Source organism: Pedobacter ginsengisoli (genome assembly GCF_002736205.1).
Lineage (GTDB): Bacteria > Bacteroidota > Bacteroidia > Sphingobacteriales > Sphingobacteriaceae > Pedobacter > Pedobacter ginsengisoli_A.
Genome location: NZ_CP024091.1, coordinates 1,499,459 through 1,557,129, shown reverse-complemented (window position 1 = coordinate 1,557,129; position 57,671 = coordinate 1,499,459). Strand labels below are relative to the sequence as shown.

Below are 57,671 nucleotides of genomic sequence, written 5' to 3'. Positions count from 1 at the left end.
TTAAAAGAACCTCATTGGCTACAACTTCAAGATCTTTTAGGTAATGAAACAACTGCTTTACGCCTATCCTAAGTGCAATAAGCATAGAAGCGGAAATAAAGAAGTTTATAATTAACATTGGAATAAACCACTTATTATTAAATTCAAAATAAGCAGATAAAAATAGATAGGTCACTGCTTCAAACACTAAACTAGCCAATAGTACGGCCTTGAATACGCGGAAAATATCATCAACACTAGAGTATCTAATTATTCCGGTATGTATTCGCATACTTACAAAAACCCCGATAGTGATTAAATTGTAAATACCCACATACAGAAGAAAGCTGTTGCTAAATACTTCGTTTAAATCCTCTTTTTGAATTACAAGTAATGATGCAGCAAGAGAGATTGTTACAATAAGTTGATCTATAAGTAGAATCAGCCATCTTGAGTATACTTTTTCGCAAAATAGAATTTTTTTCATGTCATTAAACGTTAAATAGATGAAATGATTAAGCTTTATTAACTTGAAGCCTATAGAGAGGGAAGAAATCAATTTCAGAACTAATATCGATGTCCTGTTGAGATAGCATTGAGGTATAAATTTCCGGATTGGCAACAAAACGCCAACTTTGGTAGTCTAAAGTATGATTTGAGAAGTTGACTTTCCATCTAAATAAGGAATCTTCCTTAAAACCCAGTCCACCCCCTAAGTTGTACTGTTTTACACCCAGTTTCCGGCCAAGTAGACTAACCTCTTCATTTAGCAATTTGGCAGGTGAATCTTTGAGATATTCTTCTCTTGTTCCTAGTAGGTGTGCTTGCATGATGTCATTTGTTATCACTACAATTCCACCGCATACGGGATAATTATTTCGATCATAAACAAACAGCAGCCTGGCATCATATTCGTCTGAATTAAGCAGGATTTTAAAATATTCCTCATCAAAATAATAAGTATCTAAGGCATCTAGACGCATCATGTTTGCAGTATAGAGGTCATAAAAAATTCTAATATCCTTAGACGTATTAACCTCTTTAACATAAAAACCTTTATTTCTCAATTGCCTGATCTTTCTGCTTAATCTTTCCTGATAACCACTTCTCTGCTCTTCAATTGACTTTGTAAGATCTAAAACCACCACCTTGCCGTTATCCACAACACCACCAAAGCCCTCCATTAATGATCTCTGATCCAGAAAAGGATTCAATCTGGTAAATACAGTAATTATCTTTTCATCTTTTAAAAAATCCAGAAAGCTGGTTCTAAAACGACAAACAAAATCTGCTGGTAATTCGTCAAAATCTTTATTTGAAATGGGTCCGCTATACCCGTAAACTGAGCTCATATCAAAATATTCAGAGTCTTGAATATGTCTTTTCACTACCGGCATAGCTATAAAATCCTCGCCCATTTCATAGACAAATAACATGGGTACTCCATTGTTATTGTCCAGCAGATGATAGGTCCACGAATGGTAAAAATCATATTTCAAAGCTCTTTTCACCAAGCTCTTCCATTCTTCTTCCTCATCAAGTTTAATGATATGCCTCATTCCGAATAATTTATACTTAGCCATGTAATCATCGGCAATTACTTCCATTTTCATAAAACTATCATGATGTGAAATGCAGGAGAAACCATTCTTATTGTATATTTTAATTGCCGACGTATTTTCTGTATGAACATCAAGACTTACCTTATTTAATTTTAAGGTAAGGAATGCATAGTCAAGCACATGCTTTGTTGCTTTTTCTCCTATCCCTTTACCCCAGTATTCAGAATCTCCAATAAAAATGTGAAACTCAGCCGATTGATCTAAAATTTTTATCAACTGGACATTCCCTATGTACCGACCGTTTTTAGTTAAACAGATAGCAAATCTCTTTTCATCTGGTTTATTTAATGTGTTCTTTAGCCATGCTATTTCCACATTCAATGTAACTGGCTCCTTAGGATTAAAGAGAGTATACTTCCATACATCAGGATTATTGCGCCATTTATATGACACATTAGCGTCTTCCACCACAAGCGGTCTTAAAAAAATGTTCTCCGTCATAATATTGTCTTTAATACATTAAGTATGCGTTTCATTTCTGAATGTGTATAACGATGGTCTATAGGGATAGCAATAAGGTGTGTTGTCAGGTAATGCTCATACATTCTCTTGGTGGTCCATTCCAGCACATTAGGCCAATAGGTAGGAACATATATTCTTTTTTCAATTAGTTTGTTTCTTATCTCTGTAGATGAAGTGAGCAATGGATATACCATTGGGCCGTTTACAGAAGAGGCATCAAATGAGTAGTCGTTGTAATTTTCAAGATAATCGTGCAGGTACATAAAATTCGAGTTCCTTCTGTACTTACAAGCTTTATAATCTATACCCGATAAAATTCTTTGAGTTAACAAAGACATCCTACGAATTGGGTTATTGGAAAGAAAAGAGTCGTTTACTACAAAATCTTCGTAACCATTTTCTATCCCTAAATCTATACTTTTTATCAGATGAGAGAACCTTTCTACAGATACATCTCTTTCTAATTTTAGCCTCACATCACTAGTCGACTGAAGGTATGCCCCATCAGATACTCCAAAAAACTTCCGGCAAGAGTAAATCGTATCTACATTTTCCAGTGGTTCTGAAAAAAATGCCTGAGAATTGTCTATTATTAGGTTCTCAAACTGTTTGCTTAATCTTATCACAGTGTCCTGCTTTAATCCGAAATAGTTGGTATAAAGCAGACACTCTTGCGGACCTACCTCGAAATCAAGCACTGGATCCATATGTTCGTCAATAGTGTAATACTGAAACTGAACACCCAATTTTTTAAGTGGCTCCAGCATTACATTACACGTGTAGTAAGGCATATGAACCAATTTGTACCGTTTTACTTTTAAAATATATTCAAACGCATTTCTAGCAGTATTTAATTTTATTAAGGATGAATAGAACTCCTCTCCACCAGAAAGTTGCAGCTCCAAATAACCTCCAATGGATTTCATTTTATTTGAATATTGATTTTGCATTTTTTAAAATTAATTAACGTTAGGGTTTAAAATATTCCGAACAAATTGAGCAGAGTATGGTTACTCCTGGTTTCTTTGATACATTCTTTTCTCAACAGGTTGATAATACTCATTTAGATTTGCAGGAATCCTTGCATTGTATCCAATAACTTGCTTAAGGTGATCATTAAGCTCCTGGCCGAAATCATAACCTAACAACCTAGGATAATCCATTTGCTGCTTCATAAAAGGTTTGGTATAGGCAAGGGTCAATGCTCTTCTAGGTTTATCAGTATAATTTTTACCTGCAGCATGCCATAAATTAGCATCAAATAAAATGATACTGCCTTTTCTAGCTAAAGCCCTATCTGCATTGTCAAAAAAGTATTGGTCATCCGGCTTTTTATCATACTGATGTGATCCTGTTAATAAATAGGTAGCACCATTGTCTACCGTAAAGTCATCAAGAATAACCATCATTTGAATCATTAATTTAAACGACCCAGTAAACGTTCTGATGTCTCTATGAATATTCTGAACATAAGGCTGTGCATTTTTCACATTAATCACAGCTCCTAATGAGTTAAGGATATAGTTTCCTTTTAAAAAATGTATAATTTGTTCATGCGCATGTTTTTGCTCTAAAAACTTCAATGTAAACAACTGCTTTTCAACAAGATGATGCAAGGTTCCATCCATATTTTTCGCAATACCGTTGGCTTCCTGAATTTTGTGTCTCACCTCATAAGCTGGCAATAATGAATCATTAATCTCATTAACCAATTCATCACTCAAGGCATTTTCATAAGTGATCCAACCATATTCACTGATTACCTTATCAAATATTTTGGTATTAGCTTCCGAATAATCAAATTTATTGTTCATGTGCGTAAATTTTAGCGGTTATTTTTTAGTTTGGCGGTATGCAGGAAAGAAAGTAGACTGTTCGTTTAGCTCTAACCCTTTTTTATGTATTAGCTCATTATAAGATTCCTGGTCATTAACATAACACCAGATTCTATCGTTAATTCTTAAATCAGAAAAGTGACTTTTGAACTTAAAAAGTGAATCTTCTTTTCCTCCTACTCCACCTCCCAAATGAAATATCTTTTTCCCCAGTTTCCTGCCAATTAAGCTAATTTCATCCGTTAACAATTTACTTGGAGATTCTTTCAGATACTTCTCAGATGTGGCCGACAAATGATTTCTCACTACATTCTCTGAAATCAATATCAATGCACCGCAAATCATTTCATTCCCATCGTAAATAAGTACAAGTTCATTTTTAAATTCATTCTCATTCAACAACCCGGCAAAGTACTTCTCGTCAAAATAATAGCTCTTGTTAGCTCCCAGCCTATCCATATTTTTGTGATACATTTCTGTAAATTCAGCTATCTCATGGGAGCTAACAGCCTTCTTAATAGTGTATCCGGATTCCCGAAGTTTTTTGATCTGTCTTTTTAACCTTTTGTCATAACGTGACCTTTGATCTTCAATACTCAAGGACAAATCCATGTAAATCGTACTCCCATTAGGAAATACCCCCCCAATATTTTCCAATAAACATTGTTGATTTAAAAAGGGATATAACCTGGTAAAGGCACAAACACATTGCTCAACTTTCAGAAAATTACTAAACTCCTGCTTAAAGCATTCAATAGTGCTTGGTGGAATATCCACAAAATCTATGTTAGATATTGGCCCTGCATACCCATAAACAGAAGTCATATCATACTGAGATGATTCTTCGATATTTCTTTTTATCAATGGGAAAGCGATAAACAGGCTTTCTTCTTCATAAATAAACAGGACAGGTTCCCCTTCCATATTTAAAGAGTGATAATACCAAGTATGGTATACTTCATAATTATAGGAACGCTTTACATAAGCATCCCATTCCGCCTTAGTGCGGACAATTAAGCATTGATAAGACATGTATTTTTATCTTTTAAGGTGCGCTGTTTTTATGATTTCCTATAGGTAGATAGGATTAAGCTCCTTCCAGAATGTTAACCATAGTCTGGTTCACTTTATTTACATCAAACTTTTCACTTGCATATTTTCTGCCGTTTAAGCCAAATCTTGCAATATCATCTGTGTGCCTTATATAGTACTCCATCTTAGCTGCCAATTGCTTAATATCTTTTATTGGCACTAAAAAGCCATTTGCCTTTCTTAAGAGCGGATTAATTGTTTCCCTACATCCGACCGAGTTGCAGGTAATCACTGCTCTTCCCATTGCCATACCCTCTAAAAGACACCTTGGTACTCCTTCGCCATAGTAAGACGGTAATACAATTACGGAAGATTGGTTTATATATGGTCTTACATCATCAACTAATCCAAAGTATTGGATAGTTCCATCGGTTTTAATTTTTGAGTACAAATCCGGACTAATCGCATCAATATTATCCTCATACGGTCCAATTAATTTGAAAACTACTTCCGGAAACTTTTGTTTGATCTGTTTTGCTGCATAGTAGTACTCCTTAATTCCTTTCGCGTTAATCAGTCGTGAAATCATTAAAAAACTAATATTATCCAGATCCGGCGGAGAATATTCATAATGAGACAAATCTACTCCTGAACCATTAACCACATGAGCTATATTTTTATCTGTAATAATATTTGCCCTAATTAGCGTATTATAATCATCTTTATTCTGGAAAATAATCTGTAACCTTTTACTTGCCTTAAGGCTTAATTTCAATAGGATCCTTGTTATTTTCTGAACCAGTGTTTTCCTTGAACCAACATTTAAAAAATTATACCCTAATCCGGTTAGCATTGGGGTTATGTGATTTACCCTGCAAAACCTCGCTACAAAAGAACCATAAATAACGGGCTTAAAAGTATATGGAAAGAAAACATCAGGTTTAGTGGCTTTAATCAGTTTACGTAACTCAAAAAGATACTTGATGTCAGAAACTACCGATACATTACTCGGATTCAATTCATTCTCATATACCCTTACACCCATTTCATCCAGCTTATCTTTAATCCCCTCATGTTCAATTTTGGGTGTAAAAATTATCACTTCATGTTTTACAATTAGTGCCTCTATCAATTTACCTCGGAAATCCAGCAATGAACGTGGAGAATCGCATGAGATCAAGATTATCTTTCTTTCCTTTATCATGTTGATTTAAATTTATAGGTAAATATTTAAGGGCCGGTTAAACAACTAAGTTGTTTAACCGGCCCTTAAATAGGATAACATCAAAATGAGATGTTAAATAAACTGAAAATTATTTTATTGTTTATAGAGTCAAAGTTGCTCCGGCATTTGCCATTACAACTGCAGGAACATTTGCTGCAGGAATAAGCTCTGATTTGTATTCATAGGTTGGTACCCATGTAGATGCTGCCGTTGAAATTTTGTTTGCACCACTTCCTTTATAGATATTGGTACTTGCACCACTTACAAAACCTGGTTTTGCATTAAACTCAGTATAAATTGGATATTGTTGATTTTCAAAGTAGTTATTATCTGTTCTAACAGTTGCTCCCATTGTTACACCAATCCCATATCCGCTACCATTTTGCATGTAGTTGTTAAATACATGCATATATCCAAATCTTGTGCAAGGTTGTCTTTCAGAAACATTGTAGAAATAATTCTTATATACAGTAACACGAAGTTTACCTATATCATTAGTATTATTATCTCCAAAACCAATTAGCATTGGAATATGATTATCATGTAACCTATTGTACGATAAAGTAACATAATCAGCTCTGTTACCAACATCTAACAAGCCATCATAATAATCCCATCCGTGGTTTCTATCAGATGATAAATCGCAATGATCAACCCATACGTGATGAGCACCTTCTTTTATAACAATGTTAGAATAGGTCACAACATTTCTGATCGTCATGTTACGGATAATTACATTGCTGGTTCCATACATTAATAAACCAACACCCTCCAAACTTGATCCTTTTTCACCTAGTATGGTTTTATTGGATCCTACGCTTACAAAGCCTGTTCCTGTAATTTTCCCAGATACTTTGATAATTGCAGCTGTATTTGATGAAACAGCTGATTTTAAAGCAGCGTAACTTGTTACAACAATAGTTTGTCCACCTGTACCACCTGTTGTTTTCCCATCCACCATTGCATAGCCAATAATCGCACCACTTTCTACCGGAGCTGTTACTGGTGGCACAATTGGATTAGTTACCGGAGGGGTCACTACTGAACTGGTACTCCCATCTAATGAATAAGTGTACTTGCGGCCATTAGTCCTTGGATCGCTATTATCTGAAGCAGAGATATATAAGCTGTTTAACCAATGACTGTAACGTCCTTTACCAAGGCTTCTGATTTCAGCATGATTTGAATGAGCAGGACCAAGTTCTTTACCATTTTCAAAGACCTTAAGTGTTGAAATTGTGGGCTGACTTCCTGAGTCTCCTGTTCCAGGAACATCGTAAATTTTGTAAGCGAAACCACCATCGCTTGCAATTGTAAAAGTTTCTAATGATTTAACTCCACTTGTGGTGCTTGTAGCAGCCAAATTTGTTTCGGTCTGCGTTAGTGGATTTTCTGGGTTTGCCGCATCCGAGCCTTTTTTACATTTACTAAAAGTTAATACAACTAACAGCAATAGAAGGCTCATGGACAGTCGATTTGATGTTTTGTTTTTTCTTTCCATTTGAATTTTTAAAAGTATACAATGGTAACGTGAAAACACGCGTCAATATACACTTCAAAAATTATGGAAAATCGATGATTTTCTCTAAAGAAAACAGCTTTTTATCTCCTTCATAACTTTAGGAAATCTCAGAGATTTAATTATTAAAACGAAAGAATTATCAATCAGAAATCGGAATATCCTTTTACTTAATCAGATATTACTAATTATTATCTCAGGCATTAATAAGTTAAAATATTTTCAGATTATAAATTTTAAATTAATTTAAAATAGTGATATATTATTTATATTATACTACTCTTTAACTAAAAAAAGCATGTTTAAACACACGTATTAATGTAATTTTTCTGTCACAAAACACTAACGCAACATCAGATTTACAATATACTCCTTCAAAAACTAAAAATTATCAATATTTTTTCGTATAGTTTTAAGAGAGAATTTTTAATGGTACACAGCAGTTTCCAAATGACTCTGTCTGTTTTTTGTTACCATGTAAAATTCTTTATACCAATCAACAAAATTTCTTACTCCTTCTGACACAGAAACTTTCGGACTATAGGCTAACATTTTCTTCATTACCGATATATCTGCCCATGTTTCAGCAACATCACCATTTTGCATTGGCATATAATTTTTACTAGCTATTTCACCTATATTTTTCTCAATTTCAGATATAAATTCTAACAAATCTACTGATTCCCCTCTTCCTATATTAAAAACTCTGTAGGGTACATTTGAACTTGATGGATCTGGAACCGCAGCATCCCATAAAACACTTTTCTTTGCCGGATGATCTATTACCCGAACTATCCCATCCACAATATCATCTATGTAAGTAAAATCCCGCTTCATTTTCCCATTATTAAAGATATCAATTTGCTTATGTTCCAAAATTGCTTTTGTAAAAAGGAATGGAGCCATGTCTGGTCTACCCCAAGGTCCATAAACTGTAAAAAAACGAAGCCCTGTTGTTGGAAGCTTGAATAAGTGACTATAAGTGTGAGCCATTAGTTCATTGCTCTTTTTTGTAGCGGCGTATATTGATACCGGATGATTTGCCTGATGACTTGCCGAAAATGGCATTCTCTTATTTAACCCATACACACTTGAAGAACTTGCATATACCAAATGTTTAATATTGTGTGTCCTACAGCATTCTAAAATGTTAAGAAATCCAGTAATATTTGAATCAATATAAGCTCTTGGGTTAGTTAAACTATATCTTACCCCAGCTTGCGCCGCTAAGTTGCAAACTGCATCAAAATGGCAACCTTTAAATAACTTTTTCATCTTGCCGTGATCCGTAAGATCCAATTTAACAAACTGATAATTTGGATACTTAGTACTCTTCAAAGCCTTCCCGTACTCTAATAATAAACCATTAATTCCTGTTTCTGCAAGCCTCCCATATTTTAAATTTACATCATAATAATCATTGATATTATCAATTCCTATCACTTCATCGCCTCTTTCCAACAAATATTTTGTTAAATGATACCCAATAAAACCGGCTGTACCGGTAACCAATACTTTCATAACGATTGCTTTAAATTTAGATTTATAGATTTAGAGAGTTAAAGGCTTTTATGCCATACCTCCAGACTGAATACACAAAAGAGTATTTTGGCCCTTCTTTCGTCAGAAATCTTAATCTTTCTGGCCATAAGGTCCATTATGAAGTCTTTTTTGATAATTTTGGAATACAAATTATCCGGAGCCATCAAATATGTATTTATAATTTCCTTAAGTTCATTATCCACCCATTTTTTCAGCGGTATTTCAAAACCCCTCTTAGGTTGCTCAATAAGTTCAGAAGGCAAGTACTTCTTCCCTAGTGTTCTTAAAATATCTTTGGTCTGAAGCTTCTTTATTTTAAAATTATCTGGCAAACCTGGCGCAAATTCAAGAACCTCCTTCGCCAAAAATGGGCTTCTTCCTTCCAGTGAATGAGCCATTGTGGCAATATCCATTTTAGTGAGTAACCTACTGAATAGCATCGAATCAAAATCCATCAGCAATAATTTCTTTAATGGAGATATTGAGTAATCATTAATTCTTGCAAGATCATTTGAAATAATTTTCATTTTTGGCCTTTCAATAAAGGCATCTTCAAAGCCAACAAAAAGATCAGACGAGGCTGAACAATAGATTTTAATCAGGTCCGAATAACCTCCAAATTTCAATAGCCTGTATAGATAGTTGTAATTACTTTGCTTTTGGTTTGCAACAGGTAATATATTGGTTAAAATTTTCGAAGTAATCCTTGTAAGCTGATTTGGATTAAAAAAATCTACATGCTTAAAAGGAACATACCTTCTATACCCTCCAAATAATTCATCCGCGCCATCTCCATTTAAAACTACTGTAATATGCTTCTTTGCCGCTCTTGCTACATAATAACTCGGGATTGCTGAATTGTCAGAATTGGGCTCCCCATGATTTGAAATAATCTTTTCTATATCATTTGTTAAATCAGAAAAATCTATTTCCACAACAGTATGATCTGTCCCATATTTCCTGGCAACCTTCTCTGCCAGGGCCGATTCATCAAAAGACCCTGGAACTTTTACAGTAAATGTTTTAAGCTTTGAGCTTTGCTCAGCTGCCATTGCAGTTACAAGTCCACTGTCAATTCCTCCGCTTAAAAAAGATCCAACATCTAAATCCGAGCTATCAATTCTGCTTTTAACAGCAGTTTTAAGTATACCATCAAGCTGGGCTACTGAGTCATCATAATCAGGATATCTTTCTGTTTTATAAAAATCTTCGATCTTAAACCAGCAAACATCATCGCAAAGACCAGTAAGTGTATCAATCCTTAAATAATGTCCATTTTCAAGTTCATTTACCAAAAGATATGGGGTAGCCTTTCTATAATGATGCCCTACATACAAATAGTCTGCAAGTGAAGAATAATCTATTTCAGGCCTGCATTTTTTATACAATACATTTAGTTCTGATGAAAAAACAAATGTTTTTGCTTTATTATAAACGTATAGTGGCTTTTTACCTGCCCTATCCCGTGCCAGATACATTCTAAAATTTAGAGAATCATACAATGCAAATGCAAACATTCCATCAAACTCTTCAAGCATATCCATTCCCATCAACTCAAACATCATAAGTATGGTCAGTGTATCAGAGTTTGAAGAAGCTTTAAGACCATACTTTTCTCTAAGTTCCATATGGTTATAAATCTCCCCGTTAAAAACAATTACCAAGCCCTTGTACTGCATAGGTTGTTGCCCACTTACACTTAGATCCTGGATTGCCAACCTGGTATGGTAAAGATTTACATTATACAACGAATAATGCCCCTGTTCATCAGGCCCCCTATGCAATAACCCATTAAAGATCATACTTTTCTCTATGGGGTATTCATAGTTTATTGTTCCAAATATTCCACACATATTATGTCAATTCTAAATAGCTAACCTGTCAATTAACTGCATCCATTCCCCCATCACCTTCTCCTCACTAAATCCGTCCTTAATGTGTTGCCGTCCTTTAGTCCCAAGAGCCTCCCTATCAGCAACAGACATATCCATTATCTTTAACATATTATTAGCCATATCTTGCTCATTCTGTTTCTCGCACAACAGTCCACACTGAGCTTTCTCAATCAGCTCATGATTTCCATCTATATCTGTAACAACCGTGGGTCTTGCATATGCCATAGCTTCAAGAATCGCATTGGGCATACCCTCCGAAAATGAAGAAAGTACAAAGGCATCCGACTGACCTAAATAAGTATGTGTTTCTTTCCTAAAACCCATAATATTTACATAGTCCTGAATATTTAATTCTTCAATAGTTTTCTTCGGCCACAACTCTCCATTTAAGTCGCCAACAATATCAACTGTAAAATTTCTGTGTTTCAATAAGGCTATTGCTTTAAATAAAGTCAGATAGTCTTTATTCCATCTAAAATGGCCTATACATATCCATTTAAAACTATCATTTACTAGGTCATTACCCGTTTTAGTATGTTCAGGTATAGCAATTCCATTAGGAATCACAATCCCCCTTTTGCTAACCAACTTTTGCTTTTCAAAATTCGTCATCGAGGCAAAAGAGTTATAAACTATCACATCATCTAATCCATCAGTAAGTTTAAATGGCATGTACCACTTTTTTGGCATTACTGATATTCTGATGGTAGAGATTAACTTAAAATTCAGTTTAAGTTTTAGTAAACGCGCAAATATTATTGCAACAAACATAAAAGCAATAATTACATCTGGTCTAAATCTCTTAACAGTTTTATAAAGTGACTGAATATTTGAAATCGGATAACGCAACCAATCCCTTAAGAAAAGTGCTTCCAACCCCAACTTTCTGATATCGCCATTAAATTCATCAATTGGTTTTAAAGAAATGATCAACACCTTATGATGTTTTGATTGCAGAAATGATGCAATTTTCAGCAATTGGGTCTCGGCTCCGCCTTTGCTCATAGACGGAGTCATTAAAATCACCCGCTTATTTACTTTCATAAACTAATTTATTTGAGAGGAAAATTATAAGAGAACTTAATTCGCTAAAGCGTCTTCCAGGTATGCCTTTACCTGTTTATGTTTAATATCAAAAACAACATTCACGTACTTTACATCCCATGAATTAAATAAACTGAAATGTTGTTTATAAAAGGCATAAGCCTTCTTTTTCAATTCCATTTTTGGATTAGGCTGGTAAAACGGACTTACTTCCAAATAAATAGGCTTGGTACTTAAATCATCGTTTTCCCATGTTACATCAAAGGCTCCCGTCGTTATTTTTAGCGATTTAAAGGTTTCTATAATATGCGTTCTCCACTGTTCCGGAAAGTAATCGAAATCTACCTTACTTCCGTAACTTGTAGAGGTTGGCTTCCACTCCTCATTTAAATTTATTCTCCAATAATGAAGTAAGATCTCTCCTTTCACCAGAATAACCCTAAGGTCCTTCCTCATATTGATTAACTCCTGCGCTATAATATGCCTGTTCTCAGCAACAAACTTTTTGTTTGATACAAGATCAGCAAGATCTTCATATGATGATATTTTATATAACCCTTCTGAAGATGAAGAATGCTCTGCTTTAATCAAAAATGGAAAGTGAATATTAGCTTTCAGTAAATCGTCAATCGACTCAAAAATTCTTGTTTTGGGCTCATTCACACCCTCCACATAAAATACCTGATGCATGTAGGTTTTATTTTCCCATAGCATTGTTTCACAATGTTTCGGGAACACCGAATTACCCTGCTGTTCAAGCTGCATAGTAATATGCGATAAGATATGCGTGTAATTATCAAACTTGTATATATTGTATCTGTTACTTATCGAAAAAAATATCTTCTTGTTATGGTACTTCCCAATGGCCAGACTTGACACAATCTTTATTCTTTTATTTTCTTCAATTAAACCAGCAATTGTTGCCATATCCCAAATAAATGCATCAGAACCAAAATATTTGATAGACTTAAAGGGAACCCACACTATGATTTCGCTATTTGAATCGTATAGGCTCCATAGCTTTAGCCATTTAATTGCTACTATAATTCTTAAAATACGTGATACCCTTTTTAGCACCTTTATTACTGGTTTCATAAGCTGAATTGATTAATTCTATTTCTTTAACACCTAAATATTTTATTGGAAGTTTTTTCAATTTTGATATTACTTTTTCATACAATTTCATCTCACCAAACTCATGTCCATAACTCAGGTCATCAATGTAAACTGTAGATATCCCCTTACTTAACAGCTCATTTATATAATTCAGCTTATCCTCAGCTCTTCTTACCAGAATTATACAATCAGGATTTAAGCCATTTGCCGATAGCCATTTTCGCGTTGAAAAATAATCAAGGTAACTTCTGGCAGAAATGAAGATTATTCTTTTCTTGCCCTTGGTTTTATCCAAAAGGAACTTCCGCATCCCAATAAAAATTGATAATGATTCATATCGGTGGCTTTCATTTCTATAAACATACTGTTGTAATGAAGGCCAGGTATCGGCAAGCGTATTGTCTATATCAACAAGATATACTTCACCCTTTTGATCTACACTTTCAATTGACTTTCTGAATCTGTATTTAAAATACCAATTGCAAACGCCAAAAAACACTATTTTAAACAACCGTTTCATTTACAAGTTTTAAAACTTCATTCATCTCAATGCATGCTTTTATGCTTTGAATCACATAATCATTCTCTTCTTTCGACCGGGAAGCTAATCTTATAAACTGCCCTTTCAGGCCAATTTTATCGTCACATGTTCTTACGTAAATCCCGTAAGTAATAAGAAGTTTAGCTACAAATTCAGTCGATTTTAAGCCTTCCTGTAATTCAATCAATACAAAATTGGCCATACTAGGATAAACCTTAATAGTAGGAAGCTGCCTTAACTCCCGTATAAATTCAAGAGTCTCAACAATATATTTAACCCTAACTTTATCATATCTAAGTGCAAAATCTGCTCTTGTGTACAATCTGAAAAAGTACTCGGCAAAACCATTAGAATTCCACAAATACCCGTTCTTTAATAAAAGGTCTACATATTCTTTTCTCATTACACCGTATCCTGCCCTTACCCCAGCAATACCAAAATCCTTCGACATGCTTTTCAGGACAATTACATTAGGATGCTCTTTAACAAGGTGCGATAGTGAGACCAATTGATAAGACTCACTCTCATATGCGAAGTGTATAAAACTTTCATCAATTATAATGTTATCTACAAATGAAAGTTCTTCTATAATCCTGCATACATCAGCGGCCTTTGTATATCCTCCATTCGGATTATTCGGATTAATCAACACTATAGTATCCGGTCTGTTTAACTTAACAAAGGCAATGTATTCCTCTACATTCAGGTTATAATTATTCTCTTTTTCCAGATTATAATATACCACTTCTATACCTTCCTTAACATACTCATAGTATGATGAGAAAGTAGGTATTGTAATAAGAATCTTCCTTTTAGTGAAATTATGGATAACAGCCTGAATGATCTCAATTGCACCATTTCCAATAAAGATATTTCCAGAATCAACTTTCAGAAAATCTGCCAGAATCTCTGCAATTACTCCGTTTTGCGACGGATAACTCTCCAATAAATCTCTGATATTTCCAGTATTTAAAATCTCCCTGTTGAAATATTCAATGAATAGATCTGTTGCATAAGGATTAGATAAAAAGCAAGCGTCTACTTTAATGTCTACCTCCGGAAGTTTCTGTTTAAAAGTAAAGAAACTAGGCGAATGGGATCCTGCCTCATTCTTTAACACTTCAATTTTCTTTACAACTTTAAGCTCGTCACTAGTAAATTTTATCATCTCTATTTAAGTTAAATCTTAGTAATCATTTGATATCCATTCATCATGTTGCTTTTATCAGATAGTATCACACTTGAATAGGTTTTTAAATGCGCATTTGCTGACGCCTGTATGTGATAATTTAATTTAAAGAACAGTCTTCCATTTAACTTAATCATCTTTTTATCAGGATGATACAACGCTTCTTTTAGTACATCACAATAGCTATCCACACTTACATCCCTGCTTAAGAATCCTGTTTTTCCATGTTTAATCATCTGGCTTATGCCGCCAACCGGGGTACAAATTGGAATGCAGCCTACAGATAGGGCTTCTATTAAAGAAATTGGCATTCCTTCAAAAATGCTTGAAAGGCAAAAAGCATCGGCTATGCTCAAATAGTCTACAACATTGTGCCTGCCCCCAATAAACTCTATATATGGATCATTATTAACAACTTCCAATAAATGCTGATATAAACGTTTTTCTTTAACCTCTCCTATAATTATCAGTTTACATTTTTTCTCTTCAGTAAGGTTAAATTGCTTTACCGCACGAATTAATAAATCCTGATTTTTTTCCGAAGCAATCCGACCAACATGTATCAAAACAAATGAGTCTTCTCCTTCTTTATACTTCTCACTTAGTGAGGCAATCTCATTTGTGGCAACCAAATCCTGTCTACCATTCTCAATTAAGATGTCATTATCGAGCTGATAATAATCCCGGTAAGTTTTTCTGCCATCAAAAGAGATCGTAACAGGTTTTACCTTATTGATCCTATACCATAGTCTTCTAAATGTTTTTATTAAGAAATTGGGACATTCTGCTACAGCAACATTATGAATGGTATGAAAGAAAAGCGTGCGTTTATTGATAAGAAGGTATAGTCCCAGATACTCAAATCCATTTAAATGAGAGTGCAACACATTTGGTTCTTCCGCTCTTAGCCATTTTGTTAAAGCCCAAAAAGTATTTAAACTAAAACCCCGGCCTTTATTGAACGAAACGTACCTTACATTTTTATCAATGTCTTTTACAAAGGTCTCCTCTACACTATTTGAACAAATTGAAACCAAAAACACTTCATACCGGTCATCTTTTGCAAGTTCATTACACAAATCGACTACAAATCGTTCGGCACCGCCTTTGCTTAAATCACCTATAAGGTGCATTATCTTTACTTTCATCATCATTTTAATACTAGTTTAATCCTGTGTGTACTTCCACTTCAGCCTCTCTGTTAAGCATAAAATTTAAGTGCAGAATTGCGAAATAGAGGAAAAATGTAGGCCCATTTGCACTAACAAGCCACGAATTGTGGGATAGAGAATTGATAGAAACAGCAATAAATGAACAACAGAGACAAATCATCAACGCATATTCGGTTTTCTTGACATTTCGAAATGCATTAATAATAATCCTTCCAACTTTATAGTACAATCCACCCAATATTCCCAGCCCTAAGAAAGGCCCCACGTAAGTAAGGAACATTAAATAAGCATTATGCGAGGTAAGTCCTGATGAGAACACCTCATTACGGTAAGTAACATCCGACCAATCCTTTCCATAAAATATAAGCCCGTAAGGATATTCCGAATAGATCCTCAGGTTTTCAGCAGCAAGGGTCGATCGGTTATACTCTTCCATGTTGTGCTCATTCTTGGTAAGAATATTATTATAAGTATCTGTATTGTCTTTTAAAATATAAGTGTAAAACACAAAAGCAGCACAGGCGGCAAACACAACTATAAAAATTGCTTTATAGTTATAATAAAGTATTAAAAACAAGAAAACTGAAAATACAAATCCTACCAATACGGAACGTTGCATACCCAGATAAATAAAAAGCAGGCAGGCTAAAAGGCTTAGAATCTTAATTAAAAAAGCCTTTTTAAACGCAAAGGTGTAAATTACCAGAAAAGGAACCAGTGCCGCCAGCTGATAGCCAAAATTAAACTGATATGTCGCAATTCCTGATGGACTCTGCACTACTGGCTCACCCATCAGCATCGATCTCAGGTTATTTATTTCTGTAAAATAGAATGGATTAAAAACCATTACAATTGCCGAGAAGGTCAGAAAAGCGATAAAAACATAAATGGAAATTGCAAAACGTTTCGCATCCAGGCCAACAAAGTAATTAAAGTAAATGGCGCACATTCCAACACATATGGCATTGGCAATAAAAACCATATACTCCGAAAACCCAATTACATTATACAGGAACATAGCACCAACAAGAAGAATAAGCTCCTGTTTATATAAAAACCCAATCCCATCTTTTTCTCTAAACAAAAAAACAAGTGGCAAACAGAAAATAAGGGGGGTAGGTATCCTAAAAAAGTCTGTCATAAATATTCCGTACGACAGGCTGTATAAATACAAGACTACAAATACAACTGCAATAAATTTCATATGATTATAATTTATTCTATGTTTTGTTTAAAAGCTTGGATAAAGCCCTCAGCATCATTAATTGCATTAAAATATTTCTCCTGTCCATTTCTGGCAATGTGCCTGTACTCATCATAATGAGTTGCCATATATTCCAGGCGCTCTTCAAGTTCTTCTAAATTCCAATTTACAGGAACGTAGGTGTCGTTTTCAATAAACAGATTTGGGTATGTTTCAAGATGATCCATTCTAGGTTTGATCAGTACTGATCCGGAAATAAATGTCTCAAAATCACGATAACAAATTTCTCCCCATCCAAATGGGCTAATGCTAAGTTTTGAGTCTCTAAGTTCTTTCCAGTACCTGGCCTTACTCACATTTCCACCACTAGCTATATGCAAATTCAAGTGCCCAAAAAGATTTAAAACATGATTCCTTTGGTAAGAGATCATATTTCTGCTCCCTCCGTCTTTATGGATAGTTCCACGAAAAGCTAAATCATAACTCCTGACTTTGTCATATGTTGATAAATGAGTCGGATAAACCTTGTAGCTTAAATAATTACTTAACCGACTCATTTTATACCCAAAATATCTGTAATCATTAAACCCTATGTTCCATCCAAGTTTAATTTTATGAAGTTGATCCTGAGGACAGGGAACAAATCTTGTTTTCTGATCATCGGGAACCTCATTTAACCAGATCCGCAGGTCATTTGCTGCACTCGAATCCATATAATAATCAAGATTTTTAAGTCGCTGTTTCTTCATAAAAACATCAACAAAAGAGATAATTGGAAAATCACTGGATCCCGATGAATCTGCTGCGTCAAACCAGATCAGTTTACCTGTCGCGTTTTTCATCTCCAATAAATACATAATCAGTTCATCCTCATTTTTTGAAGTTCTGGTATGTATGTTTTGCCACCCATCTGCAAAATACCGCGAGTGCAACAGCAAATAATCTGATCCCTTTAATCTTTTATCTCTATGGTCGTAATAAAACTCAACTTTCAAGTCGTGCTCAAGAAGCTTCTTTTTCCAGCGATAAAAATGATGCGTTTCGCCATAAAATCTCTTGGATGGCCAGTCTAGAACTTTTAATGTTTTCATCTTCTAATGATACTTTTCAAAGTATATGAAATGATCTTCAGGTCAACCCAAATGTTATGATGATCTATGTATTTCAGGTTCTGAGTAATTTTTGAAGGAATAATAGTATTGATATAAAAACTCTCTGGATCCTCCGCTGTTGCCAGCAACTGATTCTCATCTATGTACTGAATAGAAGCCCAATCCGTAATGCCCGGTTTCACACTGAGCACCTTTATTTGAGATGCATCATATAACGCAACATATTTAAGTACTTCCGGTCTGGGCCCCACAAAGCTCATTTCTCCTTTCAAAATATTAATAAGCTGAGGAAGCTCATCAATTTTATACTTCCTTAGCCAGCATCCTACTCTGGTTATTCGGGAATCATGATCTCCAATCGTCAGCAAACCTGCCCTATCAGAATCGGTATACATCGTTCTAAACTTAATTAGTTCAAAGTTTTTCTGATTTAAACCTACCCTGATCTGCTTGTAAAAAATGCTTCCTCTTGAATCTAACTTTAAAAGAATAACAACCACAATAAACAGCGGCGACAAGAACAACATCCCCCCCAATGAGAAGACTACATCAAACACCCTTTTCGCATTCATGCTATACAACTTTATGACAACACTTTAACCAATTTGTTGACTTCAATAATCTGATGAACAGCCCCTATAACTGATTCTATAATAAATTCAACTTCAGGCTCAGACAGTTGAGGATATATTGGTAGCGAGATTTCGCATGAATATTGCTTATAGCTGTTAGGATAATTTTCGATAGAATAACCAATACTTTTAAAATACGTAAGCATTGGCATTGGTATAAAATGAACATTAACAATAACGCCCCAGTTAACCAGGCATTCTATAATCTGATCTCTTTCAACCTCTGTAATTCCTTTAATGCGTAAAGGGAAAAGATGGTATGAACCTTCTCTGGTATCATCTTGTCCGGTTGGCTCAATAAACCAATTATAAGACTTAAATGCAGCACAGTATTTTAGAAATATATTTTTGCGTAGAGGCAGTAAAGTATTGCTGTATTGTCTTACCTGAGCCAAACCAATTGCAGCACAGATATCAGGCATGTTCATTTTAAATCCTTTAAAAAGAATATCGTACCTCCAGTTAGCTCCTTTGGATTTTGCAAATGCATCCTTATTCTGTCCATTTAACGAGAAGAGCTTTAGAAAACTATACTCTTCCTGATTATCAAAAGGTGGAGGTAAATTCAAACAAATACACCCTCCTTCAGCAGTTGTAATGTTTTTTACAGCATGAAAAGAAAAAACGGTAACATCACATTTCTGAGCTGCAGGTAACCCCTCATAAGTAGCGCCTATTGAGTGTGCAGCATCCGACATTAATAGTATTCTTCCCAATTCCGATTGTTTTGCTGTAACTGGCTTAAATAGCTTTTTTATTTCAGGGTCATTTACAATTTCTCTTAATGCATTATAATTACATGGCAGCCCGGCAATATCAACACCTATTATTGCTTTGGTTTTAGAAGTGATTTTACTCCTTACAATATCCGGATCAATAGTAAAATCATCTAAAATATCAACCATAACAGGTGTAGCACCGCAATGCAAAACACACAAAGCGGTAGCGCAGTATGAGTACGCAGGCACTATAACTTCATCCCCGTCACTTATACCAAACCATTTTAACATCATGATAGCCCCAGATGTCCAGGAGTTCACACACACGGTAGCTTTAGATCCTGTTAAATTCAACAACTCATATTCAAGGGCCTTAACTTTTGGTCCCGAGGTGATCCAGTTAGCACGAAGTGAATCAATAACTTCATCAATCACTGCCTGATCAATAAACGGAGGGGAGAAAGGTATATTCATATCTTTAAGATTTTAATATTTGGTAAGCTTAATGAAGGGATGAATAAATCGCTGTGGATTTAAATATGATTTAGTATTAACTTTTCCCATTTTGCGAAAGTGTTTTCAAGGGAATTAGTTTGATTGATTAATTGAGCATTTTCAGACATCTTAATTTTAAGAACAGGGTCGCTCATAGTCCTGTTAATTGCCTCAGAAAGGTATTTTATACTATTTGCCTTAACCAGCAAACCATTTTTTTCATTCTCTATAATATCTGCAGGTCCGAACTCGCAATCGGTAGCCACACATGCACATCCTAAACTCATAGCCTCTACCAGTACATTTGGATAGCCTTCATTTCTCGATGAAAGAACAAACATTTCTGCCTGTGTATAGTAGTCCTGAAGATTTTTTTGATGCCCAATCAATTTCACTCTATCCTTTAGTTTTAAGTCTTCTATCTGACTTTCCAGATTTTCTCGTTCAGCTCCTTCACCCGAAATCAATAAATCTACATCCTGAAATTGTAATGTTTTAAAAGCTTTAATCAACAGATCAAATCCTTTTTGACGATCTAACCTTCCTACACTAAGAATGAACTTCCGGGGATAAACACTATTTACACAAGCAGAACCAAACTTGCTCACGGGATTGTTTATCACCTCAAAATTGCTTACTCCTCTAAAAGACTTATTCTTTCTAAACCCATCAATCATTCCTTTCGAAGGAACAACAATAGCTTTTGATCTGCTATACACCTTTGCTGATAACCACCTTAAAAAATGGTTAAGCTGGTTTACAGTATAGTCCGGAGTAATACGCTCAGAAACCAAATACGGAATATTCAGAATATTACAGGTAAGACCCATCCATAAATTGGCCGAAGTCATAAATGACACAACACAGTCCGGTTTTTCTTTGTTCAGCAGACGTAGTAACTTAAAAAGAGTTACTCCTCCATACCATAACCTAAATAAGAACTGTTCTCTTCGTACATTCCTTACCAGAGAAATAACCTCTATTCCTTGTTCCAGATAATACGCTGGTTTAGCTTCATTTAAACAAACCATCGTAACCCTAAAACCTTTGTTATAAAAGTAGTTACCAAGATTCGAAATTACCCGCTCTGCCCCACCTCCATTAAGAGTATTTATGGCGAAAAATAGTTTATGTTTCCTTACCATAGGGTGGTAATTGTTTGAAATGCATTATTGAATTTCAAGTACCTGATATCAAACAAAAAGTATTGCTTAAGGTAGATTTTGAATAATTGCCGTTTTTGAAGTGAGGAATATTTGAAATTCTTAATTGTCAAATTAAAATCGCTCACCATTCTCGATTTCCTTACCTTAGGATCTATCATACTCCAGATACCACCGGTATGTAATCTATAACAAGCCATAACCTCGGGCAATACATAAATCTTTTTACCGGTATTTGCCAGTGCAGAAAGCTTAAAAAGTGTATCAGCACCATAAGCATCTAAAAACCAGCTTTTTTCAAGCGCATCGGTTGCTTCAGCAATGTTTCTTATCATCAACGAGCAAATTCTGGTTTCTTCTCTTTTACCAAGTAAAACATCATTGTATTGAAACTCCAGGCTAACAGGAGCATCTTTCACGTAAACTAGATTATCATAATCATCAATAACCTTACTATGATGACAACAAATCACATAGTCATCATTATTCTCTAAAAAATCTACTTGCTTTTGAAGTTTCGTCGGATCTGTCCAAAAATCATCTCCGTCGCACATTGCAATATATTTTCCAGTAGCCCTCCCCAAAATATCAATTTGATTTCTTATTGCCCCTTTATTAGGGCTATGGCTAATCAACTGAACCAATCCAGGGTACCGGTTACAATAATCTTCAATAATTTTCTTGGTATTATCGGTTGAACCATCCTCCCCAATTAAAATTTCAAATTTGAAATTGGTTTTTTGCATCAGAAAACCATCTAAAGCTTGAGCAATATACTTTTCGTGATTATAGGTAATGCAGCAAACTGATACCATTAATTCAGATGTAGGTATAGACATATCGTTTTTGGTTAAATAAGCAATTAAACAGCGCCATTTTGTAAGCCGGCAAATACTGGTTGCAGGTTATTTACAGGAATTGTATGATTCAGTTTTCCATTTACAACTGGTCGGTCGTAATTTTGTACCCTTAAAATCACCCTTGTAATCAAATCCAGATCGCTACATGTTAATGTATGATATAGGGGCAGGCAAAGAATCCGTTTTGAAATAGAATCACACACAGGTAAATATGTCGACGTAACAAAAGGCAATTCAGAAAGTGATGGGTAAAAATATCTCCTGCAGTAAATTTTCTCATTCTCCAGGGCCTTTAAGCAACGCAACATCAAATCTTCACTATCAAAAAGTACGGGGAAGTAAGCATAATTATAATCCAGGTTCCCATTAAGTTTGGGATACTTTGCTTCCAGATCACTTAGTGCTTTCCAATAGTAAAATGACAATAACCTTCTCTTATCCAAAATTTCATCAACCTCTTTCAAATTGCACAGACCCATCGCAGCATGAAACTCACAATTTTTTCCATTTATACCCAGTTCCGAAAATTCATCCGGTCCATCATGACCAAAGTTTCTCATCAAAGCCATTTTCTTTAGTAATTCCGGGTCTTGAGTAAAAACTGCTCCCCCCTCAATCGTATGAAATACTTTAGTAGCATGGAAACTTGTTGTACTCACATCACCATAAGCAAACACAGATTTGTTTTTGTATTTAGTACCAAAACAATGGGCCGCATCATAAATTACCTTTAATGAATACCTGTCTGCTATTTCCTGTATTGCATCAATATCACACGGATTGCCATAAACATGAGTAGCAAGAATTGCAGAAGTCTGAGGTGTTATTGCAGCTTCAATCTTTTTAGGATCTATATTAAAAGTCTCCTCATCAATATCCACAAATACCGGTTTACAGCCCTCCCAAACAATGCTATTTGTTGTTGCCACAAAAGAAAAAGGTGTAGTAATAATTTCCCCAGTCAAGCCCAGAGCTTTAATAGCAATTTGCAAAGCAATGGTACCATTCGAAACAAACAGCAAATGCTTAAGCTCCAGATAGCTCTTAAGTTTAAGTTCAAGTTCGTTTACAAGTGGGCCGTTGTTAGTAAGCCACTGGCGTTCCCAAATACTGTGAATGTACTCTTCAAATTCGTGAACTTTTGGTAGAAAAGGTTTGGTTACAGGTATCATCTCTTTAGGATTAATTGTTTAAAATCATGAATTGGTGCAAGCTTTAAAATTGAACTGCTGGCCAGGTAAATCAATGAGAAAAACAGACCATCTATTATAATTCTGGTAATATCTAATAGCTGAAGTGAGCTGAAACACAGCATATCAGCAAGAAAGCATAATATCCCTGCAAATACAGATGTAGCAATGATTGGAACAATGTCACCAATCTGTTCACGAATCGGGTAATTGATAAGTTGTCCGCTATAAATTGAGTTAATATAATAACCCAGAAAATTGAACAAGAGCTGAAAATACAGCAGTCCATAAATTCCAAATGGGAACACGCACAATATGCCAACTACACAAATCGATTTTTTTATAAACTCAAGTTTCAGGATAAGATCACTCCTGCCTTTTACTTTTAAAATATTTAAATTATATGAATGTAATGGGTACATAACACCCGCCAGACATAGGATTTGAAAATAGGGAACTGCCGGCACCCATTTGCTGGTTAGCAGAAACCTGAACAATGGTTCAGCTACTACTGCCAGAAAAATCAAAATCGGGGCATTCCAGAAAATAACCTGTTGCATTAATCTTTTATACACCCCTTTTAGTCTCACATCATCATCAGATATCGAGGCGAACATCGGATAGGTTACTTTATTTATTACTGCCGATATGTTTGCAATTGGTAATTGACTAACCGAATCAGCCCGCGAGTAAAATCCCAGTTGCGTGGCAGAATAAAACTTACCAATAATTAATACATATATATTTTTGTAAAGAATATCAAGTAGCCCTGTCAGGGTCATTTTATAACCAAAATAAAAGTGCTTCTTAAAACATTCTTTATTAAACACTAAACTGGGTACCCAACCAGAATAAATCCAGTGCATTACGGTTGATAAAAAAGACTGAAACAAACCCATCCAAACCAAACTCCACACGCCATAGCCTTGCCATGCTAAAAAAACACCTAACAACCCTCCTATCAATACCGCTGGAATCTGAATTTTCATTTGAATTTTAAAATTCATCTCCTTTGTTAACCGTGCATTCTGCACACCATAAAAAGCATTTATAATAAAATCCAGCGCATAAACCCTAAGAATCAACGTAAGTACGTCCTGATGATAAAATGATGATATCAAAGGCGCAAAGAGGTAAATAATGCCATATAAAACAACGCTCCCACCCAGATTAAAAAAGAAAACCGTTGAATAGTCATCCTGTCCAAGATCCGATGATCTTATTAACGATGACGCCAAGCCACTTTCTAAAAGAGAGTTACCTACTGCAATAAATACAGCTAACATTGCTATGAGGCCAAATTCTGCCGGAAGTAAAATCCTGGCCAGAATAATTGTAATGCAAAAGCCAATTAGCTGCACACTAAACTGCTGCGTAAAATTCCAGATCAACCCTGAAATTGTTTTCTTCCGTAAAGACATCTAAATGATTTATTTCTGAAAGGAACCCGAATAACGGGGTTTACTAAACCTGTAGTTCCTTAAAAAATGAAGTATTGGTTTTTCCAAAAACCGTGTTACCAGCCATGCCACAGTTATCATACAAACAATCCCTATAAGAATAACCAGAAATTCATTAGGTATGTATTTTCCTATTTTTCTCATCAGCACAAAACCAATGTTTTGATGCAGCAGATAGAGCGGGTAAGAAATATAGCCAAGAAATACAAAGGGCTTCCACGCAAATACCTTAAGCTTATCGTAAACAAATAGATAAAACAGACAAAATATTGTAAAGAATACACCAAGGCAAATCAAAGTCGGATTCTCTATTACTCCAGCCAAAAAGCAAAAACCTATTAAAATGTGTTCACGCCAATCGCCTTCATTAAATTTAATTCTGTAAAAAAGAATTCCGGCCAAAAAAAACATCCCATATTGTAAATTCAGCAAATAGGCTCCAAAAGGCAGTTTAAACAAACTATTGCTAATCATTAATGTTAACCATATCACCGCTATTGTCCTTACTTTGCCTAACATTTTGAGCTGAAACAGCCCACCCATAAAAGCATAGAAAAACAATTCAGGTATCAACGACCAATATGCCCCATCTACATTCTTTATCCCAAAAACGCCTTGTATCATGCTCATATTCATCAACAGAATCGAGATGCTATTTGGCTCCATTTTAGGATCCTGCGAAATATTTACGATTAGAAATGTAATAAACACACAAATCCAATAAGTCGGATACAGTCGTGAGAACCTTTTATAAGCAAAATCTTCCAACGAAGTTTTTCCCTGAAGCGACATAAAGATTACAAAGCCGCTGATCATAAAAAACAGCTCAACTCCATAACGACCAATGTCCCAATCAAATTTTGAAGGATAATTATGGCCAAAATTTATTCTGAACTTAGATGTATAATGAAATACAACTACATTAAGTGCAGCAATTCCCCTTAAAACATCCAGTTCTTTTAAGCGTACCATAATTCTATAAAGTTTGTCTTAGTTAATCAGTTCCAGACTATTGATAGCTACTTTAGTAGTCAAAACACAATTCAGGGTGTCTATTACCACAATCACAGTTCTTTCCTGAATTTTAACCACTTTGCCTTCTTTCAAATTCATCAAGCCCTCTTTTATTTTAACTCTGTCGCCAACTTCTAAATATTGCATTGCCAACACCTCAGTATCAGGAAATACCTCAAGGCAATGCTTAATATCTTCTATAACACTATCCCTTACCTGTGCCGGTTTTCCCATGTAATAAACAAAGTTCAATACCCCCAAAGTTACCCTCACTTTAAGCTCTTCTCTAGGATTAATGAATACAAAAACATACGAGTTAAATATTGGAAGCTCTACTTCTTTAACTCTGTCTGCCCACTGATTCTTTACCTTCCTTGTAGGGCAGTAACTGGTAATTCCCTGTAGTTTAAGTAATTCATCCACTTTTTTCTCCCATCTTGGGCGGGTGTAGATCACATACCATCTGCGTGGCATGTTGGTTCTGATAGTTGGCAGATTTTCCATAATTTGTTTGAGATTATTAATTAGATAGTGGTCAGATATAGCTTCGCTACCTCACTTACATGATATTTTGTAGTTTTAGAGAAAAATTCAGTTCCGCACCGTCCATTTTTTTGAATATATCGGCCTTCTATTTACCGATCTGTCACCTAATCCCCCCTCACTAAACTTTAGTACCTATTAGCTCCTAGCCAGGATAAGCGTAACCACCATAGCGGTAAGCATTCTTATTCTCTTTCTTAGCATCATTAAATACAACCATAGGATTTACCAGTCTCCGGTTCTCGCATATCTCTTCAAATATTGCCAGATCAGCCTTGTTGGTATAATTGTATCTAACCAGGTAAATACTCGAATCTGCGTATTCTGCCAATGTAAATGCATCAGCTACATGGCCAATCGGCGAAGTGTCTACAATTATATAATCAAACCGTTTTCTAAGCTCATGGAATAGAATTTTCAATTTATGACTCATCAGAATCTCTGCCGGACTGTCTGATATCTCTCCGCAGCCAATCACATACAAATTATCAGATTGAGGAGATTTTGTCAAAATATCATCAATAACCACGTTTTCCGATTTTAGGTAATCAGATAAGCCCAGTTTCATTTGCATATTCATGTTGTTCAACAAATCTGGTTTCCGTAAATCAAACTCCAGAATTGCGACTTTCTTTTCAACCAACGACAGTGTGATGCCCAGATTGATGCTAAAAAATGTTTTGCCTTCACCTTTTGTGGTAGATGTTACCAATAGAACCTTATTGTTCTTATTCGTATTCATAAACTGCAGATTCGATCTTATATATCGGAACAGTTCAGAAATAGTGGTGCTTTTATCTTTATGCACAACAATAGATTCTCCAATTGCCTTATGACTAAGCTCCCCAAGGATTTTTCCGTTTACAGCTATGTATTCAATATCATAAATATCTTTAACCTTATTATTCAATATATCTTTAACATAGATTATCGAAAACGGAACAAATAATCCAGCCATCATCCCAAGCATATAGATCATTTGAACTTTTGGTTTTGCCGGAATCGGATTATAAGCCGGTCTGTCTATGATCTGAGATGTAGGTATAGTGGCTGATAACGAAAGCTCTGTTTCCTCCCTTTTTTGAAGCAGATACTGATAAAGTGTTGTCTTAACACTTTGTTCTCTGCTCCTTTCCAGCAATCCTCGTTCAATTACAGGCACGCTGTTTAATTTAGCAGCAAACTGAGAAGACTTACTATTCAACTTATTTTTCTCTAAAGTTAACCCCCTTCTTATCATACTAAGGTTCTCTAACAGATTGGCTTTTAAACTGGTTAATTGTTCAGTAAGATTTATAACCAAAGGATTACTCACACTGTTATTTCGTAGCAGTCTTTGTCTTTCTATTTGCAGGTCATTATATTTCTCGGTAAGGCTTAATAAAGTCGGATCCTTTAAGCCAAGAGTACTGGGAACCAATTCAAACTCACTATCAGCATTTTTCAGATAAGAAATTATAGACTGAATAAGGCTCAATTGTACTTCACTAGTTGATAGCTGATCATTGTAATTGCCCGACGACTGCAAGTTCATCTGCGCATCAGCGCTTAATTCAGTAATTCTATTATTCCTTTTGTAGTTCTCTACGTCTTGTTCAACACCAGATAAATTACTGGTCAGCATTTTCAATTTACCATCAATAAACTTAATAGTGTTTAAGGCCATTAAATTCTTATTGCTCACATTCTCCTGGTTATACCTGTAAATCAATGTATTCAACAGATCCACACCGCGTTGTGGTATGGCATCCATAACACTTAACGAAACAGTATTTGCATCTTTAACAACAGGTAGTATAACCAAGCCACTAGTGCTGTAAGCCTGAGCCAACTGGTATAGATCTACAAAGCCGAAGTGCACTGTCTTACCAGTAGCGTCAAATGCAGGCCCTTTTTCAACCACAATACTGAATTGAGGGCGTGTAATTTTATTACCAAAACGGTAAATTGTTTGTTTACCTTCTTCACCTAAAATAAACTGATCATTATTAATAGGTTTCAAAGTAAGTTTTAAGGTATGTGCTTTATCAGCAATTTTTTCAACAAGCACTTCCATCGGCAAATTGCTTCCGTATAGTTCCTTCATTTTCAATGGAAGCTTGTAATGATAGCGTACATTCATTTTAAGATCAGTCAATACCTTAAAAATCAAATCCCTTGACCTCATAACCTCCATCTCGTCATCAACAGTTTTAGCAGTCTTAAACATATTCAGATCACTAAAAGCAGTTCCTTTCAACAAACCATCGCCTTTTGAATCATCCTGAACAAGCAAAGTACTGGTTACCTTATATTTAGCTACAGTAGCCTGAAGATACAGCCATGCACCGCCAAGGCCTAAAAGCAATGCAAGCCCAAAGAAATACCAATACTTAGCATATTTCATAATCTGCACCTTCAAATCAGGGCTGTTTATCGGAGTTTGTTTATTAAAAGCCATCTCTTTAAGTTTAAAAGATTAACACTGCCTTACTTATTCAAAAAAGTTGTAGCCAAAACAGCAACAGCAGATATGGCTGCAACTATCAAAGGCATTAGCCTATTATTATTACTTACCTCAACTGACTTTGCTTTATCAGGTTCTACGTAGATTACGTCATTCTGTTTCAAATAGAAATATGGCGAACTAAGTACATCTTTACTATTAAGGTTTACGCGTTCCATTCTCCTCTGCCCATCCACTTCTCTTATAAGTAAAACATTCTCTCTTTTACCGTATGGCGTCATATCACCAGCCAATCCTAATGCTTCAAGCAGATTTATTTTTTCACTGGTTACCGTAAAGGTCGATGGGTGGTTAACCTCGCCTATTACTGTAACCTTAAAGTTCATAAACTTGATATTTACAATGGCATTCTTCACATACTTATTAAGTTCCGATTCCATAAGTGCCTGTGCCTGGCCTACTGTTAAACCCTGTAGTTTAATTTGTCCAATAACCGGAAACTTTACATAACCTTGTTTATTTACTCTATATCCTTCTCTTTCATACATTCCACCCATAGTTGGACTGCCTGGAACAGGGGCAAACAAAATATTTGATTCGGGGCTGGTACTGTTAACGGTAATACCTAATACATCATTCTCAAGAATGGTAGGCTCCCCGGCTTCCAAAACTTGTGAACTAATTTCATTCGTTCCTTTCAGATCGCTGAAATAGACCAAATTCCTTTGGCGGGAACAGCTACTTAATATTATTAACATTAAGTAACATAAGAGGCATCTTAGATTCATAAAATATAATTTAAATTAAACACAATAAATGTTTGATTAAATACTATGATATGAATTTACAGACTTATTATAATTCATGAACCATACTTTAACTGGTTGTAAACCATTTTGTAAATATTTCACAGTTTATTTCACAGACCTGTGAAATATTATTCACAAAAAGTAGGTATAAGTTTCTCACAGACTGAGTAATTACACAGTCTGGATTTTTTGAAAACCAAAACATTTAGCAGGTAATATTTGTTAAAAAAGGAGAAATCAAGAGCGGATCTATGAAAACCATCATCATTGCAACTGATTTTTCTGCATCTGCATTAAATGCAGCAAGGTATGCGGCATCATTAAGTACACAACTTAATGCAAAGCAAATCGTATTGTATCATTCATATGAGTTGCCTACTGCTACTGAGATTCCTTTCCCTGAAAATAGGGATGCTCATGCGCTACACGAAAAGTGCATCAGCTCTCTTCATAATTTACAAGCAGCAATTTTAGATTTATGTGCCTCAGATGCCTCCTTTGAAATTCATGCGAACGATAATCCTTTAATAATGGGTCTGCAAGAGCTATCAGAGCAATATGCAGATCCCTTTGTAGTAATCGGTATAACCGGAAAAAGTAGAGGACTTACTGCACTAATTGGCAGCAATACAATAAGCATCTCCAAAAATCTGACTGTACCCGTTCTGGTTATTCCTAACGAATCCAATTATACAACTATAAAAAACGTAGTATTAAGCTGCGACTTAAAAGAGGTAAGTGAAAGCAGCCCCGTAGATACCATAAAATCTTTTGTCCATGCTTTAAGCGCTAAACTTCTTCTATTAAATGTTGATCACAATGAATCAACCCATTTTAATCCCGATAGCATCACTGAACAATACAACTTGCACAAGTTATGGGATAATGAAACTTCCGAGTATCACTATACTGATAATCCGGATATTGCATTAGGGATAATGGACTTTGCCAAACAGCATCAATCCGGCATAGTAATAATAGTTGCAAGATCCTATGGATTCTTTGAGGGGCTTTTTCATAAAAGCATGACCAGAAAACTGGCCTTAAGCACACAATTACCTTTGTTAATATTAAAAGAAATCCATCAGAAAACCCATTAGTAATCCACATGGTAGTCCTTTTGGAACGATTGTCCGCTCCAGGCTTTTTTTGCAGTCCAGTCAACAGGCTCTTGAGTCCAGAACAAATTTGTTGCAGGTAATCCCAACGGCAAAAATGATAGTGTAGCCATATAAAGACTACCTGTAGATGTATAATAATCTGCAATCTCGGGCTGGTGTCCGCAAAATCCCAGTTTCAGCCAATTGTTCTTATCAAAAGTCCCTGGCACGCTATACATATTCTTTTTAACCTTAGTTAAAGCACACCTAACCTGAGCTGGCGCGATAGTTTCAGGTAGCTTTTCCATTAGCGCAACCTGGCTTAATGCCTGAAAAGCACCGGTTCTATAGGTAATAGAGCGGCCAATAGGTGGATATGTTCCCTCCGGAGAAATCATTCTTTCCTGACCAACTGCATAACGCTGCATTCTTATTAGTGCAACATCGTAAGTTTTCTCTTCTTCCAGTTTATGATCAACCAAAACCCGTAGCGTATCAACCATCATTGGGTGTATTACAAAAGAATTATAGTAATCAAAAGCCAAATTTGGCCCATCACCATACCAACCATCACCTTTATACCAATCATTCAAACTCTTTACCCCATGCATCAATCTGCCGTTGTCATACTCCTCTCCAATAGACAGTAAAAATGCCTCTGTAATAGAACCAAACAATAACCAGTTGCTATTAAATGGCTTCCTGTTCCTTAACGATTTAAACGAGGCTATAATTCTTTGTTTGGTTAAAGAATCCAAAGGTTGCCATAAAGCTACAGGTGCCCTTAAAAAGGCTTGAGCCAGGTATGCCGAATCTACAATTGGTTGATAATCCTTTGAGAAGTTTAAAAGATCAGCACCGGCAGGATCAAAACATTTATTTAAGCCAGTAATCGCATCTTCTTTCAATCCCTTTCTCATTATACCTTCCCTGCTATTATCATTGGGCAAAGCAATCCAGGGTGCAATTCCCGCATAAGTGCGACCTACCGCTTCAAGATAGGTCACACTTAATGATCTGGAATCAAAAGTAGCTGATTTTTCAAGTGGCATATTTTTTTTCAATGTGCCCTTAGCCAGATTGGATACCACAGGATTAGCAATTTTATGTAAAAGTTCATACCAGTATTGCCTGTCGTTCTTGTATAAACTTAAGCTTTCAGCGTGCTGTTCTGCTGCTAAAAGCTGACTTGGTTTAACTGCACCAGCTATTCCGGCAAATGACAGGGCTTCTATAAATTTCCTTCTTCTCATATTTTGGCCTTTTCATAATTATTTCCCCCATTATTTTCCTTTTTCTTTGTATCCAATACAATTACAAAAGGTTTAGCTTCAGTAGTGGGTTTGGCATAAATAAAATATTCATTGCTATGCACTTCCTCTACTCTTAAATCCATATTTGGATTAGTAAGCAGATAAGATTTCGCAATCGCAGTTTTTGCGGGCAATTTTACACGATAAGCGCCCGATACCGGTGTATTAAATATAATCAAATACACTTTATCTTTTTCCCTCTTCTTTGTAAAATAACCCCAGTCTTGCTTCTCTAACCCGCTATATTCACAATTGTATATCGCCTCGCTGTTAACCTTCATCCAATCCCCTATTTCCGATGCAAGCTTTTTCTCTTCATCACGAATAGAACCATCACCCTTAGGACCAAAATTCAAAACAAAATTACCTCCCAATGAAACAGCTTTGGCTGTCATTTCAATTAATTCATTTGAACTTTTAATGTGCCCTTTCCACGCTTTATTGTATCCCCACTGATTTTCAGGGATTGTCATAACACAATCCCAATCATTACCATGAACATCAGCAATTGAGTTTGGAAGTTTACGCTCCCAGCCTTGTTCATAATCCCCCATTAATACATTGTTAGAGTCAAAATGGCGTTTTCCATATTCATCTGCTCTAAATCGACTTCCTATAATCAAACCCGGGCGGAGCTTTCGCATTTCAGCTTCCAGTTCATCTGCAAACTTAGCCTGTTTAACCCACGATTTATCCCAGGTACCATCAAACCATAACCCTTTGGCTTTTGGATACATTGTAAGTAATTCTATCAGCTGATTGCGGGTAAACTTTTTGAACCCCTCAAAAGCGATGCTGTCCGCCTTGGTTTTTATATCATAACGCCATCCCGGATGGTTCCAGTCCATAATTGAAAAATATAAGATCACATCTAAACCAGCCTTATCATAAGCATCAACCAGTGGCTTCATAATGTCTTTTTTCCACGGGGAATTGGCTACAGTATACGAGGTATACTTACTTGGCCACAAACAAAAACCGTCATGATGCTTAGTGGTAATGGTTACATATTTTGCTCCCATATTTTTGGCAATCGAAGCCCACTCATCCGCATTAAAGTTTATAGGGTTAAACTTATATATTAAAGAATCATAGGCCGACTTAGGTATCCCATTCCACGATCTGATCCACTCTGCTGCACCATTATACTGTTTGCCATTCCATTCTCCCCCAGGAATAGCGTACAAGCCCCAATGAATAAACTGTCCCAAACCGTTACCTCTCCATTTCTGCATTACAGAATCAGTCCGCTTACCCTCACGGTGCGAGCCATGCTTTAGTTTTATCCTTTCAGCATTTTGAGCGTAAGTCGTACTTGCAATTAAAATAAATAATAATTGTAGGGCAATAAAGCGTTTAATGGGTTTTCTAACCATGATTTACTGAATATGTGTGTCTTATATTTTTATTAAATAGATTATTTATTTCCAGTTTGGATTCTGAACCAGCTTGTTATTTAAAAGCAAATCCTCTGTCGGAATTGGAAATAAGTAGCCCTTTGTCTCATCAAATTTGCGTCCTGTTGGTATTGTTTTAAAATACGGTAGTATGTAACCCTCGGCGCTTAAATATATATCCTTATTAACTACTACAGTTGGGAATTGCGATTGAACAAACTTAATTCCCTCAACAGGAACATTAATTAATTTACCCGCTTTCCATCTCATTAAGTCATCCCAACGGGTATTTTCAAATGCCATTTCCACCCTTCTTTCCCTGCGAATCTCTCTCAATAAAGGATTAATTGGAACTCCAACATAGGTTTGATATATTCCATCCAAACGTGAATCTGCAGGCTCATTGCCCATAATTAAGTGAGGCATTCCTACGCGGTCCCTTAGTTTATTAATTGTCTGATCAATAACCAGCTGATTAATTTCACCTAATTCATACTTTGCTTCAGCATAGTTCAACAGTATTTCCGCAAAACGAAATACAGGTGCAGCCTGTTGGCCGTTAGTAACTCTTTCCCAGTCTACCGGACTATTATAGAACCATTTAGCCAAACGATAACCTGTAGGGCACTTATTCCCATTCATACCCGGTAAGTTTGGCAATGGAGCATTATTTGCGCCTTGTATGGTAGTACTTGCCAGATTATAGGTTCCAAAATTTGCAATAGTCTGTGTTAAACGCGGGTCGCGATTCTCCATCTCTGTTTGAATCGATTCCTTACCTTTAAATAAGGGGCTTGTCGAAATTGTTAAGCCATCAGAACATAAATATTCATCTACCAGGCTTCTTGTAGCTCCAAACTGATGCCTTAAATTTTGTGCAAAATAGCGGCTAAAAGCGGCACCGTAAGTAACCGCTGTAGAATACTCCCTCCACATAATGACTTCAGTGTTAGTTTTATAAGATTCTGTAGCAAATAAACTATTATATACCGTATTATGGTCTCCCTGTACTAAGCTGTATTTATTAAGCAATGCCTCCGATGCTTCAACGGAATACCTTAAATAGGCATTTGGATCCAGACCCAATTCCGTATGATACTTCCTGTAAGTTCCTTCAAACAACCCTATTCTTGATTTTAAGAAAAGCGCCATATCCTTATTCAAACGATTGGTTTCTTCACTTCCCTTAGCAGGTAAATAATCAATAGCCTTATTAAGAATATTAATTACAGAGTCCATTACCTGTGCTCTTGGAGTTCTGGCCTCAAAAAGTTCCGGCGAGTTAATGTTTAATGAATGCTGTAACCACGAAACATCCCCAAATAATTTTACCTTATTAAAATAATCCCAGGCTTTAAAGAAGTAAATTTCACCTAAATATTTGTTAGCAACATTATCCGGCAAATTAGCGCGTTTATAATTATCTATAAAAAAATTCAGTTGTCTTATCCCTTCAAAATTCCAACCTCCAGAGCCACTACCACCAGATAGGTAAGCTATGTATTCGTCAGTTCCCACTTTTGAATAGGTAAGTGGCGCGGCATTATCACTAATTACATCACCATAAACCAATGTATTCACATTTACCCCATAAGGCTGAACTGTACCATCGGCAAAATCGGTTCCAAATCCAACAATATATTTCGGGTAAAGGCTATTAGTATAAAGTTTCAGGTCATTCTCAGTTTTCCAGTAATTTTCATCAGTGATCTGATCCAAAGGATATTTGTCTAACAAATTCTTTTTGCATCCAAAAAGCAGTAAGCACGATATTACTCCTAATGTATATATGTTTATGTTCCTTTTCATGTTTGTTTAATTTGAGTTCTATTTAAATTGATCTAAAATGTTGCCTGCAAACCAAATGCATACGATCTGAGAATCGGATAATTCATACCAACCAGTTCAGGATCAAATGTTTTTGGCACACTTTTAAATTCAAATAAATTATAGGCCGAAGCAGAAAGTCTTACTCTTTGTAATTTAATTTTCTCAGTAAAGGCCCTTGGCAAGGTATATCCTAAAGCCAGGTTTTTCATACGCAGGTAAGCCCCATTTTCAAGGTACCGCGTTTGTACCTGTCTGTTTCTGCTGGCATTTTTATAGGCCGGATAAAAGGCACCAGTACGCTCCGGTGTCCACGAGTTATTGTAAGTTTCCCATGTACCAGTTGTACCTGCTCCCCAATAAAGATTGTTCCCTATCCATAAGTCTCTCTTACCAACTCCCTGAACAAAAATATCCAGATCTACATTTTTGTAGCTAAAGTTAGAGTTAAACCCAAACTGATACCTTGGCGTACTGTTACCTATTATTTTTCTGTCTCCTGAATTTCCAACAGTATTGTTTCCAAAATTTATCTCGTTATTTCCATCAATATCCTTGTACCTTACATCGCCTGGGAACCAAAGACCAGAAGATATTAACTTCTGAGTAGGTGAATTGGTAATTTCTTCTTTAGTCTGGAAAATCCCATAAGTTTCATAACCCCAAATCTCACCCATCTTCTGTCCTTCATATAAATACTGATCACTCAACAATTTATTAGGATTATTTCCAAATTTCACTACCTCTGCCTGGCTATCTCCCAAGGTTAAACCTAAATCATAGTTTAGCCCAAAACCAGTCGTATTCCTATACTTCATTGTCAGTTCCCAGCCCTTCGTATCAATAGTTGCAGAATTTCTTGTTGGAGATGAAGCTCCCAGAACTGAAGGAAATTTCAGTCCATCAATTAAAATATCTGATGTCCTTCTTCTATACCAATCAAAATTGATCTCGAAATTTTTAAAGGCAGTCAAATCAAATCCAAAATCAATAGTTGTTGCGGTTTCCCAGGTTAAGTCCGGATCTACCAATCCTGGAGGCGTAACCCCAACTGGCCTGACTCCATTTAATAAATATTGAAGCTGGCTGTTTGTTCCATAATTTAATATATAGATGTAATTGGCTACATTCTGATTGCCCAAACTACCATACGAGGCTCTAAGCTTAAAATCATTGATATAAGGTTTTATACCTTTAGCAAAAGATTCTTCACTTACACGCCATCCCGCAGAAAATGAAGGAAAGAATTTATAACGAATGTCAGAAGGAAATCTTGAAGTGCCATCATAACGACCATTCGATTCAAATAAATATTTGCCGTCATAGTTATACGTAAACCTGTAAAACACACCACGAACTGCCCATTCCTGCTCGCTATCTCCTACGGTTCTTTCTCCCTGCGCCTGTCCTAAAACAGGAACATTTGAATTGATCATATTTCTTTGTGCAGATACGCTTTGATCTGTATACCATTCCTGATTAAAACCTACCGTTCCATGAAAGTTATGCTTATCAGCAATTGTCTTTGCATAATCCGTAAAGATGTTTACGGTATATTTATTAGCATTAAAATTGTAACGAGAAACATAATCAGGATCTGTATGAACTGCAGTAAATGAACCTACAGTGCTTTCCAATCGCTCTAAACGCGGCACTATTGTTTTTTGGATATTGCTGTTACTTAAATACGAGAAATCTCCTTTCAAGGACCAGTCCTTTGTAAAGGTAATTGTTGGAGCAGCAGCCAGTAAAATGTTCGATTTGGTTTCTTTATCAGATGAGCCATACTCCATAAACGACAGGATGTTATCTGTATACCTCTGTGGTAAGTTTAAAGATGCCGGAACATGTATAGGCATGTTCACATTACGGCCAGGCTCTTGCGACATTGCAGTCCACCAACCTCCTTTACCCGAAGGGCTAACCGGCTCAATGTAAGTAGAGCTGTTAAATGACGTCCTGTAATCCATTTTAAACCAATCGTTTACTTTTGAACTTACATTTAACAAAGCATTATAGCGTTTAAAATTATCCGTATTGATCTTGTATAATCCATCCTGATCCTGATAGCCAAAAGAACCATAAAAAGATGTTTTCTCATTTCCTCCGGAAAGCGAAAGGTTATGCTTTTGCATAGGCGAAGACTTCAATAAAGCTTCTTTATAAGGATTTACATTCCCTCTCCATAAAATATTTGTTTTTTTCACATCGGCATCGGCAAAATAATAAGGCTCGTTATTTACAGGATCATCCATATACTCCTTAATCTTTTGCAGTTTTAATATTTCATTAGAACCTGCCGAAATGCCTTCAAGTTCCGAAGCTTTAATACTAGCTTCCTGAATTGTATAAGCGTCTAAAATATCTGGAACTGCAGTTGGCGAACTCCATTGAAATGAATTAGAGTAATTAACCTTTATTTGCCCGCCTTTGCCCGATTTGGTTTTTATTAAAAGAACACCAAATGCACCTCTGGCACCATAAATTGCCGCAGATGCAGCGTCCTTCAGCAAGGTAACAGACTCTATGTCTTCAGGATTTAATTGATTAGGATCCATCTCTATTCCATCAACCAGTGTGAAAGGCTGACCCGATGAAAATTTGATCTTATTACCATCATTCTTATCCTTAAAAAAAGACGTAGCCCCCCGGATATTGTAAGAAGCTGAGGTATTAGGACTTCCATTAGAAATATTCACATTAAAGTTAGGCATTACCCCCTGCAGGGCCTGCCCAAGATTTGCAGTAGGCCTGTTTTCAAGCATTTTTGAATCTATCTGGCTAACAGCACCAGTTAAATTTGCTTTCTTTTGTACACCATATCCCACTACCACTACTTCATTAAGTTTATTATTCTCCTCTTCAAGAACAACTTTTAGCTTTGCATTCTCATTTGCAACAACAATACGTTTACTGGTAAAACCAATAGCAGTAAACACTAAAGCATCATTAATGTTAGCTGTAATTTCAAAATTTCCATTTTTATCACTCGCTGTGGTAACATTTGATTTTTCTATCTTAATATTTACACCTGGTATCGGAAGGTTATTGATGTCAACAACCTGACCTTTAATTAAAGCTTTTTGCTGATTCTGGTTAAAGTGAGCTGTTTTGGATAATGGTTTTTTAAGCGGGCCATTCTTTTTTTCCGCATGGGCGTCTAAAACGAAGCTATTACTGAAAGTCAGCCAACAGATAAGTCCAGCCGCATAGAATCGTAGATTTCTTGGTTTCATGAATTCATTGTTTAGGTTTAAAGATTAGTTGATGTTTTGGTTGTGGTTATCAATTCATTCTGCAAACGTTTTCATTTCCTATCCCTTCGGCTGATAATGTTTGCATTTGATAGAACCAAAACTGGCTGTTAATTCTCTCAAAAAAGATGAAAATTCTAAATCTTATGGTAGAAAATCCAAAACTAAAGGAGTATTTTCACACCTTTAATTGATTATGAAGGCATATTACCTCTTTCTCCTTCTGCTTTTTCCATTTAATAACTATGCACAAAAGGAAGCTTCCTTTAGCAACCTTAGTATGGAAAATGGCTTGTCTCAAAACTCGGTGGTAAGCATAGCCCAGGATCATAAGAACTTTCTATGGTTTGGCACCAGGCGTGGCCTGAACAGATACGATGGCTTTCAATTCAAAATTTATACAAATAACCCTAAAGACAATACGAGCCTTCCTCATAATGTAATCGATTGCCTCCTATCCGATTCATTCGGACAATTATGGATAGGTACAATTAAGGGCTTGAGCCGGTACGACGATAAAAACGATAACTTTATCAAAATCAAGATCCTAAATGATACTATAAATTGCATCTATGAAGATCCTGATAAAAACCTCTGGGTAGGCACTTATAATGGTCTCTGTCTCTTAGATAGGAAAAGTGGTAAATTCAAAACATTTCGTTTTGATAAGCTCGATAAAAACCAACGGACAAACAATATCTATAGCCTGTTTAAAGATAGTGAGCAAAATCTATGGGTTGGCACAGGTTACGGACTAATCCGAATGACAATAAGTAAAGGCAAGCCCAGGGCCGTTCTCTTCAGAACTGCCACTAACAACCCTACAAGCATTAGTTCTAATTACATCACCAGCATTACCAGCGACAGTGACAAAAATATTTGGATTGGTACTGACAAGGGCATAAACTTATATCAAAAACCAAACAAATTCATCCATTACACCCACAGCACAACAAACAATAATACCCTTATCCATAACGACATACGCGACATTATCCGCAATAAAAATGGAACACTATGGATAGGAACACAAGAGGGTTTGAGCATTTTAAATCCAAAAACAAAAACATTTACTAACTACAAGCACAACCCTGATCAGACCGGGAGTCTTACTCAAAACTCTTTACACAGTATTTTTCAGGATGCAAGTAACACGGTTTGGGTCGGAAGCTTTTATGGTGGTGTCGATGCGTTATACCCCTATTCAACAGGTTTTAAAACCTATCGGGCCAGTGGACTCATTTCAAGTCTCAGTAGCAATATTATCAGTACAATTGTTGAAGATCCCCAACACAACCTATGGATAGGAACAGAAGGTGGCGGACTTAATCACTTCGATCGTAGTAGTAATACCTACAAGCACTACAAATCTATTCCGGGTAATAACAATACATTACCTTCTAACCTGGTTAAAACTATATTACAACAAAAGAATGGAAATCTGGTCATAGGGATGCACGAGGGCCTCATCAGCATCTTTAATCCTGCAACCAAAACCTTTACTCAACAAATAACAAATGTAAAAGACACCAGCAACAGTCGGGGAACAGCCGATATAATGACCATACTTGAAGATAGCAATGGTAAAATCTGGGTTGGATCCAGAGATGGTCTCAATAATATAAATAGTCATAATGATCATACTCTAAAAAATCCAGTAGAGAAAAAACTACTTTCTAAATATGTTCAAACCCTCTTTGAAGACTCAAACAAAAATATTTGGATCGGAACAACCAAAGGCTTGCACCTTTACGATCCAAAAACAGGAAAGCTAGCCTATTTTACCAAAAAGGAAGGAAACCCTGATAGTCTGCAATCAGATTATATCAATTGCATCATACAAACAGCAAAGGATAAATATTGGCTTGGAACATATTTCGGCGGTGTTTCTTTGTACAATTCAAGAACTCGAAAATTCAAAACCTATACCGAAAAAGACGGTTTGTGTAATAACAATGTATTGGGTATTATTGAAGATAAAAAAGGCAATCTATGGATTAGTACTGATAACGGATTATCTGTCCTCAATCCTAAAACCGAAAAATTCAAGAACTATACTAAAAGTGATGGTTTAGCAGGAAACGACTTTAACATGAGATCCTTTTTCAAGGACCACAATAATGAGTTCTTTTTCGGAGGATACAATGGCCTCACTTCTTTTTATCCTGATCAGATAGAAATTAACACTCATAACGACCCTATCGTTTTTACAAATTTAAAGCTGTTCAATCAGCCTGTTACTGTAAATGGGCCAGATCAGTTGCTAAAAGAAAACATAAACACCGTTAAAAACCTCACATTTAAACATAATCACAATAATTTTAGTCTGGGCTTTGCTTTATTAAATTATATCAGATCAGACAAAAATAAATACACATATAAGCTAGAAGGTTATGATAAAGACTGGATCAATACAGATATTCCAAGTGCCAGCTATTCCAACCTTCCCTCTGGAGATTATACATTTATTGTTAAAGGAGTAAATAACGACGGAACACCTGGCCATGCATCGGCAGATATCAGCATTACTATCCTACCTCCATTATGGGCTACATGGTGGGCATACTTATGTTATTTACTGATATTTTCAATTATACTTTTTCTTACCATCCGGTATCTTTTTGTACGCGCATTATTAAAACGATCAGAAGACGTACAAAAAATGAAGTTGAATTTCTTCACTTATATCGCACATGAGATTCGAACACCACTAACTTTAATTCTCGCTCCTTTAGAAGATCTAGCTAAAACCTCACAGAACAATATCGAGGTCCATCAACAAGTGCTTCCGATAAAAAACAATGCAGATCGGCTTATGAGACTCATAACCGAATTAATGGATTTTAGGAAGGCTGAAACCGGACACCTTAAACTACATGTAAGTAAAGCAAACATTATCAGCTATGCTAACGAAATGTTTCTGGCATTTCGTCATACTGCAATCATACGAAATATCCAATATGAGTTTATCCATCAACAAGATCAAGTTATCCTTTATTTTGATAAAGCGCAGATGGAAAAGGTTCTCTTTAATCTACTTTCTAATGCATTTAAGTTCAGTAATGATGGTGGCACTGTCACATTATCAATAACTGAACATGAACAGTTTATAGAAATTAAGGTTATAGACAACGGAAAAGGTATCCCATATGAAAGTCAAAACAAGCTTTTCAGTGATTATTTCCAGGTAGATGAACAGGAATCCAATCATATCGGTTCGGGAATAGGCCTGGCATTATCAAAAAGTATAATTGAGGCCCATCATGGCAAAATAGAAATCATTAGTAATCCCGCAAGCACTGAAGAACAAGGCTACACTTGTTTCATTGTTAAACTTAAGAAAGGAAATTCTCACTTTAAACCTATTGAACTTAGTGAAGTTAAAAGTACCGAATTCCCTTCTAAACTATATACCGGGCACACCGGCGAAAAGCCAGCAACCCAGCAACAGGAACATTCAAAAGCTCAGGAAACTATCCTGATTGTTGAAGATAACGCAGAAATTATGCAGCTCATTTCCTTAGGTGTAGGCAAACAATACCAAGTAACAGAAGCCGTTGACGGGTTAAAGGGCTGGGAAACAGCAATTGAATTATTGCCTGATCTTATTATTTGTGATGTAATGATGCCTGTCATGGATGGATTGGAATTATGTGCTAAACTTAAATCAGATGAACGTACCAGTCACATTCCAATAATTCTGCTTACTGCAAGATCATCACATATCCACCAGGTAAGTGGACTGGAAACGGGAGCCGATGCTTACATTACCAAGCCATTTAGTATGGATCTGCTACTTCTAAACGTGCGCAATTTGCTCCAATCAAGGGCTACAATGCGTCAAAAATTCATTCAACAGGTAAATTTGCAGCCTCAAGACATCACTGTAAATTCAACAGATCATGCATTCATGACAAAAATACTGGCTTACATTGAAAGTCACATGTCTGATGAAAGTTTTGGTGTACCTGAACTAGCCCAAAAAATTGGAATGAGTCAACCCGTACTGTATAAAAAGATTCGTACAATGACAAGCCTCTCTGTAAATGATTTTATCAAATCCATTAAATTAAAAAAAGCTGCTCAGCTGTTAACAGAAAACAGATATACCATTTCAGAAATTTCTTATTTAGTAGGTTTTAACGACCCAAAATACTTTAGCAGAGAATTCAGAAAACAGTATGGTCATACCCCACGCATGTATCTTAAAAATCTTGAATTTTAAAATCTCATATTTCAATTCCATTAATATCGGTTGTCAATACCTCACTCATATGGTCAAAAAACGGACGCATATTTTTAAAAGTATAGGTCGCTTCTTCTAAAAAGCCATCATTTAAAATCTCATCATCAGAAAATTTTCTAATGAGTAAAAACTGCTTATAACGTAATAAGTCAATGTTTTCATGGTCTGCATTGAAACCTTTGGGTGCAGTTTTCAGCTGTTCTCCTTTTAATGTTCCAAATGTTGAAATAAATGCCCTACTCTGTAATATATCTCTCAATGGAGTAGCATCAAAGGCAATATGCTCCCTGATCTGTTTTAAATCCTGTACCGAAGGTCCCCAGAATCCACCTGCAATAAAGCTATTTCCTTGTTCAATATGAAAATAATAACCTCCTCTGCGATATTTAGTCGCTCGCCTAAAACTACCACTCCAATGTGTTTTATAAGGAGTCTTATCCTTAGAAAAACGGGTATCCCTATAAATACGATACACGCTTTTGCGTCCTGAAGGAGTTTCTATTACATCATCTACGTTTAGCTTCTGTAGCAATCCCTCAGCGAAAATCTCTATAAATTCCTGCTCTTTTTGGAATTCTGCTTTGTGTTCATTAAACCATTCTCTGTTATTATTTTCTTTTAATTGGTTTAAAAAATTTAAGCTCGAAGGGTATATCTGAGGTTTTGAATGAAGCTTTGCCATACACAAAACTAATTAAAACCCTTACCAAAAAAAGGGACTATATACAGACGCTTAAGAGAACAGCAATACAACTTAAGATAAGAACAATAAAAACTGTTTTAAACAAAATATAGGTACTCATGAGGCGTAATTTAGGTTTATTATACTCTATTCCCCAAAATTTAGGGTTACGTAAATATAGCGCTATTTTCTCTTTTTCTCATTAATAGCGTTAAAACCTGTTTCCAGTACCTCCTTTAGTAGCTCTTTACTATAACTGTTAACATATAAACAGATATAAGGATATTCTTTGTAATGAGGTGTAATAAAACAGCTTTCCGGATATTCCTCCAAAAATCTCTCCCTGCTTTCAAAATCTGTCCTTATCGCAATCCATTCTCCATTTTCATGTAGTCTGCAAAGCAGGTTCTTCTTAATCTTTACCGAGGGTGTGTCATAATGTGATAAGCTATCAGAGGAATCAGGAAACTGCAACGCAATTTGCCTTACAGGTTCAAAATCAACCGGATTAAAATTAATAGCTTTCATATGTATAAAGATAAGGGAGTAATACCTTAATTTTATATTAGTAATGACAGAAAAGATATATTTCATCAGCGGCTTGGGAGCCGACAGACGTGCATTTAGAAAACTTGCTTTCCCGTCCCATTTCGAACTGGTTTATTTAGACTGGATTCCAGCATTAAAAAATGAGTCTTTAGAAGACTATGCTATCAGATTAGCATCTAAAATAGACACCTCATCTCCATTCTACTTAATTGGCTTATCCTTTGGCGGTATGTTGGCTACTGAGATTTCTAAAAAACTAAAACCATTACATACTTTCATTATTTCCAGTCTGCCGGTTTTTACAAATCTACCCTGGTATTATAAAATGGCAGGCAGTTTAGGCTTGCAAAAAGCAATCCCCATTAGTCTTTTAAAGAGTGGAAACAACTTAGGGTTGAAGTTTTTGGGTGCTAAAACACCCGAAGAGATGAAATTATTAAAACAACTCGTTATAGATAGTGACCCCTACTTTATGAAATGGGCACTTAGCTGCATATTAAACTGGCGAAATAAAGAAAAACCAATTAATTTAACTCATTTGCATGGTACGGCAGACCATATATTGCCAATCAGATACAATAAACCAGATATACAAATTGAAGGTGGTGGCCACTTTATGGTATATGCCAATGCAGATGTAATCTCTAAATTAATACTGAAACAAATAACAGACTTATAAATAATTAAACGGCCTAATATGTTAAAGGAATCATTAAAATCACTCTTTGTAAGAGATTTGAATAAGGTAAAACTTGAAATTGAACAGTATCAAAACGAGAAAAATATTTGGAAAACTGAAAATTCAATAAGTAATTCCGCTGGTAACCTGTGCTTACACTTGGCAGGAAATCTGAATACGTTTATTGGAGCAGAATTGGGTAAAACCGGGTATATTAGAAATAGAGAACTCGAATTTTCACTAAAAGATGTTCCAAGAGGCGAGCTGATCAGACAAATTGAAGATACCATCAAAATAGTAGCTGATTCACTTGATCAGCTAACAGAAGATGACCTGGAACATAATTATCCTGAAGTAAAAGTTTTAGAGAATGATAAATCGGTAAAATATATGCTCATTTACCTGAGCTCACATCTGGCCTACCACCTTGGTCAAATTAACTATCACAGGCGATTGTTAGATATTTAGTTCCAGGGCTTTCAATACTGAACAAAGTGAATAAACACATCAACTTAAATAATATTTAAATTAGTTCTAATGCTTTTTAAAAGCATCAGGCATACCCTGAAAGGCCTTTAACGAGTAAGGAAATTATCTTATTGTAAACAATTATGAAAAAGTTAGAACTAAACAATTTAGGTGTTCAGGAAATGAACTCGGTTGAAATGACTAAAACTGATGGTGGTGGTATAGTATGGAGCTCTTTAAGTGCTTTATTAGGAAATGTTACCGCAACTGCAAACGCTGTTCTAGGTGATACAACTCAATTCTTAACTAAACAACTAGCCACTGTTTTCAGTTTTATTCGCACTCTATAGGGGGAGTTAGATTTAAAAGACCGGATGATTCAAAATATATAATCATCCGGTCTTTTGCTTTAATTCAAAATCAATGTATACACCTTTCCCTTTTGAGTATTAAAGGATAACACTTTTCCTTCTGCTACTTGATTAGAGTTAGAAAGTTCCTTTACCTTTAGCAATTCAGGTGCCTCAACTTTACAAATACCTCCTTTAACAGACTTAATCTTTGCCTGTTTTAGCTTACCTTTTTCCCAAACCATCTCCAATTCAAAGTTCCCCCTTGCTTTTATTCCTTTTATTGTACCATCCCGCCATTCAGAAGGTAAAGCCGGCAGCAACGATATTTTTCCTTCATGGCTTTGCATTAACATTTCTGTAATTCCGGCTGTTGCTCCAAAATTTCCATCAATCTGAAAGGGTGGATGCGCATCAAAAAGATTCGGATAAGTACCTCCGCCTCCTGCACTTTTAAAGGTCTTATCGTTTGGATTGATATAATTAAAGGCTTTTGCTAAAATTTTATAAGCATGTTCTCCATCTCTCAGTCTTGCCCACCAATTCATCTTCCAGGCCATACTCCATCCTGTACTTACATCACCCCTATGTTTTAAAGTAACTTTAGCTGCCTCAGCAAGATCCTTAGTACGTTCAGGACTTATCTGATTCCCAGGAAATAAACCATACAGATGGGAAATATGCCTGTGCATGTCTTTAGGGTCATCAACATCATTAAACCATTCCTGTATCTGTCCGTACTTCCCTATATGGTAAGGATATAAAGAGGCAAGTGCCTGCTTCAGCTCGTTTCGAAAAGCCATATCCTCATTCAAAGCCTCAGAGGCACCAATTACATCCTGAAATAGCTGACGAACTATAGAAATATCCATTGTTGAGGCCTTGCTTATATTGTAAGTTTTACCTCCATCTTTAAATACATTCTCTGGCGAAGTAGATGGAGCAGTTACTAGGAACCCAGTTTCAGGATCTTTAACCAACCACTGCAACATGAATTGAGCGGCTCCCTTCATCAAAGGATAAGCTTTATCTTTTAAAAAGTTCTGATCTCTGGTATAAAGAAAATGCTCCCACAAGTGAGTGCTAAGCCATGCCCCACCCATTTGCCAGCAAAAAGCACCAGGGTAATACGTTTTATCCTGATCATAGTCTCCAACCGGTGAAGTCTTTGCCCACAGGTCAGAATTGTGATGGGCAACCCAGCCCTCCTGAATACCATAATTTATTTTAGCTGTTTTGGCCCCATTTACAGCCAACTCCCCTATAAAATCAAACAGCGGGATATGGCATTCAGATAGATTACTGTTTTCTGCCAGCCAATAGTTCATTTCAGTGTTAATATTAATGGTATAATTGCTCCCCCAAGGTGGTTGTACGTGGTCATTCCATAATCCTTGCAAATTCGTAGGCCTACCACCTGGCCTGGAACTTGCAATTAGCAAATAACGCCCAAATTGATAATAAAGGGCCTGCAACCCCAAATCAGAAGGATTAGTTGTAAATTGCTTTAAGCGCTCATTAACAGGTAGTGTAGTGTAATCTTTTGAACCTTTCAATTCAAAAGAAACCCTGTTAAACAATGAGGTATAATCCTTTATATGCTCGTCTTTCAAAAAATCCGCTCCTTTTTTGATTGCCTTAGCTAAATTTGCATTGTTCTTCTCTGAAGGATTCCTCACCTGCTTAGCAGGTGATTTATCGAAACCATTAAAACTGGTAGCCTCAGTAAGATATAACTTTACTTCATCAGCCTCGCTTACTTCCAATAAGCTATCAGTGCTCAGAATTTTAGCTTTACTACCCTTTACCGCAAGCTTTACCTGAACTTCAAAACTTAACCCTTCATTTTCATCATATACCACTTGCTCAGGAAAATAGTTTCTTGCTGCAACATACTTCGGGGCACGCCCTTTTAATACCAGTTTCTCACCATCTGCATGGGTCTTGTATTTAAGTTTACTACTTAAAGCAGCTTTTAAATTCAGCATTCCCTTCTTGCTCGCTTTAATAACAACCACCATTATTTTTGATGGATGGTTAATAAAGGTAGAACGGCTATACACCACATTGTCAAACGTATATTTAACCGAAGCCACTGCTGTTTTTAAATCTAAATTTCGGGAATATGCCGTTACATCCTTTTCTTTATGACCAAAATCTAACCATAAATCACCAAGTGGTAAGTAACGTGCAGAATAAGGACCTTGCATCTTGCGCCATGTTTGTTCAGCACCGGCGTAATCGCCTTTAAAAATGAACTGTCTGAGCTCTGGTAATAATGAAGCTGCCTGCGGATTATTCCCATCCTTAGGATAGCCAGACCATAAAGTATTATCGTTTAGCTGGTACCTTTCTTTCTCGATTCCACCAAACACCATTGCACCTGTATTTCCATTTCCTAAAGGCAATGCTTCCTCCCATATACCGGCAGGTTTATCATACCACATTAACAATTGATTATTAACAGACGATTGACTTTTAGCTAAAACAGGTAATAGTAAAAAAATAAGTAATGCGGTTCTTAAATAAATTCTCAAGTTTAGATCCTCCGTAAAAGTTTTGGTTAGCTCCAAATGTACGAGACCTATCTAAAAAATTAGTATCAAAAATCACAGCAATATGGTAGAAAATCCTATTTCACCGACAAGTTATAACGTATCCAGTACTGCCCAGCTTTTCGGTCCTATTATACCATCTGCAACCAGGCCTTTGCCACGCTGGAATTCCCTGACAGCTGCTTCTGTAATAGGGCCAAAAAAGCCATCCACAGTTAAGCCCAACTTTCCCTGAACTATCTTTACCAGCTCAGCATCATTTGCTTTGCCTCGTCGCAAAGTCTGTCTAATTAATCCTGCAGGCTCTTCTTTTGGAATGACAACGGGAGCCGACCTCCCGTCCATTATATCCTGAACCCTCCTCCTAAAATCATTCATATCAAAATTAGGATCATTCTTGGTGCCTGGTGGTAAACGGTATTCCTTATGTCCGGCGCAAAATTCTACACCCCTGTTAATATGTTTTAATATTGCCGCAACACCCCTGGCATAAGCATCCAACTGGATCTCTGGCCATGGTTCACTTCCATCTCCAATATTTTCTGCTTCAATACCAATAAAATGAGTGTTTCCGGCTGTAATGCCTTTCCATATCCCAGCTCCGGCATGGTTACACTTTCCAGCTGCAATGATATAATAAGTACCATCCCTGCCAAGGCCCAGCTGAGCTAGAGGGCCAGGTAATGCATCCCTTCCAGATCTTCCATGAATAATGGTGTTCAGCGAGGGCATATTTCCGCTTCTAATAGTTGTGGCAGTATGGTGGCAAAGTACACCTTCAACAGTTCCCATTTCCGACCTGCCTAAATTTGCCCATCCAGGGCATTCTGCAACTTTCAAACCAGCGTCTAAAAGTACTGTAGGTAACCATGTTAATGAAAAGCTCATAACGCAACACCTCCTTTCGCAACAGGTAATTCCTGGTCAGGTGTATCTTCATTAAAGGGCTCACTACAGCAGTCAAGTTCATTTTCAGCATTATCCATTACTGAATTAGTCGGTGAATTTGGTGGTGGCGTAACAAAAACAATATCGCTTTTCTTTCCTTTCAAATCCTGAGATGGCTCTTCCCCACTCTTTTCATTAGGTTTTACTGTTGATCGGATTACCATAAACTTATTTAGCAAATCGAACCAGTAAGGAGCCCCCATGGTAGCTGCCAGAGCAGTAATAAGCCATCCCAGCACCGGCCCCAAAAAATTGTTCCAAATACCACTTCTTTCAGTATGATTGATCCTGTACGAGTCATCATTTGACCAACCTATTGGCAGCTTAAGATCTTTAAGCGCTTTGTCTGCCTCTATGTAATCCATCTTAAGCATTGTCGAATCTTTAGTAAGCACGCCCGCACGCTGTACCAGCATTTTCCGTGAAGTATCGTTCTTAGATAAATAATCAACAACAGTAAACACGTTGATATTCATAACAACTGCAACAGAAAGCGCAATCCAAAAAACTATCCACTGAGTAGATCTTTTATACCAGCCCGAAATCCTGTCCATAGAACTGTTAAACCAGTTCTCGATATTTGTTTCAGCTGCTAGAAGATCTCCCTGGGCAAGATCCAGTGCATTTAGTATAGCGCGTTCTATTTGAGGATTACCCAGATTAGAAATATTATTGCGGATATTATCTATTGTTATTGTATTCGATGGTTCATTTAAATTTACGGCTCCCATATCCTTCCCTCTGGTCGCGATATCCATAAGAGCTCTTGCAAAGTTTTTAGAAGGAATGTAAGAAGGCAGGTCCTTTCCACCAGCTAGCAAATCAGGCCGTTTCAGTGTTGTTTCGTCCCCTTTCGCCAATGTCTTATAGGCACCATTAAATAGTCCCGAAATCAGTGGATGATCATAGAGGCTCTTAGCCATTCCCGTCCCGGTAAAATCATTTAACAATTCTCTGATACCCTGCTCCAGATAAGCAGCCCTGGTTTTTAGTTTTGCCTCAATGCCTTCTCGTATTGCGGTACACAATGTACTAACCAGGAAAAACAGAAGGATAATGCCAATGGCAATTTCAAGCGTGTTAGATCCAAACATAAGAATGATAATTAGATATTGATTAAATAAATTTAACTTATAAACAACTTATTATCAACCTGTTCGTTCCCATATAAGTATTATACATTGTCAAATAACACCTATAGGGAACTACTCATCTTTAAGCAGTGTATCAATCTTAGCACTTATATCCGCAACTGCCTGCCTCAATTCTTTTTTATCTACATGTTCAAGCACTGCAGATCCAAGCTCTTTTATTGCCCCTTTTTCCTTCAATACACCAAGCGTTTTCTTTACTGTATTTGTAGTAACCTGCAACTGCTGTGCAATTGCCGCAATATCAAGCTGATCAGGATCAGTAGAAATATGCGAAAGCTGACTTATAATCGATGAACTTACCCAATCATCAGTTGCCTCCACTGCTGTTGTTACAGATGGAACAGAGATAGGGGCTGCTCCGGCCATAGTGGGCACCCTGTTTCTCTGAATAAGCCAGCTCACTCCTTTAGCCAGTTTATCTATAAATTTAATTCCCTTTGTAATTTTCTTTACCGTATTTTCTACCTTTTCGTTTACTACAAAAAATGTTTGCGGCAAGGGCTCATACATGGTATAAACAGACTCTTTTACCAAACGTGGAAATATCTTTTCAACCAAACCATCTGCTTCAATCAAATGTGGGTATGCCATAGATTGTTTTAAAAATACATTAAGACCAACAGCAAGCATGCAAGGGGCAGAAAGCGGCTCCTCAGGAATAGCACTGTTGAATAAAACAGCTCCCATTAACCTCAGGGCTGCCATATCCGGCGATTCATGAATATTTACAATCGAAGCTTCCAAACTAGTCAACATCTTAAGGTAAAGGTAATTTCCATCAGTAATGTCTGATAACAGAAACATGTAACATGCCATAATACCCAGCATGGGATTTTCCCATTTTCCATTCACATCATTAACCATAAGGTTGGCCGGAAGCACGTACATTCCATTGTGCAATTTCGAGATCATTGCATCAAGCTGTAGCATGTCTTCATCATTTCTCATGAAACCATTCTTCGAAAGCGAAATCCTTGTACTGGCAAAGATTGGGAAATCTCTAACCCTGATAAAAACCTGTGTTTGCCAGTCCTGATAAACATAAACCGGAATTTCACGTTTCAGATCAGGGCTTCGATATATCAGATAATACTGACCAGCGCTCATCTCATCAGTAAAGCACACTGAAGCAAAAAATACTCCGGCATTCTCATTTCTCCCTGTTTCCAGTTTAACACGATCAATCCTTAACCTGTATTTAAGTTTTCTGTCCGCATCCAGCAGAGAGAAATATCCAGCTTCAATAAAACCCATATCAAATGGCTTATCCTCTTCAGAATAGCTCAAAAACAAAAACAGGGAACTACCGCTTACTCCTAAACCTGTTACCGATGATTTTCTGCTCCACTCCTCAGCCGGGTTAGAGAAATATTCGTGCGTTGAACTAAAACCATAAACAGGAATGGCAGAGTTCAGTTTAAAATCAATTATTTCATCATTAACTTGACTACCAGCTTCCACCCTGTAATTTCTATCCTCCACAAAATCATTCATCTCTATCCTGAGCTGATAAAGACCCTGTGGAATCTCCATATCCATATCGCCATAGCATTTGCCCACCTCTTCATTATACCCATTAAAAAGCTTTAAATGAGTAAAAGGTGCAAGCGCCCTATTTTGAATCTGAAAAGAAAAACGCGCATAATTAGCTGCCTTTGAAATTTTCTTAGCCATAAACGTATTGGTTAGTAATGCCATCAACAAAAATTTTCATTCCTTCCTGCTGGCCTTCTGCTCTCAGAAAATACTGTCCTCTACTCAGGTTCAGGTTCCAGAAACCTACAGCCGTATCCTCTTCCAAAACAACCTCCAGATCAGCATCTTCAAGAATCACTTTACCACCAGGTACCTTAAAAGTTATGGTAACCGCAATTTTTTTCTGAAAAGGCCCGCAAATCTCATGATCCGGATCCAGCGAAAGCATCGCTTTAGGTATCTGTGTTTCATTATGGGCACTTGCCAGCTCAGGTAACTTTAGTTTAACATACGACAACAGATTTCCAATACTCAGCTTCCCATTCCTTCCCGCCGCTGCGCCTCTCAAACCATTTATCAATACCTCAGTAAAAAGCCCGCGTGGCAAACCATTGTTCAGCCCTTCTTCCTGACCTATCACCGGTTTTTCAAACGCTGCTGTATCAAATTCCGTTGCATAATAAAGCAAATAATCTACAGCACCACTTGCAGGCAGCGGAGAGCTCCAGGTTGGCGCAAGGCCTTCAACACCGGCAATTCTATTGCGACAACAATCCATAAAGAAATAGATTTCCTTAAAAATCCCTTTTTTAAGGAGTTCATCAAGGTATTTTTCAGACGACAGTGCATAATTCCTGTTAGTTCTGGTCCATAGTGGAAATAGCAAAGCCGAATTCTTCTGAGTTACCCCAATGCCGTGTCCCGAAAAATAGAAGTAAAACCTGCGGGCACCCTGGTTGCCTTTAACAATGCCATTCATCTTCTCATCAAGCCAAAGGTCAAGATCATCCTTCCGTGGCGTATATGTTGGTGTAGAGAGCAGCTTCAATACATTCGGGCTACTTTTAGGGTCAGTAGCATCCCGAGGCAAACCTCCGCCGTTAGGATCAAGCAACCAATCCATAAACTTCTCGGTATCGCTATGCGGACCGCCTAATGGCGTGTTTTGCTGGTAATATTCAACGCCTATAACAACCGCAAAATCAAGATCATTGGCCATAACTATTTAATTATACTAACTATACTATCCAACGTGGTCTCCTTATCGTTATCAAAATTCCCATGTTTCGTTGAGCCAGAAATGTGTCCCTCAGCCGCACCAGGCTCAGTAACAGCGTAAACTACATGCCCCTTTTCCTCTACAAAAGCCTTAATGTTATTTAATACCTCCTCATTATCATATGGTACCCTTCCCGTAATATGCCTTTGTAAGCCCAGCACATAGGCATCAAAACTATCCTTTTCAAGTATGCCTGAGATTAGATACAGCAAAGACCTTGGATAGATTACGGGAACCAGATGATCTTTTTTCTCATACTCATCCGACATGGTGAAGATTCTGAAATCTTCCATTATGCCCCTGTTTTTCAATAAAGTGTCGGCGAAAAGTTCGCACCTGCATGCCGGTGCCATGAAAATCACGTGTCTGAACTTAATATCCATTTTCCTTTTCACCACCGCATCTACCAGCTCACATATGGCAATAGATCCGGCCGAGTGCCCAACCAAATCGATAGTAAGCTTAGCTCCGGTAGCCTGAAAATCTATGATCTTCTTTAAAAAATAGCTTCCGGCATGGTAGCCTTCCGGATTTCCTGTAAAACTATCCTCTTTCCACATATCCTTAGCTTTGGCTTGCATCAACCCCCACAATAAAGTGCCTATATCAGCAATATAAATCTCCCTGAATATCTCCTCTACAACAGTGGGATAAAAATCATGATTTCTTTTTTTCATATACCTCCTAACCACTGCAACCACAATCTTTACAGCAGCAGTAATCAGCTTGGCAAGGCTTAAAATTCCTTTTTCGCCCTGGGTTTTAGTTCCGGCAATAGTATTGCGCATCAAATCTGCCTCCAATGGTGGTTTCTCAGCCGTTGCGGCATCAATCAACAGTTGGTCGCTCTCAATCTCTTCCTCCATATCTGCCTTAATCTCTTTGCCAATAATATCATCCAGCTCATCTAAATCATCATCTCCAACCCATTTTAGTGATACAGATCGCTTACCCGTAACCTCTACTGTATCCTCAAAAGGTTCAGCCCGTTTCAGTTGGTCCCAAATCTCCTCATCCCTCATTCCTCCTACACCCTTACTTCCATCCAAGCCTTTCACATCAATTCCCAGGTTCTTTCCGGCAACCTTAATTACTTTTACCAGCAAACGCTTAAAAAATTCAGAACTCCATATTACATCAAGGTTCTGCGTTAATGTTTCTATCAGGCCGGTTTCCCATACAAAACTTACCGGATGCGATTGCGTACCCGTAGTTACATATCGCGTAATACGTTCAGCAGTATCCATTCCGCTTTTTATATTAACCAGGCCTCCATGAAAATAAAGCAACAAACGATCGCCATCTTTTAGCGATTCAAAAATCTTGTCTACATCAGCCGAGGTGGTGTCAAAAAGCTGGTTTCCGGTTGGAGAAAAAGTGCCGTGTTTACCAACATTTACATAGTTTAATTTAGATAGCGCAGTCATAACATGAGATATATTAATGGTTAATATTTAGTGCCAAAAGCAAGTAATACAGTATCAATCTTAGCCTTCTGATCGTGTAAACTCTTTTTCATTACCTCCAGCGCTTCGTCTGATATTTGCCAACCTAATGGCAATACAGGCCAATTTTTCGCAATCATTTCCCGTGTAGGCTGAATTTTATTGTAGCTCCAGTTTTTCATTTTATTTTGCGCAGCAATCACACTGTTAATGGTATCGGCCCTAAGTGCATTACTACTTATGGTCTGCAAAATTCCCAATGCCGGCGCCACTACCTCATACAAATTCCTATCCTGGGTAGGATACTCAACAGTCAGTATACTATTAGAAATTGAAAGAATATTTATGCTAACGGCAAGATCAGCAAACTCCGGTTTAGCAAGTACCCGTTCAAATACTGTAATCACCTGTCTCGAAGTTTCTGCGCCGGAATTTTCAAGCGTTCCACCATCCGTAAAATGATGTTTCTCATCAAATTTTCCTGTCGGGCATACATATGGAAAACGCGCACTCAAGAAAGCAGCAGCAGAAAGTGGCAGATCAAGCTTCTCTGCCTTCATCAGATCCTGTATAAAAACACAACCTGGAAAATCAGTCTTATTTAACAGCACCGGAGCCACAATACCCTTCTTACCCGTATTAATATCATAGGTATTAGAGAAAAGCAGAGGTAAGTCTAAGTTTTCTTTTTTCCATGCCTCTCTTAACGGAACACTATAATCCATTCCAAACTTATCACACAATACGCCTTCAAAGCCCCTCTCCTGTAAGCGTGAGCGATCATCATACCAATTGCCCCCAATCACGGTCATAAACACATCTCTTCCAAAAATCCCCACTACATTTGCCGTAAGATAATCGTACTTATAAACCCTGGTGCTATCAGGAGAAAGTTTAGCTGATGCAATACTATCCTTTACGTTAAGTCTATCTGCCGATAAAAGAGAAAAACCTATAGTTCCACCAGATGCCCCCGAAAAAGAAAATACATGGTGCTGAAAATCATTACTAATCCGGTTACTGCCTTTTAAGGTAAGAACACGTAAATCCAATTCGCCAACCACCATTGTTGCCCATACCGAGGCCCTTATCCCGCCTCCGTAAGAATTTACAAAAAACACAGGATATGGCCTGTTGTGAATTGCCTTGTACGCTGCAATCTCCGCGCGTCTATGCTTAAGCCAATTGCCTATATGAGTTTCTAATGAAACTGGATCATTGCCTTTAGCTATAACAGTATGCACCTTATGAAAATCGCTCATTTTCATATAAGAAACTATAAAACCTACAAGCAAAATAAATGTGATCCATTGCACTTTGGTCCGTTTTCCTAAAACAAGCAGGTAAGAGAATATTAACGCATAACAGATTAAGGCGGCAATAGCAATGGCCAGCGTAAAAAACCTAAACTTAGCCGTAAGTGCAAAGAGTATTGGTGGTATGTTAAAAAGAATAAATACAAGTGCCAGCAACAAGCCGGCAATAAGTACAACTTTTGCAACCTCAATATTCTGCACAAGCGCAATTTTTGTACGGTAGGTTACAGAAATAAGGAAAGCGAAGGATAATAAGAACAGGTCAAGAGCAAGGTAAGAAATGCGCCCATGCTGCTCCACATCATTATCTTTAATATACGGGAAAATCATCATCAGGCAAAAAAACAAAGCCATAACCATCCAATACCTAAAAGATGAAAACACACCCCGGGGAGCAAAAAAGGAATCCAGCGAATTATATTTTAATATCTGCTGATAACTAACCAGCGTAACAAGCAATATTACCATTACCGGAACATCATCTAAAAGATAAGGCATATGATACTGTTGCATTGTTTTGAGTATGCCTACGGCCGGAATTAAAAATGTAAGCACACCTAGCAGACGGGCATAATCAACCGAATTTTTTTCGGGTATCAGAAAGCCCTTTGGCACTTTTAGCAGCAAATCAGTAAAGCCACCGGCATACAGTTTAGGCAAATACCAGTTCAGTGCCGCTAAAACCGAGGTAGAAAATAGAAAGATGATGGTTCCAAATGATGAAGTATTAATGGTAATCAGCAAGTCCTGTCCCTGATCAGAAAGGATTAAAAAACCGAACAAAACAAAAAGTACCATCAGTACAATTCTGAAGGTCCACCCTAAACGTAAACCAAATAAAAAATTGCCAGATAAACCAGAAAGCCAACCTGTTATCCGTTTAAAAAAGCTAATACTCCAGGCAAAACCAAACAGTGTGCCGGCTAGCAGTATGCATTTAAACAATGCCGGGTAAAAAACATTTTCTGCTACACCTGATTCTACAAACTCGCTGAGGTTATCGGGAGATGGATTTTGTGGGTTTAATCTATTAAAAAGATCTATAGATTCAAGAATATAGTGATTTTCAATAAAATCCAACAAACCACTTAACACCACAGCTCCCGAAAACAGCCAGAACTGCCAGTTTTTAATTCTGTCTTTTGAAGGGTAGATATTCTGATGATAATGCCAGAACAGTAAAATCAGACCAAACACATAAAAAAGAATAAACCAATAGTCGGCATGAGTTTGTCTTTCTGCAGCGTCTACCCCCTTAATCTTCAGCCCCGGCTCACTATATTTAGCTTTACTGCCAGGCGTCATGGTATCAGTTACCATTATTGAATCTTCAGGATTTGTCCAATCTCGCACAAACACATAGTTCTGTGGCCGGTTCCATTCCGAAAAAATCTTATACTGAACACTGTTAGATCTGGTAAGTTCCAGAGACAGAATGCCCGCATGGGCACTATCTGAAAAAAGCAGATGATGATTTCTACTGGTCATACTTCCAGTAACCAACAAACCGGCAATTGCTACAAGAGAGAGCAGCTTGAATAGTTTCATACTGAGAGATTAAGATGATTTATAATAAATCTACCTCATAAATAGATTTACAACCAACCTGCTCATTGTCAAATAACTATTATATATTTTCTTTTTACATTAAGTTATTTCGTACTTACCCTTTTCCATACTTCTGTAAACTCAACACTTTTAACCCCTTCTTTTCCTTCCAACATTCCTTTTAAAACGAGTAACATTTTATCATCGCTAAACTTATACCTCAGTTTATAGGTCTTTCCGGCTAAGGAATATTTAACATCATCTG

Annotated in this window: 44 protein-coding genes and 1 pseudogene (2 of these 45 running past the window's edge); 5 read left to right on the top strand and 40 right to left on the bottom strand. The window is 36.7% G+C overall.

The genetic code is table 11. The features are described 5' to 3' along the window. The 26 genes from CPT03_RS06350 to CPT03_RS06225 all read right to left on the bottom strand — a co-directional run. Nucleotides 1-466 carry the 5' portion of a polysaccharide biosynthesis protein gene (locus CPT03_RS06350; RefSeq protein WP_099438051.1) on the bottom strand. The gene continues 1,487 nt to the left of window position 1, outside the view, so 466 of the gene's 1,953 nt are visible here — the first part of the coding sequence; the start codon lies at nt 464-466; its stop codon lies beyond the left edge, outside the window. A 28-nt stretch (nt 467-494) separates the two neighbouring features. Then, nucleotides 495-2,042, bottom strand: coding sequence for a GNAT family N-acetyltransferase (locus CPT03_RS06345; RefSeq protein WP_099438050.1), 1,548 nt, complete (start codon nt 2,040-2,042; stop codon nt 495-497). Further along, nucleotides 2,039-3,013: a hypothetical protein gene (locus tag CPT03_RS06340; protein WP_099438049.1), complete on the bottom strand. Its 975-nt coding sequence runs from the start codon at nt 3,011-3,013 to the stop codon at nt 2,039-2,041. Before CPT03_RS06340 ends, CPT03_RS06345 begins: the two co-directional genes overlap by 4 nt. 60 nt (nt 3,014-3,073) lie before the next feature. After that, nucleotides 3,074-3,877, bottom strand: coding sequence for a phytanoyl-CoA dioxygenase family protein (locus CPT03_RS06335; protein WP_099438048.1), 804 nt, complete (start codon nt 3,875-3,877; stop codon nt 3,074-3,076). A gap of 18 nt (nt 3,878-3,895) precedes the next feature. Then, on the bottom strand, nt 3,896-4,930 hold the full coding sequence (locus CPT03_RS06330; RefSeq protein WP_099438047.1) for a GNAT family N-acetyltransferase: 1,035 nt from the start codon (nt 4,928-4,930) through the stop codon (nt 3,896-3,898). 55 nt (nt 4,931-4,985) lie between these two features. After that, nucleotides 4,986-6,134 carry a glycosyltransferase family 4 protein gene (locus CPT03_RS06325; protein ID WP_099438046.1) on the bottom strand — a complete coding sequence of 383 codons (1,149 nt, stop codon included), beginning with the start codon at nt 6,132-6,134 and terminating at the stop codon, nt 4,986-4,988. Nucleotides 6,135-6,255: 121 nt separating this feature from the next. After that, nucleotides 6,256-7,656, bottom strand: a complete 1,401-nt coding sequence (locus CPT03_RS06320; protein ID WP_245869990.1) for a polysaccharide lyase family 1 protein — start codon at nt 7,654-7,656, stop codon at nt 6,256-6,258. 444 nt (nt 7,657-8,100) lie between these two features. After that, nucleotides 8,101-9,195: an NAD-dependent epimerase gene (locus CPT03_RS06315; RefSeq protein ID WP_099438045.1), complete on the bottom strand. Its 1,095-nt coding sequence runs from the start codon at nt 9,193-9,195 to the stop codon at nt 8,101-8,103. Nucleotides 9,196-9,233: 38 nt separating this feature from the next. Beyond that, nucleotides 9,234-11,069: an asparagine synthase (glutamine-hydrolyzing) gene (gene asnB / locus CPT03_RS06310; RefSeq protein WP_099438044.1), complete on the bottom strand. Its 1,836-nt coding sequence runs from the start codon at nt 11,067-11,069 to the stop codon at nt 9,234-9,236. Between the two features lie 12 nt (nt 11,070-11,081). Then, the gene (locus CPT03_RS06305) at nt 11,082-12,155 is read right to left on the bottom strand and encodes a glycosyltransferase family 4 protein (protein WP_099438043.1); all 1,074 of its coding nucleotides are present in this window, start codon (nt 12,153-12,155) and stop codon (nt 11,082-11,084) included. A 36-nt stretch (nt 12,156-12,191) separates the two neighbouring features. Continuing rightward, on the bottom strand, nt 12,192-13,250 hold the full coding sequence (locus CPT03_RS06300) for a RimK family alpha-L-glutamate ligase (protein ID WP_099438042.1): 1,059 nt from the start codon (nt 13,248-13,250) through the stop codon (nt 12,192-12,194). Continuing rightward, on the bottom strand, nt 13,186-13,791 hold the full coding sequence (locus CPT03_RS06295; RefSeq protein ID WP_099438041.1) for a hypothetical protein: 606 nt from the start codon (nt 13,789-13,791) through the stop codon (nt 13,186-13,188). Before CPT03_RS06295 ends, CPT03_RS06300 begins: the two co-directional genes overlap by 65 nt. Beyond that, nucleotides 13,775-14,980 carry a pyridoxal phosphate-dependent aminotransferase gene (locus CPT03_RS06290; protein WP_099438040.1) on the bottom strand — a complete coding sequence of 402 codons (1,206 nt, stop codon included), beginning with the start codon at nt 14,978-14,980 and terminating at the stop codon, nt 13,775-13,777. Before CPT03_RS06290 ends, CPT03_RS06295 begins: the two co-directional genes overlap by 17 nt. Before the next feature lie 11 nt (nt 14,981-14,991). Beyond that, a complete protein-coding gene (locus CPT03_RS06285; RefSeq protein ID WP_099438039.1) occupies nt 14,992-16,155 on the bottom strand; it encodes a glycosyltransferase in 1,164 nt (387 codons plus the stop codon). A gap of 7 nt (nt 16,156-16,162) precedes the next feature. Further along, nucleotides 16,163-17,377 (bottom strand): O-antigen ligase family protein, encoded by a 1,215-nt coding sequence (locus CPT03_RS06280; protein ID WP_099438038.1) that lies wholly within the window; start codon nt 17,375-17,377, stop codon nt 16,163-16,165. A gap of 11 nt (nt 17,378-17,388) precedes the next feature. Then, nucleotides 17,389-18,468, bottom strand: a complete 1,080-nt coding sequence (locus CPT03_RS06275; protein WP_099438037.1) for a glycosyltransferase — start codon at nt 18,466-18,468, stop codon at nt 17,389-17,391. Further along, the gene (locus CPT03_RS06270) at nt 18,465-19,061 is read right to left on the bottom strand and encodes a sugar transferase (protein ID WP_099438036.1); all 597 of its coding nucleotides are present in this window, start codon (nt 19,059-19,061) and stop codon (nt 18,465-18,467) included. Before CPT03_RS06270 ends, CPT03_RS06275 begins: the two co-directional genes overlap by 4 nt. Nucleotides 19,062-19,072: 11 nt before the next feature. Further along, entirely contained in the window at nt 19,073-20,314 is a 1,242-nt protein-coding gene (locus CPT03_RS06265; RefSeq protein WP_099438035.1) for a DegT/DnrJ/EryC1/StrS family aminotransferase, read from the bottom strand. A 59-nt stretch (nt 20,315-20,373) separates the two neighbouring features. Further along, on the bottom strand, nt 20,374-21,480 hold the full coding sequence (locus CPT03_RS06260) for a glycosyltransferase family 4 protein (RefSeq protein WP_099438034.1): 1,107 nt from the start codon (nt 21,478-21,480) through the stop codon (nt 20,374-20,376). Next, nucleotides 21,474-22,337, bottom strand: a complete 864-nt coding sequence (locus CPT03_RS06255; RefSeq protein WP_099438033.1) for a glycosyltransferase family 2 protein — start codon at nt 22,335-22,337, stop codon at nt 21,474-21,476. The genes CPT03_RS06260 and CPT03_RS06255 overlap by 7 nt, the downstream gene beginning before the upstream one ends. A 23-nt stretch (nt 22,338-22,360) precedes the next feature. Continuing rightward, the gene (locus CPT03_RS06250) at nt 22,361-23,530 is read right to left on the bottom strand and encodes a DegT/DnrJ/EryC1/StrS family aminotransferase (protein WP_099438032.1); all 1,170 of its coding nucleotides are present in this window, start codon (nt 23,528-23,530) and stop codon (nt 22,361-22,363) included. Continuing rightward, the gene (locus CPT03_RS06245; protein WP_099438031.1) at nt 23,527-24,969 is read right to left on the bottom strand and encodes a lipopolysaccharide biosynthesis protein; all 1,443 of its coding nucleotides are present in this window, start codon (nt 24,967-24,969) and stop codon (nt 23,527-23,529) included. The genes CPT03_RS06250 and CPT03_RS06245 overlap by 4 nt, the downstream gene beginning before the upstream one ends. 9 nt (nt 24,970-24,978) lie before the next feature. Next, the gene (locus CPT03_RS06240; protein WP_099438030.1) at nt 24,979-25,980 is read right to left on the bottom strand and encodes an acyltransferase family protein; all 1,002 of its coding nucleotides are present in this window, start codon (nt 25,978-25,980) and stop codon (nt 24,979-24,981) included. Nucleotides 25,981-25,998: 18 nt separating this feature from the next. After that, a complete protein-coding gene (locus CPT03_RS06235) occupies nt 25,999-26,526 on the bottom strand; it encodes a UpxY family transcription antiterminator (protein WP_099438029.1) in 528 nt (175 codons plus the stop codon). A gap of 184 nt (nt 26,527-26,710) precedes the next feature. Continuing rightward, nucleotides 26,711-29,005 (bottom strand): GumC family protein, encoded by a 2,295-nt coding sequence (locus tag CPT03_RS06230; protein WP_099438028.1) that lies wholly within the window; start codon nt 29,003-29,005, stop codon nt 26,711-26,713. A gap of 29 nt (nt 29,006-29,034) precedes the next feature. After that, nucleotides 29,035-29,769: a polysaccharide biosynthesis/export family protein gene (locus tag CPT03_RS06225; RefSeq protein WP_245869989.1), complete on the bottom strand. Its 735-nt coding sequence runs from the start codon at nt 29,767-29,769 to the stop codon at nt 29,035-29,037. Nucleotides 29,770-30,071: 302 nt separating this feature from the next. Here CPT03_RS06225 and CPT03_RS06220 point away from each other — a divergent pair, with 302 nt between their 5' ends. Beyond that, nucleotides 30,072-30,920 (top strand): universal stress protein, encoded by an 849-nt coding sequence (locus CPT03_RS06220; protein ID WP_099438026.1) that lies wholly within the window; start codon nt 30,072-30,074, stop codon nt 30,918-30,920. Here CPT03_RS06220 and CPT03_RS06215 read toward each other — a convergent pair. From CPT03_RS06215 to CPT03_RS06200, 4 genes are read right to left on the bottom strand one after another with little or no spacing between them, the layout of a single operon-like run. Continuing rightward, nucleotides 30,917-32,173 (bottom strand): DUF2264 domain-containing protein, encoded by a 1,257-nt coding sequence (locus CPT03_RS06215; RefSeq protein ID WP_099438025.1) that lies wholly within the window; start codon nt 32,171-32,173, stop codon nt 30,917-30,919. The two genes, CPT03_RS06220 and CPT03_RS06215, sit on opposite strands and share 4 nt — an antisense overlap. Continuing rightward, nucleotides 32,170-33,609, bottom strand: coding sequence for an alpha-L-fucosidase (locus CPT03_RS06210; RefSeq protein ID WP_099438024.1), 1,440 nt, complete (start codon nt 33,607-33,609; stop codon nt 32,170-32,172). Before CPT03_RS06210 ends, CPT03_RS06215 begins: the two co-directional genes overlap by 4 nt. A gap of 45 nt (nt 33,610-33,654) precedes the next feature. Beyond that, nucleotides 33,655-35,439: a RagB/SusD family nutrient uptake outer membrane protein gene (locus CPT03_RS06205; RefSeq protein ID WP_099438023.1), complete on the bottom strand. Its 1,785-nt coding sequence runs from the start codon at nt 35,437-35,439 to the stop codon at nt 33,655-33,657. A 32-nt stretch (nt 35,440-35,471) separates the two neighbouring features. Continuing rightward, entirely contained in the window at nt 35,472-38,693 is a 3,222-nt protein-coding gene (locus tag CPT03_RS06200; RefSeq protein WP_099438022.1) for a SusC/RagA family TonB-linked outer membrane protein, read from the bottom strand. A gap of 214 nt (nt 38,694-38,907) precedes the next feature. Here CPT03_RS06200 and CPT03_RS06195 point away from each other — a divergent pair, with 214 nt between their 5' ends. After that, nucleotides 38,908-42,936, top strand: a complete 4,029-nt coding sequence (locus tag CPT03_RS06195; protein WP_099438021.1) for a hybrid sensor histidine kinase/response regulator transcription factor — start codon at nt 38,908-38,910, stop codon at nt 42,934-42,936. Nucleotides 42,937-42,940: 4 nt separating this feature from the next. Here CPT03_RS06195 and CPT03_RS06190 read toward each other — a convergent pair whose 3' ends face one another. Together CPT03_RS06190 and CPT03_RS06185 are read right to left on the bottom strand one after the other, a co-directional pair. Beyond that, the gene (locus CPT03_RS06190; protein WP_099438020.1) at nt 42,941-43,639 is read right to left on the bottom strand and encodes a DUF2461 domain-containing protein; all 699 of its coding nucleotides are present in this window, start codon (nt 43,637-43,639) and stop codon (nt 42,941-42,943) included. Between the two features lie 183 nt (nt 43,640-43,822). Beyond that, the gene (locus tag CPT03_RS06185) at nt 43,823-44,167 is read right to left on the bottom strand and encodes a hypothetical protein (RefSeq protein WP_099438019.1); all 345 of its coding nucleotides are present in this window, start codon (nt 44,165-44,167) and stop codon (nt 43,823-43,825) included. Between the two features lie 43 nt (nt 44,168-44,210). Here CPT03_RS06185 and CPT03_RS06180 point away from each other — a divergent pair, with 43 nt between their 5' ends. The 3 genes from CPT03_RS06180 to CPT03_RS06170 all read left to right on the top strand — a co-directional run bounded on the left by CPT03_RS06180 (nt 44,211) and on the right by CPT03_RS06170 (nt 45,685). Next, nucleotides 44,211-44,867, top strand: a complete 657-nt coding sequence (locus CPT03_RS06180; RefSeq protein WP_099438018.1) for an alpha/beta hydrolase — start codon at nt 44,211-44,213, stop codon at nt 44,865-44,867. 18 nt (nt 44,868-44,885) lie between these two features. After that, nucleotides 44,886-45,335, top strand: a complete 450-nt coding sequence (locus CPT03_RS06175; protein ID WP_099438017.1) for a DUF1572 family protein — start codon at nt 44,886-44,888, stop codon at nt 45,333-45,335. A 143-nt stretch (nt 45,336-45,478) separates the two neighbouring features. After that, complete coding sequence (locus tag CPT03_RS06170) at nt 45,479-45,685, top strand: hypothetical protein (protein WP_099438016.1); 207 nt, start codon at nt 45,479-45,481, stop codon at nt 45,683-45,685. A gap of 59 nt (nt 45,686-45,744) precedes the next feature. On the opposite strand, the gene CPT03_RS06165 is transcribed toward CPT03_RS06170, so the two are convergent. The 8 genes and pseudogenes from CPT03_RS06165 to CPT03_RS06130 all read right to left on the bottom strand — a co-directional run. Next, on the bottom strand, nt 45,745-48,222 hold the full coding sequence (locus tag CPT03_RS06165; protein ID WP_245869988.1) for a glycosyl hydrolase family 95 catalytic domain-containing protein: 2,478 nt from the start codon (nt 48,220-48,222) through the stop codon (nt 45,745-45,747). 111 nt (nt 48,223-48,333) lie between these two features. Continuing rightward, complete coding sequence (locus tag CPT03_RS06160) at nt 48,334-49,128, bottom strand: N-acetylmuramoyl-L-alanine amidase (protein WP_099438015.1); 795 nt, start codon at nt 49,126-49,128, stop codon at nt 48,334-48,336. Beyond that, nucleotides 49,125-50,282 (bottom strand): hypothetical protein, encoded by a 1,158-nt coding sequence (locus CPT03_RS06155; RefSeq protein WP_099438014.1) that lies wholly within the window; start codon nt 50,280-50,282, stop codon nt 49,125-49,127. Before CPT03_RS06155 ends, CPT03_RS06160 begins: the two co-directional genes overlap by 4 nt. 111 nt (nt 50,283-50,393) lie before the next feature. Next, nucleotides 50,394-52,016, bottom strand: a complete 1,623-nt coding sequence (locus CPT03_RS06150) for a hypothetical protein (protein WP_099438013.1) — start codon at nt 52,014-52,016, stop codon at nt 50,394-50,396. After that, nucleotides 52,009-53,037 (bottom strand): caspase family protein, encoded by a 1,029-nt coding sequence (locus tag CPT03_RS06145; protein ID WP_099438012.1) that lies wholly within the window; start codon nt 53,035-53,037, stop codon nt 52,009-52,011. Before CPT03_RS06145 ends, CPT03_RS06150 begins: the two co-directional genes overlap by 8 nt. A 2-nt stretch (nt 53,038-53,039) precedes the next feature. Next, nucleotides 53,040-54,524, bottom strand: a complete 1,485-nt coding sequence (locus CPT03_RS06140; protein WP_099438011.1) for a hypothetical protein — start codon at nt 54,522-54,524, stop codon at nt 53,040-53,042. A 20-nt stretch (nt 54,525-54,544) separates the two neighbouring features. Beyond that, nucleotides 54,545-57,406, bottom strand: coding sequence for a hypothetical protein (locus tag CPT03_RS06135; protein WP_099438010.1), 2,862 nt, complete (start codon nt 57,404-57,406; stop codon nt 54,545-54,547). 104 nt (nt 57,407-57,510) lie between these two features. Continuing rightward, nucleotides 57,511-57,671: pseudogene (locus tag CPT03_RS06130) on the bottom strand (DUF4488 domain-containing protein) (its annotated part continues 184 nt past the right edge of the window); the annotation flags it as partial.

Coding starts and splice junctions, on each gene's coding strand:
- CPT03_RS06345 (WP_099438050.1), bottom strand. CDS start 2,042: ATGACGGAGAACATTTTTTTAAGACCGCTTGTGGTGGAAGACGCTAAT.
- CPT03_RS06340 (WP_099438049.1), bottom strand. CDS start 3,013: ATGCAAAATCAATATTCAAATAAAATGAAATCCATTGGAGGTTATTTG.
- CPT03_RS06335 (WP_099438048.1), bottom strand. CDS start 3,877: ATGAACAATAAATTTGATTATTCGGAAGCTAATACCAAAATATTTGAT.
- CPT03_RS06330 (WP_099438047.1), bottom strand. CDS start 4,930: ATGTCTTATCAATGCTTAATTGTCCGCACTAAGGCGGAATGGGATGCT.
- CPT03_RS06325 (WP_099438046.1), bottom strand. CDS start 6,134: ATGATAAAGGAAAGAAAGATAATCTTGATCTCATGCGATTCTCCACGT.
- CPT03_RS06320 (WP_245869990.1), bottom strand. CDS start 7,656: ATGGAAAGAAAAAACAAAACATCAAATCGACTGTCCATGAGCCTTCTA.
- CPT03_RS06315 (WP_099438045.1), bottom strand. CDS start 9,195: ATGAAAGTATTGGTTACCGGTACAGCCGGTTTTATTGGGTATCATTTA.
- asnB (WP_099438044.1), bottom strand. CDS start 11,069: ATGTGTGGAATATTTGGAACAATAAACTATGAATACCCCATAGAGAAA.
- CPT03_RS06305 (WP_099438043.1), bottom strand. CDS start 12,155: ATGAAAGTAAATAAGCGGGTGATTTTAATGACTCCGTCTATGAGCAAA.
- CPT03_RS06300 (WP_099438042.1), bottom strand. CDS start 13,250: ATGAAACCAGTAATAAAGGTGCTAAAAAGGGTATCACGTATTTTAAGA.
- CPT03_RS06295 (WP_099438041.1), bottom strand. CDS start 13,791: ATGAAACGGTTGTTTAAAATAGTGTTTTTTGGCGTTTGCAATTGGTAT.
- CPT03_RS06290 (WP_099438040.1), bottom strand. CDS start 14,980: ATGATAAAATTTACTAGTGACGAGCTTAAAGTTGTAAAGAAAATTGAA.
- CPT03_RS06285 (WP_099438039.1), bottom strand. CDS start 16,155: ATGATGATGAAAGTAAAGATAATGCACCTTATAGGTGATTTAAGCAAA.
- CPT03_RS06280 (WP_099438038.1), bottom strand. CDS start 17,377: ATGAAATTTATTGCAGTTGTATTTGTAGTCTTGTATTTATACAGCCTG.
- CPT03_RS06275 (WP_099438037.1), bottom strand. CDS start 18,468: ATGAAAACATTAAAAGTTCTAGACTGGCCATCCAAGAGATTTTATGGC.
- CPT03_RS06270 (WP_099438036.1), bottom strand. CDS start 19,061: ATGAATGCGAAAAGGGTGTTTGATGTAGTCTTCTCATTGGGGGGGATG.
- CPT03_RS06265 (WP_099438035.1), bottom strand. CDS start 20,314: ATGAATATACCTTTCTCCCCTCCGTTTATTGATCAGGCAGTGATTGAT.
- CPT03_RS06260 (WP_099438034.1), bottom strand. CDS start 21,480: ATGGTAAGGAAACATAAACTATTTTTCGCCATAAATACTCTTAATGGA.
- CPT03_RS06255 (WP_099438033.1), bottom strand. CDS start 22,337: ATGTCTATACCTACATCTGAATTAATGGTATCAGTTTGCTGCATTACC.
- CPT03_RS06250 (WP_099438032.1), bottom strand. CDS start 23,530: ATGATACCTGTAACCAAACCTTTTCTACCAAAAGTTCACGAATTTGAA.
- CPT03_RS06245 (WP_099438031.1), bottom strand. CDS start 24,969: ATGTCTTTACGGAAGAAAACAATTTCAGGGTTGATCTGGAATTTTACG.
- CPT03_RS06240 (WP_099438030.1), bottom strand. CDS start 25,980: ATGGTACGCTTAAAAGAACTGGATGTTTTAAGGGGAATTGCTGCACTT.
- CPT03_RS06235 (WP_099438029.1), bottom strand. CDS start 26,526: ATGGAAAATCTGCCAACTATCAGAACCAACATGCCACGCAGATGGTAT.
- CPT03_RS06230 (WP_099438028.1), bottom strand. CDS start 29,005: ATGGCTTTTAATAAACAAACTCCGATAAACAGCCCTGATTTGAAGGTG.
- CPT03_RS06225 (WP_245869989.1), bottom strand. CDS start 29,769: ATGTTAATAATATTAAGTAGCTGTTCCCGCCAAAGGAATTTGGTCTAT.
- CPT03_RS06220 (WP_099438026.1), top strand. CDS start 30,072: ATGAAAACCATCATCATTGCAACTGATTTTTCTGCATCTGCATTAAAT.
- CPT03_RS06215 (WP_099438025.1), bottom strand. CDS start 32,173: ATGAGAAGAAGGAAATTTATAGAAGCCCTGTCATTTGCCGGAATAGCT.
- CPT03_RS06210 (WP_099438024.1), bottom strand. CDS start 33,609: ATGGTTAGAAAACCCATTAAACGCTTTATTGCCCTACAATTATTATTT.
- CPT03_RS06205 (WP_099438023.1), bottom strand. CDS start 35,439: ATGAAAAGGAACATAAACATATATACATTAGGAGTAATATCGTGCTTA.
- CPT03_RS06200 (WP_099438022.1), bottom strand. CDS start 38,693: ATGAAACCAAGAAATCTACGATTCTATGCGGCTGGACTTATCTGTTGG.
- CPT03_RS06195 (WP_099438021.1), top strand. CDS start 38,908: ATGAAGGCATATTACCTCTTTCTCCTTCTGCTTTTTCCATTTAATAAC.
- CPT03_RS06190 (WP_099438020.1), bottom strand. CDS start 43,639: ATGGCAAAGCTTCATTCAAAACCTCAGATATACCCTTCGAGCTTAAAT.
- CPT03_RS06185 (WP_099438019.1), bottom strand. CDS start 44,167: ATGAAAGCTATTAATTTTAATCCGGTTGATTTTGAACCTGTAAGGCAA.
- CPT03_RS06180 (WP_099438018.1), top strand. CDS start 44,211: ATGACAGAAAAGATATATTTCATCAGCGGCTTGGGAGCCGACAGACGT.
- CPT03_RS06175 (WP_099438017.1), top strand. CDS start 44,886: ATGTTAAAGGAATCATTAAAATCACTCTTTGTAAGAGATTTGAATAAG.
- CPT03_RS06170 (WP_099438016.1), top strand. CDS start 45,479: ATGAAAAAGTTAGAACTAAACAATTTAGGTGTTCAGGAAATGAACTCG.
- CPT03_RS06160 (WP_099438015.1), bottom strand. CDS start 49,128: ATGAGCTTTTCATTAACATGGTTACCTACAGTACTTTTAGACGCTGGT.
- CPT03_RS06155 (WP_099438014.1), bottom strand. CDS start 50,282: ATGTTTGGATCTAACACGCTTGAAATTGCCATTGGCATTATCCTTCTG.
- CPT03_RS06150 (WP_099438013.1), bottom strand. CDS start 52,016: ATGGCTAAGAAAATTTCAAAGGCAGCTAATTATGCGCGTTTTTCTTTT.
- CPT03_RS06145 (WP_099438012.1), bottom strand. CDS start 53,037: ATGGCCAATGATCTTGATTTTGCGGTTGTTATAGGCGTTGAATATTAC.
- CPT03_RS06140 (WP_099438011.1), bottom strand. CDS start 54,524: ATGACTGCGCTATCTAAATTAAACTATGTAAATGTTGGTAAACACGGC.
- CPT03_RS06135 (WP_099438010.1), bottom strand. CDS start 57,406: ATGAAACTATTCAAGCTGCTCTCTCTTGTAGCAATTGCCGGTTTGTTG.